Below are 57,671 nucleotides of genomic sequence, written 5' to 3'. Positions count from 1 at the left end.
CTTTAACTTCAGCACCTGCCTCAGCAGTTGTAGTTTCGGTATAATCTAAATTAAATGCCAATGGAAATGTCCATGCAGAAATATCATAAAACAAACTATCTTGAAACGTTGTACGTTTCTCAAACATTGCATTAATTAATCTGGTATTCTTTTGATTTTTTGGCACGATGTAGCTGTAGCCTTTTTTGTAACGTTTTCCATTTTTAGTAAAATCGGATTTTACATCATGAATACTTATGTGATGTCGTTTTAAGATTTCAGCTAAATGATAAGTCTTCGCAGCGTCTTTTTCATCGCCAAAAACAATGGCCTTGTTACCTTCTTTACTTGCTTCACTTCTTGCATTTTTAAAAAAGTTATGTTGATATTCTAGAATCTCTTTACGCAGACCATTAGCTGCTTCTAGTGTAGATAAAGCTGCCGTAAATTGATTTCTTATGGTAAAAGGAAAAGTTAGCAAACCGTTATCACTTTCTTGTATGTGTCCACGAGAACTGGCTTGTTCAAATAAAATTCCGATACCTCCATTAATATCTGGGAATGTTGAGCCTTTACCATAATAGAAGTCGTCAAAACTCTCTTCAGAATAATACAATGAACCAATTTCGTCTAATGCTTTAGCGTGATATGTGGCTATGCCTTTAGTTAATTCTTGATTTAGTTTAGGAGTTAATGGATGTGTACGTGAAGGAATACCAGGTTGAAAAAAGAAACTCGAATTTGTACCCATTTCATGATGATCTGTTAAGATGTTTGGTAACCAATTATGAAAGGTGTTAATGCGAGCTCTAGATTCTGGTAATTGCACAGGTAACCAATCTCTATTCATGTCAAACCAGTAGTGATTGGTTCTCCCTCCTGGCCATACTTCCCTGTACTCGCGATCATTTGGATCTGGATTAAGATTCATGCCTCTATTGGTATTGGCCCAATAGGCGAAGCGTTGTAAACCATCCGGATTAAATGAAGGATCAAATAGAATGACTGTATTGTCCAAGAGATTTTCTATTTCAGAACCTTGTCCGGCGGCTAAATAATAAGCAACTAATAAACCTGCATTTGCGCCACTTGGTTCATTACCATGGATAGAAAACCCTTGGTAAACCACTATAGGGCGATCTTCTATGTTAGCATCATTAGATGCGGTAGCATTAATATGCACTGATTGTATAGCATCAATTTTTTTATGATTTTCTGGAGAGGTAATCGTTAGTAGGAGTAATGGTCTATCTTCAAATGTCTTTCCTCTATCTTCTATTGAAATACGATCAGATGAATTGGCTAAGGCATACATATATTGTACAAGCTTGTCGTGCGTAATATGCCATTTCCCAACATTATGACCAATAATGCTCTCTGGAGTTGGTATGCTTGAATCGTACTGTATGTCTTGTGGGAGATAGTAAGATAAGTCTGTTTGAGATTGTGATAATAGAGTAGAGGTTACTAATAAAAATAAGAGAGCAATATGTCGCATAAATTTTGATAGTTGGTTAGAGGTTAAAAATAAAAAAACCACTACGAAGGGTAGTGGTTTTTTATTTTAATTTAACAATAGTTATTTAGATATCATCAAAACTAATATCTGTAAAACTATCTGTATTATTTGTGTCTTCTGGAGTTTTAGCTTCTTGCTTTACGAAATCGTCCTCACGTTTAAAGTCTTTCTGATGACGCTCGCTTATTACTTCTTCACCCTTTTCTGTTATTATATAGTCTGTCATTTCTGCTAAAATCTCTCTAAATTCAGAAAAGTCTTCTTTATATAAATAGATTTTATGCTTTTTGTAATGAAAAGAACCATCGTCATTGGTGAACTTTTTACTCTCCGTTATGGTTAGATAATAATCACCTGCTTTGGTAGCTCTAACATCAAAGAAGTAGGTTCTACGACCAGCGCGTAATACTTTTGAGTATATTTCCTCTTTGTCCATCATTCCATAATCGCTCATAGCTATTTTTTATTTTTAATTAAACCCAAAAATCTAAAAAAAAAGTAAAGTAAACAACAATTTATAACATTTCTTTTTCAGAGAGTTGTTTCGTGTAAAGTTCTTTGTAGTAACCGTCAGTATTGATTAGCATTTCATGGGTTCCTGACTGAATAACTTTACCGTCTTCTAAGACAATAATTTGGTCTGCATTTTTAGCCGAAGACACACGATGACTTACTATTATTGTAGTTTTATCTTTAGTCAGCTTGACTAAGTTTTTAAGTATTTTTTCTTCTGTTTCTGTATCTACAGCAGATAAGCAGTCGTCAAATAATAGAATGTCTGGTTTCTTTATTATAGCTCTCGCAATGGAAACACGCTGTTTTTGTCCACCAGAAAGCGTTATACCTCTTTCTCCCAAAATGGTGTCATAACCCTTGTTAAATCCAATGATATTTTTATGTACTCTGGCATTTTTAGCTGCCTCAATAACTTCATCATCAGTGGCATTCTCTTTACCGAACATTATGTTATTTCTTATAGTGTCGGAGAACAAGAATGCATCTTGTGGCACGTAACCAATACTTTGTCGTAAGCTGTAAATATTAAGTTGTGATATAACCTTATCGTCTATAAGAACATTGCCTTGATCTACATCATACAACCGACCAATTAAATCGAGTATAGTGGATTTTCCAGATCCAGTTTTACCCAGTATTGCTAGCGTTTCACCAGATTTAAGACTAAAACTCACATCTTTCAAAGCCTCAATATTAGTATCTGGATATACAAAAGAAACATTCTTAAATTCTATATCTCCCTTTATTGGAGTTAATTCATTAGCCTTATTTTGAATGTCTGGTTCGGTTTTTAAGAACTCATTGATACGTTCTTGAGAAGCTTCAGCTTGCTGAACCAATGACGTTACCCAGCCAACTGTTGCAACTGGCCATGTTAGCATGTTTACATAAATGATAAACTCTGCAATAGTACCGATGTTTTCTATTTCACCATTCATGTATTGCGTACCACCAACATAGATTACAATAAGATTACTAATGCCAATAAGTAAAATCATTAAGGGGAAAAATAATGCCTGTACTTTGGTTAAATTAATTTGCTTCTGCCTGTTTTCATTAGAAAGACCTTCAAACTCAATATTAGTTCTTGGCTCTATACCGTAAGATTTTATAACAGAAATACCACTAAACGTTTCTTGAGAATATGTAGATAAAGTCGATAAGGATTCTTGCACTATCGTACTTCGCTTATTAATTAATCGACTTAATTTATAAATCGCTACGGATAGAATAGGTAAAGGTACCAATGTATACAAAGTCAGTTTTGGAGCAGCATTTACCATGTATATAATTGCAACCGTAAATAAAGTAATTGTATTAATGGTATACATTATAGCAGGTCCAGCGTACATACGTACTTTACCAACATCTTCACTAATACGATTCATAAGGTCACCAGTTCTGTTAGATTTGTAAAAGTTTAGAGAAAGTACCTGATAATGTTTATAGATTTCATTTTTTAAATCATATTCTATAAATCGTGATACATTAATAATAGTTTGGCGCATTAAAAATGTAAAAAGCCCTGCAACTACGGCTGCACCAATAAGATAAAGAATGTTTATCATTAATTCGCTTCTAAAAACCGCATCAGAGATTTTCCCATCTAGACGGTCTGAAACTACATTAATAGAGGCACCTATTAATCTTGGTGTAAAAAGTGCAAATATCTTGGCTACTATAGTTATGATAACACCAATGATTAAGCGATATCTATACTTAAAAAAATATTTGTTTAAATGTCTTAATGCTTTCATAATGCTGTTGGTCAGTCAAAAATATTGCGATAATCCTATTTTATAGTTAATATTTTGCTAATCCTCTAATTATAATATATTTTTGCACGCTGTTTTTAGCTAATCTTCAAACAGCCTAAATCAAAACTTTACATGACTTCAGATGTTATAAGCTCTGGTGAGCTTTCAAAAATAGATCCCGTTTTTGGGCAATACTCTTTTGATGATCACGAGCAAATAGTATTTTGTAATGACAAAGATACTGGTTTAAAAGCTATAATTGGAATACATAATACGGTTTTAGGACCAGCATTAGGCGGAACAAGAATGTGGCAATATAATAATGAATGGGAAGCCTTAAACGACGTATTGCGTTTATCACGTGGTATGACGTTTAAATCAGCAATCACAGGTTTAAATCTAGGTGGTGGAAAAGCTGTTATTATAGGTGACGCTAAAACTCAAAAAACACCAGAGCTAATGCGACGTTTTGGTGAGTTTGTACATTCTTTAAGTGGTCGTTACATTACAGCAGAAGATGTAGGTATGGCTACTGAAGACATGGATACTGTTAGAGAAGTTACACCTTACGTTACTGGGATTTCTGAAAGTAAAGGTGGAGCAGGTAATCCGTCCCCTATAACTGCCTATGGTGTATTTATGGGAATGAAAGCTGCAGCAAAATTTCAGTATGGTTCTGATGTTTTAGAAGATAAAAATGTATATGTACAAGGTATTGGTAATGTAGGAGAAGCTTTGGTAGAGCATTTAGTAAATGAAGGTGCAAATGTAACAATCGCCGATATTAGTCAGGATAGACTAGAAGAAGTCCGTACTAAATATGGTGCCACAATCTATGGAGGAAATGACATATATAGTGAGGATATGGATATTTATGCACCCTGTGCACTTGGTGCAACGGTAAATGATGAGACTATTTACAAATTAAGAGCAAAAATTGTAGCAGGTGCGGCTAATAATCAATTGGCTGAAGAAAAGAAACACGGTAAAATTTTACAAGAACGTGGTATTGTATACGCTCCGGACTTTTTAATTAATGCTGGTGGTATAATCAATGTTTACGCAGAGTTAGAAGACTATGATAGGCAAGAGATAATGCGTAAAACAGAAAATATTTACAATACAACTTTAGAGATTTTGGATAATGCAAAAGTGAATAATTTAACTACTCACAATGCAGCAATGAACATTGCTAGAGAACGTATTGAAACTCGAAAGAGAGAAAATTCTAAATAATTTTTTTACGATTCAAATAATAGTATTTTTGCAAGGTGAATTTTCAATAATTCACCTTTTTTTAATAATCTAAATTAAGTTAGTTCTTAAACATGCTAAACCGAAGACACATCAGAATAAAAGTAATGCAAACCTTGTATGCTTTTAAAGGAACAGAAAGTGATGATCTTACAAAAGATGAGAAATTTTTACTTCACAGTTTAGATAGCATGTATGATTTGTACCTATCCATTTTAGCACTTTTAATAGAGTTGCAAAAGAAGAGTTTAAACCACAATTCCAAATTACAAAAAAGACATTTAGCTACTGATATAGATAAGAACCCGAGCACTAAGTTTCAAGAGAATCAGATTTTAGAATTGCTTAGTAGCAATAAAATGTTACAAGAAGTTGTAACCAAACGTAAATTGAATTTTTGGGACTTGGATTTTGAATACGTAGATATCCTTTTTAAAGAGATTATAAAAAGTGATTTGTACAATAAATATATCAATGCTTCGGAAACGTCATTTCATACAGACAAGCAGTTTATAATAAATATCTATTCTGATATTATTGCACCAAACGACAAATTGTACGATTATATTGAAGATAAAAAATTAACTTGGGTAGATGACTTGCCAGTCGTCAATACAGCAATGCTTAAGATATTAAGAAAACTCAAATTAACATCACCTGAGACGGCTGTATTACCATCATTATACAAGGATGATGACGATATAAAGTTTGCTAAGGACCTTTTCAAAAAAACCTTGTTGAACAGTTCGGCATTCTCACAAGAAATTGCAGAAAAAACTATGAATTGGGATTCAGAACGTTTAGCGAGTTTAGACGGAGTCTTATTAAAAATGGCACTTTGTGAATTTCAAAAATTCCCTTCAATTCCTCAAAAAGTAACTATTAACGAATATTTAGAAATCGCTAAAGAATATTCAACACCAAAAAGTAGCATGTTTATCAATGGTATTTTGGATAGAATAGTGAAAGAATATCAGAAAGAAAATAAGCATCCAAAAGCAGGAAGAGGGCTATTATAATTAATGATTTGTTAAGGTTTTACGTGTTTCAACCGATTATCTGTTAACAATAGCCTGAAAATTTCATTTGATTGAAAATATTACTACCTTTGTCAGCTGAAACAATTTAGTAACAAATAATAAAAAATATAGTAATGAAAAAAGTAATTTTAGGACTTAGCGCATTATGTATGGTAGCCTTTACTTCATGTAAGGATGACGCTACAAGTAAAATCAAATCTGAAAATGTTGCTGTAGCAGCAGAGAGAGATGCAAATGCTGGTGATTTTCCAGTTATAGCATTTGATAAAACAGAACACGATTTCGGAACTATTGAGAACGGAACACCAGTAGAAACTGTATTTAATTATACAAATACAGGTGAATCAATGTTAGTCGTTAGTAATATTAAAAGTACTTGTGGTTGTACAGTACCGTCTAACTGGACTAAAGAAGTAGCACCAGGACAAACAGGTGAGTTTACAGTAAAATTTAATGGAAAAGGAAACGGTAACAAAGTTTCTAAATCTATTACTATGACAACAAATACCGAAAAGGGTAGTGAAGTTGTAAAGATCACTGCATTTGTGGAAAAAGACCCAAACGCACCAGCTAAGCCAGCTCAAAAAGCCGGTAGTGCTTCTATTACACCAGTATCTTCTAATAGTAACTCTGTTGTTAAGACGTCAACTCAACCAGGTCACGAAGGTCATAACCACAACTAATTAGTATTGAATGGAAGGATTAGGATCATTTTTACCCTTTATTGCCATTTTCGCTGTAATGTATTTCTTTATGATTGCACCACAAATGAAACGTGCTAAGCAAGAGAAAAAGTTTGCAGGCGAGTTAAAACGTGGCGATAGAGTTATCACAAAAAGTGGTATGCATGGTAAAGTTGTAGAACTAAATGATAAAGATAATAGCTGTGTTATAGAAACTATGGCTGGCAAAATTAAATTTGATCGTTCTGCAATTTCTATGGAAATGAGTAAAAAATTAAACGCACCAGCAACTGCAAAGTAAGTTGGTTAGTAAAATAATATAGAAAAGCCGTTCTAAATAGAGCGGCTTTTATTATTTAACAGTTTTTGTATTTATCATTAAGGCCAACACCTTTAATAATCATAGGTGTAATTTTTTCGAGTCGACTAAATTTTGTTGCGTCTCGTTTAGCATCGGCAATATAAGCGCAATATTCTCTTTGTTTACCGTGTGTTAATCCTTCAAAACCTCTATTTAGCTTTGAATTTATCTTTAAAGCACTTTTCAATTCTTCTGGGATGTTAGCCTGTTTAGTATTTCGTTTCGGTTTTATTTCCTTTCCTAGTCTTTGGTTTTCAATGGCTTCTTTGATATAAGTCAATACCTCAGTTTCGTTGATGTCCGCTAAGCTAGAAAAACGCATTTGTCTAAGTGCCTTCGTTTTATTCTCTTGAGCGTTGACTAGCAAATTTTGTTCATCTTTTAAAAATACACCATTAAAAAACCAAATGCCAAAATGGTGTTTAAAAGCACCAAGACCTATTACGTTTTTTCCGTTAAGTGCATATACAGGAGCATTCCATTTAATAGTTTCTTCTAATTCTGTTTTATTAATTATGTTTCGAAGTACCGTGAGTTCTTCGGCATAATGCGCATTGACTTCTATATATTCTTTTACTGAATTAACTTTTTTTATTTTTTCAATATTAGCTAATGGAATCTATTTAAAAATGTTTTTAAATGTATTTCACTTTTTTATAGCCGTCAACTCAGCAATCTTACAAATCACTTCTATGGCTTTCTGCATACTCTCTACTGGTACATATTCGTAACGACCATGGAAGTTATGACCACCTGCAAATATATTAGGACAGGGTAAACCCATGTAAGATAGTTGAGAACCATCGGTTCCGCCTCTAATTGGTTTAATTAGTGGTGATATGCCTAGCGATTTCATAGCTTCTTCGGCAATATCTACAATATGCATTACTGGCTCAACCCTTTCTTTCATGTTATAGTATTGGTCTTTGAGTTCAATCTCAAAAACTTCAGATTCAAACTTTGAGTTAAGATCGGATACTATCTTTTCCATTAAGGCTTTTCTAGCTTCAAACTTGTCTTTGTCATGGTCTCTTATAATATATTTTAAAACAGTTTCCTCAACTTTTCCATCCAAGGTATGTAAGTGGAAAAAACCTTCGTAACCTTCAGTATGCTCTGGTGTTTCCATTTTTGGCAAGGCATTGATGAATTCAGTAGCATAGTACATGGAATTTATCATTTTACCCTTGGCATAACCAGGATGCACAATTTTTCCTTTGACTTTAATCGTAGCTCCAGCAGCATTAAAGTTTTCATATTCTAGTTCACCAATCTGACTTCCATCCATAGTATAAGCCCAATCTGCGCCAAATTTTTCAACATCAAATTTATGGGCACCACGTCCAATTTCTTCATCTGGAGTAAAACCAATTTTAATGTCTCCATGTTTAATCTCAGGGTGATTTATTAGGTATTCCATAGCCGAAACTATTTCTGTGATACCTGCTTTATCATCAGCGCCTAACAGTGTAGTGCCATCTGTAGTAATTAATGTCTGTCCTTTGTAAAGTAATAAATCTTCAAAATAATTTGGGGACAAAATTATATTCTGTGTTTCATTAAGAACAATATCTTTGCCATTGTAGTTTTCTATGATTTGTGGATTCACATTGGCACCAGTAAAATCTGGGGACGTATCAAAATGTGAAATAAACCCTATTGTTGGCACATCGTGGTTTACATTACTTGGTAACGTCGCCATGATATAGGCATTATCATCAATACTGACATCGCTTAATCCGATAACTTTTAATTCTTCGGCTAATTTATTGGCTAAATTCCATTGTTTTGCAGTACTTGGTGTGCTTTCCGAATTAGGATCAGACTCAGTATCTATAGTAATATAGCTAATAAAACGATTGATAATATGTTGTTTTGAAATCATAATTGTTGAGGTATATAGCTCAAAAATAATCAAGACTCGTTTAAAGGACAAGTCTCAAACACTTTCTTTTTATTTGATATGAATTGGTTTATTTTTGCACAGCAAAACCGCGACTATGTATAAATCTATAATAAGACCAATATTATTTTCTTTTGATCCTGAAAAAGTCCATCATTTTACATTCTCTTTAATTCGATTTATGTCTAAAATACCTGGTATTAAAGGCCTTTTCAAACAAATGTATTTGGTTGAAGATACTAAGCTTCATCGTGAATTATTTGGTTTAACATTTAATAATCCGGTCGGTCTTGCAGCAGGTTTTGATAAAGACGCCAAGTTATATAATGAGCTTTCAAATTTTGGATTCGGATTTATAGAAATAGGAACGTTAACACCAAAACCTCAGGAAGGAAATCCAAAAAAGCGATTATTTAGACTAAAGGAAGATGCCGCAATTATAAATAGAATGGGTTTTAACAATGGTGGAGTAGTTGAAGCTGTTGAACGACTCAAAAAGAATAAAGGTGTTTTGATTGGAGGAAATATTGGCAAGAATAAGGTGACTCCAAATGAAAATGCGGTTAATGATTATGAAATCTGTTTTAATGCATTATTTGAGTATGTTGATTATTTTGTGGTTAATGTGAGTTCTCCAAACACACCAAATTTAAGAGCATTACAAGATAAAGAACCCTTAACTGAATTATTGAAGGCGTTACAAGTCCTAAACTTTAAGAAATCTAAAACAAAACCTATTCTTTTAAAAATTGCACCTGACCTAACGGATGAGCAATTGCTAGATATCATTGATATAGTTTCTGAAACAAAAATCGATGGTGTGATTGCTACCAACACTACAATTTTAAGAGAAGGTTTAAAGAGTAGTAATAAGAATGAAATGGGTGGACTAAGTGGCAAGCCATTAACGCATCGTTCTACAGAGGTGATTAGATTTTTAGCAGAGAAGAGTCATAAGGCGTTTCCAATAATTGGCGTAGGAGGTATTAATACTGCAGAGGACGCTTTGGAAAAATTAGAAGCTGGCGCAGACCTAGTACAGCTTTATACTGGCTTTATTTACGAAGGCCCTAAACTTATAAAAGAAATAAATAAAGCACTATTAAAAAAGGCACAGTAATTTAATTTACGGAGCCCATTTCATGTTATTGTTTAAAATCTTAATTCTTCACAAAGGATAATACCTGATTAGAATTTCCTCTTGTTAACTTAATAAAGTATAAACCGTCATTAAAACTTTCTATATTCACATTTAAATCGTTCTCATTTTGCACGGTGGATCGTTTTAAAACTTGACCTAGCGTATTGTAGACCTCATAAGAATCTGGTAAGGATTGTGCTTTTACCGTTATTATACTAGACGAAGGATTTGGATATAAGGCTATAGCTTCTGTACTAAATGAATCTACACTTAAGATACCGCTGTAAAAGTTGTTTGTGGTACCAAATTGAAAATCGCCATCTGTGGCAAATAACGTATTGTCATCAGCTCTTAATTCGTAATAACCATCTCCTGAGAAACAACATATACCATCGCCATAACTATCGTTTATTACAAACGTGTAACATAAATTAGGGTCTATTGTAAATGTGGCATTTTTAATTGTAAAATCGTCAATACCTTCAATATAAGGACCTTCAGAATCAATAACATCACCATTTGCATCTAGAAATTGCCATGATGTTTCTGCAGGCCAATCATCTAGCTGTAGCGTTAATTCTATAGTAGATGTGCTTATTTCTTGTGCGCCAACATCAATATACTCAGCTTTAACTTTATTAATGTTAGTAGTTCCGTTTGATACGGTAAGTGCTACATCATACTCACCAGCACTGTTGTATGTATGTGTAACGTTTTGTGTAGTATAATCAATGATATCATCTCCGTCCACATCCCAAGACCAACCAGTTGCACCAACACTATTATCTGTGAAATTTACAGTTAAACTAGCTTCACAACTCTCGGTTTCATCAGCTACAAAATCTGCACTAAAACTAGGGCATGCCATACTACTTCTTGATACTTGATAGACTGCATTAATTCTGGCATACTGCTGTGGAGAAAATAATGTTCTACATACCTTACGTGAGTAAGACATTAAATTCAAAGGATCTGGTTGATATAATTCATTATTGGCATCTTGCAAAAATCCAAAATACTGACATGATAGATTTACATTAAAAGTTCCTAATTTCGGGTCTGCAGGTGTATCACAAATACCATCACCAGTTGTGTCACAATTAGAACCATCAACTAATTCTTCAGTAGAACCAGTGACATTGCTATTACCATGTGTGTGTGATAATGCGAAAAAGTGACCCATTTCGTGTGATAGTGTACTTCCATTTGTCGCACAGCTATTCGCCATTAAAATGGTTTCAGGTCCACCAGGAAAATAAGCATATCCGCAAAGCCCTCCACCTGAACCATTCACTATAGAATTCGCAAAATAAATATTGATTACACCAGCAACATTATGTATTCCGGTCATAGACGCTTCATCACTAGTTTCATAATCATACCATGCATCACTATTAATATAGTTGATACCATCACAAAGGAAAAACTCAATCCCAGCATTAACGTAAATACCATTCATTATTGCCATGGCTTGATCAAGTTCAGTAGCAGTTAATCCTCCTGCACCAGAAGTCGTTCTAATAATATGTGCTTTAACAGGTACAGAACTCATAACTGTAGAATTTCTGCCAGCAATCATATCGTTTAAGAATTGTTGTTCGTAAACCTTGACTTGTTCTTTAATAGAATCATAGTATCGTTGTGCTTCTGGAGTCATTTCGAAACCACATTCTTCTATTTGTGCAAATACTGTTGTAAACGCTAATGCAAAGGCAAAAACTTGGTATTGCTTTATTACTTTTATTAAGTTCATCTTCTGAGGATTAAAAATCATAGCTCCCTAAAATATAAATTTTAGATAAAACTATCTACTTTTAATCGTTGAAATACATATTAAAGTAAAACATTTCGTACGATACTACATTGTAAATGCGGTTATGATATCAAATGAATGGACAAAATTATTCTGTTTTTAGTGTATTTTAGCACAAAGTTTTAAACTTGAATTTAGAGATTCTTATATCATTTGCGTTAGCAACATCCGCTTTGGCTATTTCGCCTGGTCCAGACAATATTTATGTTTTAGTACAAAGTATAACCAATGGAAAATCATTTGGTTTAGCAACTGTTTGTGGTTTAATTACGGGTTGTATTATACATACAACGTTTCTAGCCTTTGGGGTTTCAGCAATCATAAAAGCGAACGAGCATCTGTTTACAGGTATCAAAATATTAGGAGCAATTTATTTGATTTACTTAGCTTTTAAAGTTTATAAATCGGACTCAATCATAAATTTAAATGATAATAGCCCTCAAAAAAAAAGCTTGAAAGGTCTATTCATTCAAGGCTTTTTTATGAATGTGCTTAATCCTAAAGTCACTATGTTTTTTCTTGCCTTTTTCCCAGGATTTCTCTTTAGTGATACTATGAGTACTGTTATTCAGTTTTATATTCTTGGTGGTATTTTTATGCTGGTGTCGTTTATAATATTTGCGGCTATTGCATTATTGGCTGGTCAAATTAAGTCCTATACACTTAGTCATAAGAACTCTGGTGTAATATTTAAATGGCTTCAAATAGTTGTGTTTGTTGGTATTGCGATTTTCATTTTATTGTGAGGTTAAAAACCGTATTTAACTCTTATCTTTGAGGCAATGAATGCAACTGTAAAACTCATAGAATGTCCAAGAGATGCCATGCAAGGTATTAAGGCATTTATTCCAACTGAGAAAAAAGTACAGTACATTCAATCGTTACTTAGAGTTGGTTTTGATACCATAGATTTTGGCAGTTTTGTCTCACCAAAAGCCATTCCTCAAATGGTAGATACAGCTGAAGTTTTAGCTCAGCTCGATTTAAGCAATACTATTAGTAAACTGCTCGCTATTATTGCAAACACGCGTGGTGCAAATGATGCATCCAAACATGAGCAAATAGACTACTTAGGTTTTCCATTTTCGATTTCTGAAAACTTTCAAATGCGAAACACGCATAAAACTATTGCACAATCCGTGGTGACACTTTCAGAGATTTTAGAAATTGCTGATAAAGTAAATAAGAAAGTTGTTGTTTATATTTCAATGGGCTTTGGTAATCCGTATGGTGATCCATGGAATGTAGATATTGTTGGTGAGTGGACCGAACGCTTATCAAAAATGGGAGTTGGTATTTTATCGCTTAGTGATACTATTGGAAGTTCCGATCCAGAAAACATCGATGATTTATTTTCTAATTTAATACCAAAGTATCCAAACATAGAATTCGGTGCACATTTACATACCACACCATCAACCTGGTTTGAAAAAATAGATACAGCCTACAAAGCAGGATGCCGACGTTTTGATGGAGCTATTCAAGGATTTGGCGGTTGCCCAATGGCTAAAGATGAATTGACCGGTAATATGCCAACAGAAAAGATGTTGTCTTATTTTACCCAAAAGAAAGCACATGACCTTAATGCGATGAGCTTTGAAAGTGCCTATAACGAAGCTACTAAAGTATTTACTACATATCACTAAACGAAAAAAGCACTACTAAAATAGAAGTAACGCTTTTTCCAACCAATCAATCACTTAAATTTAAAATCTGAACTCTAATCCTAAGTTAGCACCAAAAGGATGCCCTGGACGTAAACCAGCTGGTACTCTTGATACAGCATAGACTTCGTCTAGCATATTTATAATATTTCCAGTAAAGCTTAAATTTTTTGAAACGTGATACTTAGCAGAAAAATCAATAATAAAGTTTGAGGCTACCAATTCATCATTCGGAATATCTCCAGAACCAGCTAAAGTTCTAAACTCTCCATTATAGCGTCCGCTTAAGTTCAACTCATATTTACTGTGCTCTAACGATAACATTACATTGAATTGATGCATAGGAATATAAGGTAACTGATCACCTTCATTTACGTCTCCCCAAATACCTTCATTACTTCCAAAGCTGTTTAAGAATACAGTATTCGTAAAGGTGTATCCAAAAGTTACTGGTAATTTAAAATCAGAATTATTAGATAATAACTCATAATTTAAAAGTAATTCTAGTCCACTAACAGCAACTTCACCTGCATTAAATTGATCCAAAGATCCTGTTCCACCAGTAGCCGCTAGGTCACTTCCTAATAAATTACTGTAATCGTTGTAAAAAACAACAAGTTCACCTCGTAGTTGTCCAATAGTAAAACGAGAACCTAATTCATAGTTTATACTTTCCTCTGGCTTTTCACCTTCCTCACTACCAGGAGGTGAAAATCCTTTATGTACTCCACCAAAGACAGCTATGTTATCTGAAAAGGCATAATTAAAACCAATTCCCGGAATAAAAATATCAACTTCATTTTCTCTAAACGCTAAATCACTTCCTGTTCTATTTGGGTCATCACTCCCAAAGTTTTCACGTTGAAGTAGTATATTTTCATAGCGCAAACCTGGTGTAAGCGTTAAGTTGTTATATTTTAACTTATACATGGTATATGCTGCAAATGCCTTTGCACTGCTAATGCGGTTGCCTTGTGCTCCCCTTGGACCTAAAGAAGTTCTTGACATCTCTTGATCAATTATACTATAACCATCTTCCCATTGAAAACGGTCTTCTTCGTCGTAATGGTATCGCAGACCAACTTCAATATCATGAAACGTATTGTCACCATACCAATGATAATCTAATTTGGTTTGAATGCCTTTGGAATAGTATACGCGATTATTCGCTTTTAGTAACAGTGCATCTGAAGCCGAATCAACATCTCCGCGCACAATTGCCATGTGGTTTTCAAATTGTATTGGATTATTAACCACATTAGCAATACCTTGTTTATCTCCATTGAAAACAACATCATCAAGTTTAAACCAATTTCGAGAAAACTTGTTGTAATAACCATTTGTGGTGATTCTAAAGTTTTTGCTAAAATCTATAGTATGCGTTAACATCAACTGAATCTGCTCAGCTGTCATTCTATCATCTTGTGACGATGCATATCTGCTGTATGGTGAAGATTCGAAATCATTTTCAGTTAGTCCTAAATAGGTTTCGTTAGAGCGCTCATCGTAATAATGAAACTTCGCTTCCAAAGCTTGTTTTAACTTCGCATCAGGATTTGTGTTAACTCTAAACTTGGCAGTAAATTCATTAATGTCAAAACCAGTATTACTATTGTCTGGTAAGTTTTTAAAACCATTAGATCCAAAATTGAGGTATTCAACCATGTAGCCAATATTCTTCTTACTATCTCCAATTCGTGCTAATACTTGTTGCGTGTCAAAAGCACCGTAGCTGGCTCTAATTTCACCATTTAATTTATCAGGAATCTGAGCAGAGATCATATTAATGGCACCACCAGTGGTAAAAGGGCCGAATTGTACCTGACTACTTCCTTTTAATATTTCTACGGCTTGCATTCTACCTACAGAAGGAAAGTAGTACGCAGCTGGTGCACTATATGGGGCCGGTGCGATAAGCACACCATCTTCCATTAATGATATTTTTGCACTACGTTGTGGTGACGTTCCTCTCAAACTTATGTTTGGTCGTAAACCAAATCCATCTTCTTCATAAAATGTTACACCAGGTACAGATTGTAGAGCACGATTAATATCTGTGTAACTGAATTTTTTAAGCTCTTCTGGAGATAAATAATACGCAGAACCCGTTCTGTTTTTCGCTACATATTTATTACCAAAAATGTAGTTGGTGTTGATGATGACTTCATCAAGGTTTTGAATTGAATCTTTTAGTTTTTTGTTCTTTTTTTCTTGTGCTTGTAGCATTATTGAAATGCTCAATGCTAGTAATGATAGGGCAATTCTAGTATTCATTTATTTAGATCTATTAAAAATAAATTTGATTTCAGCGTGCAAATTTAGATTCAAATTATTTTTTTTCAAAGTTTATTTAGAATAAATAAAAATAAAATTTATAGAAAATTGATTCTTAATAAGTTGTGATTTATAAAATTATTAATGGTGCTTTTTAATTAATGTTCCTTAATTATTTTCAATCTTAAAAAAGACGTATCTTTGCATGCAATTACATCTTAATTGTAACATGACAGCACACGAAAACAAAATCTTGGGTGAAGGCCTTACCTACGATGACGTCCTATTAGTTCCAGCATTTTCTGAAGTTCTTCCGCGCGAAGTTAATATTCAAACAAAATTTACCCGAAATATTACTATCAACATTCCTGTAGTTTCTGCAGCAATGGATACAGTAACCGAAAGTAAAATGGCCATTGCTATGGCGCAAGAAGGTGGTATTGGTGTATTACACAAAAATATGACCATAGAGCAACAAGCTTGGAAAGTGCGCCAAGTGAAACGTGCTGAAAGCGGAATGATCATAGATCCTGTAACGCTTCCTATGACTGCTGTCGTTGCTGATGCAAAAAATGCAATGCGAGAGCACAGCATAGGTGGCATACCTATTGTGGATAACCACGGTATTCTTAAAGGTATTGTTACCAATAGGGATTTAAGATTTGAACATGATAATGATAGAGCTATTTTTGACGTAATGACCAAAGATAATTTGGTAACTGCTCCAAAAGGGACATCATTAAAAGATGCAGAGGCCATACTACAAGAAAATAAAATAGAAAAATTATTAATTGTTGAAGGCGATAAACTCGCTGGGTTAATTACGTTTAGAGATATAACTAAAGTTACTCAAAAACCAATTGCGAATAAAGATACTTACGGAAGATTGCGCGTAGCAGCTGCTATCGGAGTGACTGTAGATGCTGTTGAGAGAGCAGAAGCACTAGTGAAAGCTGGTGTTGATGCTGTTGTTATTGATACAGCTCATGGACATACTAAAGGTGTGGTTTCTATTTTAAAAGAGATTAAACAAAAATTCCCAAGTTTAGAAGTAATAGTAGGTAATATTGCTACAGGAGAAGCTGCCAAATATTTGGTAGAAGCTGGTGCTGATGCTGTTAAAGTTGGCATTGGACCTGGTTCTATCTGCACGACACGCGTAGTAGCTGGTGTCGGATTTCCACAGTTTTCTGCTGTATTAGAAGTGGCTGCGGCTATAAAAGGAACGGGAGTACCAGTAATTGCAGATGGTGGTATTCGTTATACAGGTGATATCCCAAAAGCCATTGCAGCTGGTGCAGATACGGTTATGTTAGGGTCACTTTTAGCAGGTACTAAGGAAAGTCCAGGCGAAACTATTATCTACGAAGGACGAAAATTTAAGTCTTACCGTGGCATGGGCTCCGTAGAAGCTATGAAGCAAGGCAGTAAAGACAGGTATTTTCAAGATGTTGAGGATGATATTAAAAAATTAGTACCAGAAGGAATAGTAGGTCGTGTCCCGTACAAAGGCGAGTTGGTAGAGAGTATACATCAATTTGTAGGTGGATTAAGAGCTGGTATGGGCTATTGTGGTGCAAAAGATGTAGAGACTTTAAAGGAAACAGGTCGTTTTGTTAAAATTACATCTAGTGGTATTAATGAAAGTCATCCGCACGATGTAACGATTACTAAGGAAGCTCCTAATTATTCTAGGTGAATTCTTTAAACGTAAGCAGGAGACCAATATTATAAGCAAAAAACAACATCTAATTGATGTTGTTTTTTTATGGAATTGATTCTGAGTTCATTAACTATGATGATATGTGTCTCTTTTAATGACTTTTAACATTAGTTAAAGAAATTAGCTGAAAATTTTTACAAAGTTAAACACTACAACTTTTGTAGAGTCTACTGTTTTTTAAATCTACACATAGGAAAAAATCCTTACAAAATGTTAATATGTGTGATTCAAAATCTGCATTCTACTTATCTTTGTAATGCTAATGAAAAACAAAAATATAGTTATTGTTGGTTCAGGCATTGCTGGATTAGCCACTTCAATTCGTCTAAGAACTCAAGGACATCATGTAAGCGTTTATGAGGCTAACGCTCATCCTGGTGGGAAATTGACCGCGTTTTCTAAACAAGGCTACCGCTTTGATATGGGACCGTCACTATTTACCATGCCACAATATGTTGAAGAACTTTTTGACTTAGCCAACAAACCTGTTTCAAATTATTTTGAATACAAGAAAAAGGATGTGGTTTGTAATTATTTTTATGAGGATGGCACTCAGTTTTCGGCATTGGCGGATATCAATAGATTTGCAGAACAAGCCTCAAAAACTTTCAGTGTCAAAGAGTCCGTACTTCTTGAGTATTTAGAAAAAAGTAAAAGAAAGTACGATTTAACATCGTCTTTATTTTTAGAAAAATCGCTTCATAAAACCTCGACGTATTTATCTAAAGATACATTAAAAGCCTTGTTTAATGTAGGTTCATTAGATATCAATACGACGCTAGATAAATATAATTCAAATGTATTTAAAGATCATCGTTTAGTTCAGTTTTATAACAGATTTGCAACGTATAACGGTTCGTCACCATTCCAAACACCTGGTATTATGTCTATGATACCGCATTTAGAACAGTATTATGGAACATACTTTCCAAAAGGCGGTATGCACTCTATAACAGAAAGTTTGTTTCAATTGGCTAAGGATATTGGAGTGGACTTTTATTTTAATAAAAAAGTAGATGAAATTGTAACAGACCATAAAAAAGTAACAGGCGTTAGGATAGGTAAAGACATTGTTAATGCAGATATTGTTGTGTCTAACTCTGATGTTGTGCCAACCTACAGACGTCTATTATCAAAGCATAAAGCTCCAGAAAATATATTGCAACAGCCAAGAAGTAGTTCTGCTCTGATATTTTATTGGGGAATTAAAAAAGAATTTCCAGAATTAGATTTACATAACATATTCTTTTCAAAGGATTACGAGACAGAGTTTGATTATATTTTCAACAAGAAAGACGTTCACTCAGACCCAACTGTATATATCAATATTACTTCTAAAGATGAGCCTGATGATGCGCCTGAAGGCTGCGAGAATTGGTTTGTAATGATTAATGTTCCTAGTAATACTGGTCAAGATTGGGATAAAATTATTGAGGATGCTCGTAAACACATAAAAACAAAGTTAAGCAGACTTCTTAACACTAAAATTGATTCGTTAATTGAATATGAAAGTATATTAGATCCACGATCAATAGAATCTAAAACGCAAAGTTATCAAGGAGCACTTTATGGTGCGTCAAGTAATAATAAATTTGCTGCCTTTTTAAGGCATCCTAATTTTAAAAACTCAATAAAGAGTCTATATTTCTGTGGAGGTAGTGTACATCCTGGTGGTGGTATACCATTATGCTTATTATCAGGTAAAATTGTTTCAGAATTAATTGAAAAATCCAGCTAAATGGTAGATAAAAAATTCATTAGGTACTTCTCAATATTCTTGATTTGGTTATTTTCTGTTTCAGGTATCATTGGTATTTTATCGCCAGAGTATACAGATTGGTTTCTGACTAAGACACCATTTAATTTGATGTTAACCTTTTTAATTCTACTGGCTAATATAGCAGAGTTTAAATGGACATTGACAGTTGCTGTTGCTATACCATTCTTTTTAGGTTTTATTACGGAAGCTTTAGGTGTGAATTATGGATTAATATTTGGTAACTATTCTTATGGAGAAAACCTTGGCTATAAAATCTTTGGTGTACCGGTAATAATATGTGTCAATTGGGCTTTGTTAACAATGGCTACAGCAGACGTGGCGAAAATAGTCACTAAAAACATTATTCTATCATCTTTATTAGGAGCTGCTTTAATGACTGGTCTAGATTTTATCATAGAGGTTTCCGCACCACGTTTTGATTTTTGGGAATTTGAGCATGGAGTAATTCCACTTCAAAATTATATAGGTTGGTTAGCGACAGCATTTGTAGCACATTTAGGATATCAATCCTTTAAAATAAAAACAAATAAAATTATCTCTTTACATGTATTAATTTCAATTATTGTATTTTTTGCAGTGTTTTTATTCTTTTAAATGATTCATAAAGATTATATAATTGTTGGTGCTGGTGCCTCAGGTTTGATGCTGGCTTATAGAATGTCTCAAGACACTTTCTTCAGTAATAAATCGATTTTGATTATTGATAAAGAGCAAGACAAAGGTAATGACAGAACCTGGTGCTTTTGGGAGGAAGGATCAGGTGAGTGGGATCATTTATTGTATAAATACTGGTCAAAAATTTACTTTGGGAGTGATGCCTATTCTAGAACTATAGATATTTCTGACTATAGTTACAAAATGATACGTAGCGAATCATTTTATAAGCAGTTGTGGGGAGTTATTTCATCTAAATCTAATATAGAATTTAGAAAGGAAAGTGTAGTTTCAGTAAATGAACAACAAGATGGCGCTGAAGTCATAACCTCTACTAACACCTTTAGAGCGAATAAAGTGTTTAATAGCATACCTAATGCTAAACTATATAATCTGCAGAAAAAATACCCTGTTCTACAGCAACATTTTATTGGATGGTTTATTAAAACAAAACAAGAGGTATTTGATGATTCGGTGGCAACCTTTATGGATTTTACTGTAAAACAAAAAGAGAATACGCGTTTTATGTATGTCTTGCCAATTGATAAAACAACTGCGCTCTTTGAATACACGCTTTTTTCTAAAGATCTACTGCAGACATCAGACTATGAAGAGGCCATAAAGCTTTATTTAGTAGAAAAAGGAATTACGGATTACGAGATTATTGAAAAAGAAAAAGGATCTATACCGATGACTTCTTATGAGTTTTCAAAGCATAACTCTGAACATGTGCTGAATATTGGAACAGCTGGTGGATGGACCAAAGCGAGTACTGGATATACCTTTAGAAATACCACCAAGAAAACAAAAATATTGGTTGATTTCTTGAAAAATAATAATGATTTATCAAAATTTGATAAGGCAACAAAATTTAGGCTTTATGATATGTTGTTTTTAGATGTATTGGCAAATCATAATGAAAAAGGCGCCAAACTGTTTAGCTCTTTATTTAAAAAAGCCAAAACAAAAACCATATTTAGATTTCTGGATGAAGAGTCTAGTTTCTTAGAAGATCTAAAAATTATAACTTCGGTGCCACCAAAGGATTTCACTCTGGCATTATTAAAGCGACTTTTTTAGCTATGTTGAATATACCTGACCTCTATGCGGTTTTAAAGCATCTCGTATAGGCTTCATTTCAGATTCATCAACAACTAAATAAGCTAAACTATGCATGTCGCTTAGCGTTTCTACATCTATAATGTTTATATCTAATTGATTTGCAAGTACGTATTCCTTAAGGTGAATAACGTGATGCTCTGCTGTTTTTAAACTTGCAGGTCCTCTAAAATCCCAAATAAGTTTAAGTCTACGCATTAGCTGCAGATTTTCCGTTTTCTACAAAAATCTTAAAGTTGGTCATAAATTTTTTGGTTTGCTTTTTAAAAGCTCTTGGCATTAAAAACAACATTGCGCTCATGGCAAAAGTAGTAGGCTGAAACTCATTTTCAGACACCCATTTGGTATGGCCATTATCAGTGCTTTTAAAATAGTTTTGCTGTATATTTTGCATGCCTTTGGTATTAAATGTGGCATGGAATTCATTTGGGAAATTTCTTTTTGTAATGGTTTCTATCAATTCCATTTTTCGATTCCCAAAGTCATAATTCAATTTCATTTTTGCACCAAATTCTCCAGGAGTGCCAGAAATATGTTCTGTACTTACCAATCCTTCTTGCCAGTGTTTCATGTTTTCAATAGAATCCATTTTTTTGGCAACTTCAGTAATAGGTTTTTCTATAACAATTTCAATGGTATATCTCATTCTGGTACAAATTGTGATTAAAGATAGAAAAAGGATATATAATATCTCAAACAAATCGACGTTTTACCGATTTAGTTGCTATTGTAAAAAATGTTGACTATTTAAACGTTTGATTATTGTAGGCTATGTTCTTAGCCAAAATATTGCGTGCACAACAGCTTGTGAAATTAGGTATTTATGTTATTTTTGCTGAACCTCAAAATTCAGATTTTTAAATAAGATTTGCGATAAAAAGAAGGATAAATTATGAGTATTAAATTTAAAAGCCTCTTATTAATCTTGTTTGCAATTAATTTCTCGTTTGCACAAGATAAAGATGATGTATTATTAAAAGTAGATGGAGAGCCAATAACAACTTCAGAATTTTTAAGAGTTTATAACAAAAATTTAGATCTGGTAAAAGACGAAAGTCAGAAGGATATTGACGGTTATCTTAAACTTTTTACAGAGTATCAATTAAAATTAAAAGAAGCCAGACACTTAAAATTAAATGAAGGTGCAAAGTATCAGCGTGAATTTTTGAGCTACAAAAAACAGTTGACGAAAAACTACTTAGCAGAAAGTAAGGTTACCGAAGAGTTAGTGCAAGAAGCCTATAACAGAAGCAATATAGATATTAACGCAGCACATATTCTTGTTAGATTAGAAGAATCTGCAAAAGACACTATACAGGCCTATAACAAGGTATTAGCGCTGAGAGAGCGTGTTTTAAAAGAAGGATTTGATGCTGTTAAGCAAGAAGTACATAATGGCAAAACTATTTTTTTAGAAGATTTAGGCTATTTCTCAGCTTTTAAAATGGTTTATGATTTTGAAACAGCTGCCTATAATACAGCAGTCGGTGAGATATCAATGCCATTTAGAACACAATTTGGTTATCATGTTGTTAAGGTCAATGAGAAAAGACCATCACGAGGTACTATTACTGCAGCTCATATAATGGTAGGCTTAAAACAGAAAGATACACTATTAGATCCAGAACAACGCATTAATGATATTTATAAAAAGTTAAATCAAAAAGAAAGTTTTGAGTCTTTAGCCAAACAATTTTCTGATGATAAAAGTTCTGCCAAAAGTGGTGGTCGTTTGTCACCATTTAAAAGTGGTCAATTAAGTTCGGTAATTTTTGAAGATCAGGCTTTCGCTTTAAAAGAAGATGGAGATGTTAGTAAACCATTTAAGACAGAATACGGTTGGCATATTGTTAAACGTATTGGCTTAAAACCTGTTGAATCGTTCAAAACTTTAAAACCTACTTTACAAGCCAGGGTAAAACGAGACTCAAGATCAAAATTGATTAACGAGTCTATGGTGAATGAGTTAAAGAAAAAATATGAGATTACTTATAACGATGAAGCAAAATCATATTTTGAAGGCATACTCACCAGTGATTATTTTGCCAGAGCATGGAGATTACCTGCTGATTTTCAGAAAAACAAGACCATTTTCAGCATAAACGACAGAGCTGTCACATATAATGTATTTGGGCGTCACCTTATGGCTGCTCAGAGAAATTATACATCACAAAATATGCCAGCGAAGCAAGTCATAGAGAGTGAGTTTAAAGCGTTTTTTGAAAAGTCATTATTACAATACCGAGAAGATAATCTCGAATTAGAGAATAAAGATTTCGCAAATATTTTAAAGGAATACAGAGATGGTCTTTTGTTATTTGATCTAATGGAAAAAGAAGTGTGGAATAAGGCAGCAAAAGATACAGTTGGTTTAGAAGCATATTATAAAAAACATAAATCGAAATATCAATGGAAAGATAGAGTGGATGTGGTAATTGCGACTTCTGCTAACGAGGCAATGATGTCTTCGATATTGAAAATGCTGAAAAAGGGAAAGACACAAGAAGAAATTGCGAATAAACTAAATACTGGAAAAACACAGAATGTAATTTTTACAAAAGGAATTTATAATGCAGATGATGGAAAGTTGCCAGTGAATTTTGAATTAAAAGAAGGTCTTTCAAAAATATATAATCATAATGAAGCTTTTCATATCATTGATGTAAAAAAAATTCTACCTGCAAGAATTAAAACATTAGAAGAAGCCAAAGGCAATGTTATTAATGATTATCAGCAGCAATTAGAGGCAGACTGGATGAATGATTTATATGAACGTTTTTCAGTAGAAGTCAACCAAAAAGCATTAGAAGCTGTAAAAGCTAAGATTAAAAACCAATAATAAATCTTGAGGCAATTTGCATTAATATTAATAGGATGTACTCTCATTGTTAGTTGCGATTTTCTTAAAGCAAAAGATAATCGGAAACCTATAGCAAGAGTAGACGAATCCTATTTATATCTAGAAGATATTGAGGATATTGTACCAGAAGGAACCTCAGTGGAAGATAGTACTCTTATGGTCAATGCCTATATTAATCGTTGGGCAAGACAATTGTTGTTAATGGAAGGTGCATTGGTTAATTTATCTCAAGAAAAACAAGATGAATTTTCTAAACTGGTTGAACAGTATAAGAATGATCTCTATACAAAAGCGTATTTAGAAGGCCTAGTCAAAAAGAACATAGATACTTTAGTTGCCGCAGACGAAGCCGAAGTATTTTATCAGGCTAACAAAGAGTCATTTAAATTAAATGACGATTTATTACAATTCAGATATGTTAGTTTACCACTAAACCCTATAGATTTAGATACTATTAAAACAAGGTTCAAGCGCTTTGAAAATAAAGATAAAAGATATTTAGATTCAATATCAGTACATTTTAAAACCTATTCGCTTAATGATTCCATTTGGGTTAAGTTTAGCCAGGTAGTAGATAAAGTACCAGTTGTAAATTTTGAAAATAAAGACCAACTGTTAAAAAAAACTAATTTCTTACAGCTCAAAGATTCATTAAACCTATATTTGATGCATGTCAAGGACATACGATTACAAAATGATTATGCACCGTTAGATTATGTAAGTCCTTCAATAAAAAACATTGTTATTAACAAGAGAAAATTAGAGCTGATAAAGCAACTCGAAAACGATATTACAAATGATGCTATTAAGAATAATCAATTCCAAATTTATAACTAGAGTTTCTCTAGCACTGTGTATTACACTATGCAGTTTTATCAATGCACAGGAAATTATCCCAGATGATAAGCCAACGCTAGCAAAAAAGAAAGATAGTATAACCTCTAAAACACGAATTAAAGCAGATGGTGTAGCGGCTGTTGTAGGTGAGTTTATAGTATTAGAATCCGATTTAGATCGTGAGATTGCACAATTAGAAGCCTCGGGTGCTGACTTAGAAGGATTTACACGCTGCGAATTATTTGGTAGTCTTTTAGAAAGCAAGTTATACGCACACCAAGCCATACAAGATAGTATTTTGGTTAATGAATTATATATTCAGGGTTTAGTAGAGCAAAAAATAGAGGGTATTTTAGCTCAGACTAAAGGAGATATGGATGGCTTATTAAGATTTTATAAAAAAGATTCTGAAGCAGCTTTAAGAGAAGAGATGTACGAAATAAATAAGAACGGCTATCTCGCTCAAGAAATGAGAGCTAAAGTAGTGCAAGATGTTGAGGTAACTCCAGAAGAAGTAAGAGCATTTTTTAATGATATTCCAGAGGATGAAAGACCAGTATTTGGTACAGAATTAAAAGTGGCACAGATCGTTGTAATACCAGAAGTTACAGAAGACGCAAAACAAGCTGTCATTGAGCGATTAAAAGCCTTTAAAAAAGATGTAGAAGAAAATGGTTCAAGTTTTACAACTAAGGTTTTGGTATATTCTGATGATAAAGCCTCAAAGTCTAAAGGTGGAAAATATACTCTAAATAGAAAGCGACCAAGAATGGTTAAAGAGTTTAGAGATGTAGCATTTTCATTACAGGAAGGTGAAATTTCAGAACCGTTTGAATCTGATTTTGGTTTTCATATTATTTTATTAGAAAAGATTAGAGGACAAGAATACGATGTAAGACATATTTTATTGCGTCCTGAGCTTACACAAGAGGCGATTCAAAAAGCAAAAGACGAAATTGATATGGTAAGAGAAAAAATTGTCGACGGTACTATCACTTTTGCTGAAGCAGCCAGAGAGTTTAGTGATGAAAAGGAAACTAAATATGAAGGAGGACAATTAACAAATCCACAGACTCAAGATTTTAATTTTGAATTGACAAAAATGGAACCAGAGATGTATACTCAAATTCAGAATCTAAAAGATGGAGAGGTGAGTCCTGTGATACAAGATGAAGATAGAATAAACCTAATTAAGTTTAAAATAATGACGGTCACTGATAGAATCGATGATCATGAAGCTGATTTTGCTAGAGATTATCTTAAGATTAAAGATTTAGCCTTACAAGATAAACAGTTAAAAGCTATTGCAGATTGGCAAAAGACTGTAATTACAGAAACCTATATTAAAGTTAATGGCGAATATAAAGCTTGTGATTTTAAAGGAAACTGGTTAAAAAATCAATAATATGTCAGATGTAACTATAATAGAAAATTTTGTAAAAAAATATGCTGCGCTCAAACAAGAAATAGCGAAAGTTATTATTGGTCAAGATGATGTCGTAGATCAAATTCTAATTTCTATTTTCTCTGGCGGACATTCATTATTAATAGGTGTTCCAGGTTTGGCTAAAACATTAATGGTCAATACCATTGCTCAGGCATTAGGCTTAGATTTTAAAAGAATACAGTTTACGCCAGATTTAATGCCAAGTGATATTTTAGGAAGTGAAATTTTAGATGAAGATCGTCACTTTAAATTTATAAAAGGACCAATCTTCGCTAATATTATTTTAGCAGATGAGATTAACAGAACACCTCCTAAAACACAAGCAGCTCTGCTAGAAGCTATGCAAGAGAGAGCTGTAACTGTTGCAGGTCATCAGTACAAGCTAAGCTTGCCGTATTTTGTATTGGCAACTCAAAACCCAATAGAGCAAGAAGGTACATACCCTTTACCTGAAGCGCAGTTAGACCGTTTTATGTTTGCTATTAATTTACAATATCCTTCGTTTAAAGAGGAGGTTGAAGTCGTAAAAGCAACAACAACAGATATCCAAACTACGGTAAATTCTTTATTTACGGGACAGGAAATTATAGATTTTCAAAATGTTATAAGACGTATACCAGTAGCAGATAATGTGATAGAGTATGCTGTTTCGTTAGTGGCTAAAACACGACCAAATGCAGATACTGCTGCAGATATAGTGAAAGAGTTTGTAGATTGGGGAGCAGGACCAAGAGCTTCACAAAACTTAATATTAGCAGCAAAAACTCACGCAGCAACAAACGGTAAGTTTTCGCCAGATATTGAAGATATTCAATCTATAGCAACAGGAATTCTTAGACATAGAATTATTAAGAACTATAAAGCAGAAGCTGAAGGTATTACGGACGAAAAGATTATTGAGAGTTTATTTTAGTAAGGTCTTAATATCCATTTTCAAGCGCTCTACTTCTTCAGAAATTAAAACATTATAGAATCCTCTAATCAGTTGGTCTTTATCTAGTAGTGCTACGTAGCTACTATGGTAAAAATCTGTTCCATCTTCGTTAGGTCTAAAGTTAGTCATATATTGGTTAGCCTGTTTTTCCGTTATAATTTCAGAAGCTCTTAAAAACTGCCATTTTGTATTTGGTATACCTGTAGATTCAGCATAAGCTTTAAGAACATCAACTGTATCGTTTTGGCATCAATGGTATGAGATACAAATAATACGTCTTCATTATGTAAAAATTCATTTGCTACTTTAATTAGTTCTCTTCGCATTGGTGGGCAAATACTGGGACAACTTGTGAAGAAGAAATTTGCAATGACTATTTTTCCGTTTAATTCTGCTGCAGTAAATACTTTATTATTTTGATTCACAAATCTGGAGTAGGTAATAGAATAAAACTCTTTGTCTCCTAAAAAATTTATTTTATAGCTTAAAACTGGAAGCTCCTTTGTGTTAGATTGACAGTTGAAGAACAATAATAATAGTGATATGATAACAAGTCTTATCATTTAGACTGATTGTATACTTTTAATTTTTCATCCACCTCCTTGTCGTAAAGAAAAATAAACATACTCGCCATCATATCTTGATTGGTCTTAGAAGTATTGTTGGTCTCTAAAATTAATTCATACTTGTGATCAGGATATAACATTACACCGACTTCACTAGAAAATGCAGCCACTTTTTCTAATCTGATTTTATTCTTATAGTTTATCGCTTTAGCTGTAAATAAACTTTCTCCGGTAGTGGTGTTTTTTAAGGTCAAAGCTTCCGCAAAAGGGTGAAGATGGGTTGCAATATGATGCATTGTAGTGCTGTCTTTTAATTGCAATTGATGTGTAATATCATATGTGTATTTATCTTTACCAGGAAATATAACCCAATGTCCAGAAAGACTTTCACCTTTATCATTTGTATAGCTGTGGTTGCTAGTTTCTACAGGTAAGCACATATTAGGATCATTATTTGTAGGGCCTTGAAAAGGATTTTCTGTATTATAAGGCAGCATAATAAAAACTGTTTTACTTTCCAGAGGCTTTATTGTACTATTATGTGCCTTATAACCAATAGAAACCTGATGCTTTACAGAAAAAGATTCAGGCTTTATATTATGATTTAATGTTTGAGTTGATAAGAATAAGTTTTCATTTCCAAATACAGGAAAACCATAGCCTTCAGGAAATTCATAGCTTTCTATACCATTACTCATTGAAGTTAATCTCGGGTATTGTTGACCAATCCGATTATTTAAATCCCAATGAGAATAATGTTCTCCATCGTAAAAATCTACATTGGTATGGCAAACGTAATCATTAGATAAAACATCAACTTCGTTGGTGCTAAGTGCTTTAGTTTCAAAAGAAGTAATCCAAAATAAGTCAGTACTATTTTGATTAATCTGAAAAGAACGTGTTGCTTTAGGACCTTCCATAGACTTATAAATCTGATCGATGACTAGTGTCGGTGTAACTAATGAGATAAAGCTATCATTTTGAGACAAATTCCAGGTATTGTCCACAATTCCTAAGGTGTGGTTCACTTGCGTTTTTACTATGGCTTTATGCCTACTTCATAGGTTTAAATAATAGATGCCACCAAAGCACATAGCAACCAACATTAATAAAACTGAATATTTTAGTACTTTAGACTTCACACATTAAAAGTACTAATTTTTTTATGCAAGATTATAGCGCAAAACGTGTTTTTGGTTTAGACCTGCTTCGCGCGCTCGCCATTCTCTTAGTTGTATTTTCAAGTTTATATTTTTTGGTGTCTAATACTCAGGGATTGGTCGCGCAATTAATTAGTATTTCGGGTATTATTGGAATAGAAATATTCTTTGTTCTGAGTGGGTATTTATTAGGTCGGAAATTTTATTATTTATTTCTCAATAAAGATTTTAGTTTCAAATCTATTTCCAAATTTTGGATTCACAGATGGTTTAGAGTGCTACCTAATTATTATTTGGCCCTATTTATTAATATAGGATTAGCATTGTATTTAGGCTTAAAACTACCATCAGATACTTGGCAATATTTTTTGTTTATACAAAATTTCTCGTGGTCATTAGATTCAGCTTTCTTCTTTGAATCTTGGAGTATTTCTATAGGGGAATTCGCGGTATTATTGGGACCTTTACTTCTGTATTTGTTGATGCTATTAAAGTTGAATATAGAAAAATCCAAGTTATTCCTAGGTATTACACTAGCAATTATTTTCATAGGCATTTGTACTAAATGGATTTACTCTTCACAAGATGAGGTTAAAACAATGATATCCTGGAGCTCTAATTTAAAAACAGTTGTTGTTTACAGAATTGATGCTGTTTATTATGGAGTGTTAGCTGCGTATATATCTATCATGAGACCCTTATTCTGGAAGAAAGTTAAATTCTATACGTTTCTCATAGGACTTTTGTTGTTCTATTTCTTATTTGTGTATGTGCCTGCTAAGTATTGGTTTATTGAAACACATACTCACTTTTGGAATGTATTGTATCTCCCTTTATGCTCCATAATCATTACGTTAATGTTACCATTATTAAGTCAATTGAGAACTGTATATTATATTATAGACAAGCCAGTTAGATTTATAAGTTCTATAGCTTACGCTATCTATGTTATACATTACTCAATTATGATAGGATTGTTATCGCAACTAATACCTACCTATAATTTGCCAATATTTGATCGTATTGTTTACGGAGTAGTTTATTTATCTGGTCTTATTTTAACAGGTTATATTATTAGTCGTTGGTTTGAAAAACCGATAGCCTTACTGAGGAATTATGGCAAGGGCTAGATTTTATTTTATTTGAATTAGTAATCAGGTTTAAAAATGGAAAGTTGAATTTTAGAATTCATAATTATTCTAAATAATATAATTTGTTAAATTATTGATTTTATAGCTTTTTTACTGTTAATAATTGAAATATTTAATAAAAAACAAATTAAATTATGATTTAAATTCAATAAAATTCCTATTTCATTACATATTTTTAAAAACGCGATGAAATTCGTACTTTTGTGCTGCTTAAAAATTAATTATCAACCTTTAAATATACTATATGGCATTTGACATTGATATGATTAAAAAGGTTTATGCTAACATGACGGAGCGTGTAGATGCTGCCAGAGGAATTGTTGGTAAACCATTAACACTTTCAGAAAAGATTTTATATTCTCATTTATGTGAAGGAAAACCTACTAAAGCCTTTACCAGAGGTAAGGACTATGTAGATTTTGCTCCAGACCGCGTTGCTTGTCAGGATGCCACAGCTCAGATGGCATTGTTACAGTTTATGCAAGCAGGAAAGCCTAAAGTAGCTGTGCCAACTACTGTACATTGCGATCACCTTATACAAGCCAAAGATGGAGCTGCGACAGATTTAAAGCACGCGAATAATACCAGTAGTGAAGTGTTCAATTTTCTAGAATCTGTTTCTAATAAATACGGAATTGGTTTTTGGAAACCAGGTGCAGGAATTATTCATCAGGTAGTCCTGGAGAACTATGCGTTTCCGGGCGGAATGATGATTGGTACAGATTCTCATACAGTGAATGCTGGTGGATTAGGAATGGTTGCAATAGGTGTAGGTGGAGCCGATGCTGTGGATGTAATGGCAGGAATGGCATGGGAATTAAAGTTTCCAAAACTAATCGGTGTAAGGTTAACAGGTAAATTATCTGGTTGGACAGCACCAAAGGATGTTATCTTAAAAGTAGCAGAAATACTTACCGTTAAAGGTGGGACAGGAGCCATTGTAGAATATTTTGGTCCAGGAGCTTTATCTATGTCTTGCACAGGTAAAGGAACTATTTGTAATATGGGAGCAGAAATAGGTGCAACCACTTCAACATTTGGTTATGACGATTCTATGGAACGCTACTTAAGAGCAACGGATAGAGAAGATGTAGCTGATCAAGCAAATAAAATAAAAGATTACTTAACTGCAGATGCAGAAGTATATGAAAATCCTGAGCAGTATTTCGATCAGGTGATTGATATCAACCTTTCAGAATTAGGTCCTTTATTAAATGGTCCATTTACTCCAGATTTATCAACTTCTGTTGGTAAGGAGATGACGCACAAGGCTAAGGATAATGAGTGGCCTATGCAAGTAGAATGGGGACTTATAGGTTCTTGTACAAATTCATCTTACGAAGATTTATCCAGAGCGTCTTCAATCGCTCAACAAGCATTAGACAAAGGTTTAAAAACTAAAGCTGAATTTGGAATTAATCCAGGATCAGAGCAAGTAAGATATACAGCAGAACGCGATGGTATTTTAGATGTTTTTGAAAAATTGGATGCTAAAATATTTACCAACGCTTGTGGTCCATGTATTGGACAATGGGCACGTTATAGTGATCCAAAAAATGCACCGAAAAATAGTATTGTGCATTCGTTTAATAGAAATTTTGCTAAGCGTGCAGATGGTAACCCTAATACACACGCTTTTGTGGCTTCACCAGAAATTACAGCAGCAATTGCCATTGCTGGTAGACTAGACTTTAATCCAATGACGGATAAGTTAATTAACGAAAACGGAGAAGAAGTCATGTTAGATGAACCAACAGGATGGGAACTACCTCCTAAAGGTTTCGATGTCAAAGAAAATGGGTATTTAGCACCAATGGCAGATGGTAGTGGTGTAGAAATTACAGTAAATGACGATTCTGAGCGTTTACAATTACTAGAGCCGTTTACACCAATAGGTGATACAATTACAGGAGCAAAATTATTGATAAAAGCGTTCGGTAAATGTACTACGGATCATATTTCAATGGCTGGTCCTTGGTTACGTTTTAGAGGGCATTTAGATAATATTGCCAATAATACCTTAATTGGAGCGGTAAATGCTTTTGGTAAGAAAACTAACTTCGTTAAGAATCAATTAACAGGTGAGTTTGGTGGAGTACCAGACACTGCAAGAGCATATAAAGCCGCAGGAATTAAATCTATAGTTGTTGGAGACCATAATTATGGTGAAGGTTCTTCTAGAGAGCATGCAGCTATGCAGCCAAGACATTTAGGAGTTGCAGCAGTGATTGTTAAATCATTTGCACGTATACACGAAACAAACCTTAAAAAACAAGGTATGCTAGGGTTAACATTTGCCAATGAATCAGATTATGATTTAATCCAAGAAGATGATACGTTCAACTTTCTGGATTTAAATGAATTCGCACCAGATAAGCCGTTACATGTAGAAGTAGTTCATACAGATGGTTCAAAGGATACCATTGCTGTAAATCATACGTATAATGACACACAAATTAAATGGTATAACGAAGGTTCAGCTCTTAATTTAATTAAAAAGCAAAACGCTTAACACAATTCATATAATTATAAAATACTCTTAATCAGAAATGGTTAAGAGTTTTTATTATATTGACTTCTTAGGAGTTTTGTAAATTGCCTATTTAATATTGAAAATGAAAAAGAAACTCTCCTTAAGCAATATACTTTTTGTATTAGTTATTCTCTTGCTTATTATACCAGAAACAAGAAAACCAATATTAGTAACCTTACACAAGGGATTAAGCTATGTAAATCAGTCTTCATTGATTGGCGTAGAAGATCGGACTACGCTTTCAAACTTAAATTGGAGATTAAAATCTGATTCAAATGAAGTCATCAATTTGAAGGATTTACAAGGGAAAGTAGTGGTTGTCAATTTTTGGGCTACGTGGTGCCCACCTTGCATTGCAGAAATGCCAAGTCTACAGATACTTTATGATAATTATAGTGATAAAGTTGAATTTTTATTTGTAAGTGATGAAACTCTAGAAACAATCAAAAAATTTAAATCAAAGAAAGGGTTTTACTTTACAGTCTTTAATCCACTTTCTGAACCACCCAAGGAATTAAGCACAACATCAATTCCAAGAACTTTTGTTATTAATAAAAAGGGAGAAATAGTAATTGATGAATCTGGTGCTGTTAATTGGAATAGTGAAAAGGTAAGGGAACAACTCAATCAGTTATTATCTGAGTAGGCTTATTTAAAATACTTGAATGGTACTATGAGCATTCCGAAATTTTCTCCTTTGTCTTTACCTAAATGTTTATGATGTATTTTGTGAGCACGCCTAACTCCTCGTGCATATTTATTATCAATATTTCGTAGCCATTTAAAACGTTGATGTATAAATATATCATGAACAACAAAATAGGCAATACCATAGGCTAATATGCCAAAGCCAATAGGTAAGGCATACCAAATTCCTTCTTCGCTAGATAAATAAAAACAAGACATACTTACGACAGCGTAAAAAATAAAAAAAGCATCATTTCGCTCGAACCAACTATCATGATCTTTGTGGTGGTGGTCTTTATGTAAACTCCATAAAAACCCATGCATTATATACTTATGTGTAAACCACGCATTGAATTCCATAATAAAAAACGTTCCAAAAAAGATTAATATCCAGTAAACAGTCTGCATTTTGGTAATATTTTTATTAGAGCAAATTTAATTGATATTTCACATAACTTCTAGTAAGCAGTTCAACTTTTTTGTAGTTAGGAACCCTAATTCTTGCAGATTTAATCTCTAAAGCTGGTGTTTTCTTTAGCTTTTGCAATAATTTATTATAGTATCTATAAGCCATAAATACCCCAAAACGTGCTTCTAAAGGTAATTTTTTAATTCCAACAAGACCCTTAGCGAAATCATTTTCAATGTCGGTAATTATAGCCTGTTTAGATGCCTCATCTAAATGATTTAAATCTGTATTAGGAAAATACGTTCTACTTAAATCTTCAAAATCTGCTTTAAGGTCTCTTAAGAAATTTACCTTTTGAAAGGCTGAGCCTAAACTCATGGCAGAATCTTTTAAATCTTCATACTTTATATTATCTCCATTAACAAAAACTTTTAAGCACATTAGCCCAACCACGTCAGCTGATCCATAAATATAGTCCTTATATTCCTGTTCGGTGAGATAGTCTTTTTTATGAAGATCTAACCGCATACTATTCATAAAAGCATCAACTAAGTGCTTGTCTATATTATATTTATGGTAAGATTCCTGAAAGGAATTTAATATGGGATTAAGACTAATTTTGTCTGTAAGTGCATTTTCTAAGTCTTCTTCAAAATTTTTAAATAATTTTTCTTTGTCGTAATCATGAAATGCATCTACGATTTCATCAGCGAATCTTACAAAACCATAAATGTTATAAATATCTTGTCTTATACTTTCCGATAACATTTTAGTAGCCATAGAGAATGAGGTACTGTAAGCATTCGTAACCATCTTACTGCATTCTTTAGAAACGTTGTCAAAAATTGATTTCATAGGTGATTTTTATGCTAGAATTTTAAAATTCTATTTTTAATGGTTAGTTTAATTTCTTTTTAATTAAATCAGCAACTAATTTTCCAGATATTAATGATGGCGGCACTCCTGGACCTGGTACAGTTAGCTGACCTGTAAAATATAGGTTTTCTACTCTTTTACTTTTTAGATTAGGTCTCAAAAATGCGGTTTGTCTTAAAGTATTTGCCATGCCATAAGCATTTCCTTTGTATGAATTATATTCACTTATAAAGTCATTAACACAAAAGGACTCTTTAAACAGTACATTATCAGTTACTTTCTGATTAGTAATATTTTCAAATCTATTTATAATAATATCGAAATATTGCTCTCTTAGTTGTGGTGTATCCTCTAATCCTGGAGCTATTGGGATAAGAAAAAAACCAGTTTCGCAATCTTCAGGAGCCATACTGTAGTCTGTTACTGACGGAAAGTTAACATAAAATAATGGATTTTCAGGCCATTTTGGCTCATCATATATTTCTTCGGCATGATTTTCAAAGTCCGTATCAAAAAATAAATTATGATGTTCTACACCAGTAAGTTTCTTATCAAAGCCTACGTAAAACAATAAGGATGAAGGCGCAAATGTGCGTTTAGCCCAATAGTTTTCACTGTACTGACGGTATTTCTGATCTAATAAAGTTTCAGAATGATGATAATCAGCTCCGCTAAGAACTATATCAGATACTATGTTTTCACCATCGACAACTAAACCTGTTGTACGTCCATTCTCCACATTAATTTTTTCGACATTGCGGTTGGTATTAATTTTAACACCTAAACTTTCAGCAAGACTCTTCATAGCTTTGATGATTTCATACATACCACCTCTAGGATGCCATGTACCTAAGCCAAAATCTGCAAAGTTCATAAAACTATAAAATGAAGGTGTTTGATTAGGTTTTGCTCCTAGAAAAAGGACTGGAAATTCTAAAGTTGAAATCAATTTAGGATTCTTAAAGTTCTTACGTACTTCAGAACTAATAGTTTTAAAAAAACGATCTACTCTGGTTACCGTTTCTTTTGTAACTAATTCAAAAGGTGATAAACCTGGTTTTAAAACCACTTTGTTAATTGCAATGTTATAATGATCTTGAGCTTGAGAAATAAACTTTCTTAGTGGTTTAGAACTGCCTTCTTCTATTCTTTCAAATTCATCACATATTTGATCCATATGATCGCCTATGGTAATCACTTCATCTGAAAAAAATATCTTGTAAGCTGGGCTCAGTTTATCTAATTGGTAATAATCACTCGTTTTCTTTCCGAAATCATTAAAAAATTTTTCAAAGATGTCTGGCATCCAATACCAACTTGGTCCAATATCAAAAGTAAAACCATCCTTTATTAGCTGTCTTGCTCTTCCACCAACTGTGGCATTTTTCTCATAAACCAAGACATCATAACCTGCTTTTGCCAGGTAGCATGATGCAGATAATGCAGAAAAACCCGAGCCTATAATTGAAATCGTTTTACTCATTTATGTTATAATTCGTCTATTAAAGCTTGGATAGATTTAAATGCTCTCATTTGTTTTGGTAATTTTGCTAGATCTAAGGCATTTAACATCTGACCTAATATCCAAAATTGAGTGTTTTCTGAAACTAATATTTGCTCATCAAAATCTTCAATATATTTTTCAATATTTTCCTTTTCAGGTTTTACTGTGAAATAAGACACATAGATAATTTCGTCATAGTAATTCTGGAGATCTATTAAGCTCGCCAGAGGCACACTTTGTCCTAAGAATATAGACTGATATCCTTTACTCACAATTTCATGATTAATAAACATTAATCCTAATTCATGTATTTCATTATCTGGTAAGTAAAGAACGAAGGTTTTCTTAGATGTATTGACTTGTTTAGACTGAATTTTCTCTGTATTAATGAGTATTTTCTGTCTAATTAAAGTTGTTAAAAAATGCTCGTGTGCAGGAGTTATAGTATCAGTCTGCCAAAGTAGTCCTATTTCAGTCAGAAGAGGAATATAAATATCATAAAATATATCTTTGAATGGCATTTCTTTTAAGAGTGACTCGTAAGTGTTATAAAATAATGCCTGATCAAAATTAAGCATCGATAACTTAAAAGAATTTATAGCATGACTCTCTATATTGTTTTGCGATGCAATTTCTCTTACTAAAAGAGGAATTTTATGCTCTTCTATTGTTGCAATTTTAGAAATCTTATAGCCATTATTATTGAGATAGCTTACATTTAATAGCTTTTGAAAGCTAGCTAAATCGTAGTACCTGATATTTGTTTCTGTTCTCTTAGGCTCTAATAAATCATAGCGCTTTTCCCAAATACGTATAGTATGTGCTTTAATTCCAGTAAGATTTTCTAAATCTTTAATACTAAATCTATTCTTAATGTTGTTCATTTTTTTATAAAAATGTTTAAACAAAAATAAGATTTATACTAACACAAGACCTAGAATTAACAAAAATTAAGTAAAAAACTTAATAAAAAATAAGTAATTGTACTAACTCAGCACAAAAGAGTAGAATAAGTTAAAAATTGTGCGCACGAGAAGACTCGAACTTCCACGACCTAAAACGGTCACTGGCCCCTCAAGCCAGCGCGTCTACCAATTCCGCCACGTGCGCAAATAGATAAGTAAAGGTAAAAAAAAAGTTAAGCTTTAGCGCTTAACTTTTTGTGACCGGGCTGGGGCTCGAACCCAGGACCCTCTCCTTAAAAGGGAGATGCTCTACCAACTGAGCTACCCGGTCTTAATTTTTTTTCTCTAACGAGGGTGCAAATATAAAATGTTTAATTAATAAAACAATACTTTTTTTATTTAAATTTTCGTTTTTTTGTTGCCTGTTTATGTATTAATTTAATAATCAATTTGTAAGCCTTATGATAATAGTTTTAATAGGATATATGGGATCAGGAAAATCTACTATCGGTAAGGAATTAGCTACAATTCTTAATTATCATTTTATTGATCTAGATGACTATATTTCAGTAAAAGAAAATAGTTCAATCACTCATATTTTTAAATCAAAAGGGGAGATTTATTTTCGAAAAAAAGAATCATATTACCTCAATGAATTATTAACACGTAAAACTGATATAGTATTAGCAGTAGGTGGTGGTACTCCTTGTTATGGACAAAACTTAGATTTATTAAAAGGTACACCTTCAACACTATTGTTTTATTTAAAACTATCTATATCTTTACTAACCAAAAGACTAATTTCAGAGAAGAACCAACGTCCTTTAATTAGCCATTTAAAGTCAGAAGAAGAACTACTAGAATATATAGGTAAACATTTGTTTGAAAGAGTGCAGTATTACAACCAAGCAGATTATACCATTGATACTGATAATAAGACAAAGCAAGATATCATAGAAAAAATGCTACTGTATTTAATCTAAATAGGCTTCGTGAGGTTGCTTAGATAGATTAACATGTACATGTTCAAAAAGAGACGTAGACAAAGATATGCCCTTAAAATCTGCTTTTACAGGGTATTTTTTGTGATTTCTATTTACTAATACTGCAGTTTTAAATTGTTTAAGTGGCACATCTAAAAAGTGCTTTATACCATATATTAATGTACTCCCAGAATTTAAAACGTCGTCGACCAACACTATAGATTTATTTGAATAGTCTTCTTTAGAGATAGATGTTTTAATAGGGTTAGTAGGTACAGCTTTATCAATAGAAACTTTGCACAAAGTTGATTCTATTTCAGAAATTTTATAGAGTTTAGCTTTTATTTTTCTAGCCAATAAATAGCCATTACTTTCTATACCTGCAATTACCAATTCAGTTTCGTCAGCATTGCTCTCATAAATTTGGTAAGCTATGCGCTTAATTTTATGCTCAATTTCTTTATGACTTAATATGGTGTTTTTTGTTAATGCCATCAGGTCTTTTTTTCAAAGATAAAAAACAGTTCTTTACCTTGTCTTTCTTTTATTGAATTAATTGATTGCTCTAATATCTTGATATCGAAATTCTTATTGAAAAGTGATTTGTACTCATTTAGGCTACCACCAAATGGCGGTCCTGAAGATGTAAGTTCAAAATCAAAAAATAAGCCTACGAGTTTACCATTTTGCTTTAAGAGCTTGTTCATCTGTTTAGAGTAAGAAGTTCTTAACTCAGGGTTGAGAGCACAGAAAAACGTCTGTTCAATTATTAAATCGAAAGAATCATTGAGTTCAAAAAAATCTGAATGAAATAATTGGTTTTCAGGAAAATCTACTACACGTTGTTTTAAGTGATTTAAAGGTTGCGTCGCTATATCTACTACATAGGTATTTTTAAAACCTAAATTCCATAAATATTCTGCTTCATAACTATTACCAGCACCAGGAATAAGAATTTTTAAAGACTTATCTTCTAATTGGTCAAAGTAAGTTTTAAGAGGAGTAGAAATATAGCCAATATTCCAGCCTGTTTCATTATTTACATAACGCTCCTCCCAATAGGCTCTGCCTAAATTATTCTTCTTCATAAAATTCGTCTATATCGCGCCTATCTTTTTTTGTTGGTCTTCCAGTACCTTTCTTTCTGTAATAATCTTTACTGTATTTTAATAATTCCCTGGCCTCAAAAGCTTCTTTGGGTGTAACATCAGTTCTATAAATATCAACTAGCTTAGCACCAACTCTGCTTTTGGGTACATCATTAACAATCAACTTGTAGTTAATTTGGTCTTTTCTTAATTCAATTTTATCCGTTGGGTATACCTCTCTCGAAGGCTTGGCCACAACATCATTAATTTTAATTTTACCTTTTTTACAAGCCTGGGTTGCTATATTGCGAGTTTTGTAATATCTCACACACCATAAAAATTTATCAACACGCATACATTTTAACTAAAAAACAACGTTAATCTTATTGTACAAAAATATTATATTATTGTATCTTGCGCCAGTTAATTGAGCAATAATGAATCTTATTTTAATTTTGTGGTATTTAAAATAAGCAATACAAAAATTTATGAAAATTAAAGCCTTACAATTTTGTCTTTTTCTTACAACTCTAACTACAGTTTTTGTTGCCTGTGAGGAAGATGATGGTCCAACTCAAGATTTTGTGGAAAGAGACAGAGCTGTACAACAGATATCTGATGACTCAACATTAGTAGATTATTTAACGACGCATTATTATAATTCTAGTTTCTTTGAAACAGGTACTAATCATAGATATAGTGATATTGTGATTACAGAATTACCTCAGGATGACGAAGGGAATTATTTAGACATGCCAGATCCAGATAATAACACACTTTTAATCGATGCTGTTGAAACGTTAACAACTGAGTGGGTAGATACAGATTACAAATATTATGTTTTAAGATTGAATGAAGGCGGAGGTAAAGCACCAAAATTCACAGATGCTATACGCTATAGATTTGAAGGTAATATTGTTGAAACAGATGAACCTTTTCAAGAAATAGCTTCACCTGAAGAATTAAATTTGCAAAGTGATGTTTTTAGTGGTGGTGCAATTAGAGCATGGCAATTAGTAATGCCTACGTTTAAGGCTGCTTTAGACTTTTCTACAGACGAGGAAGGTATCACTAATTATAATGATTTTGGATTAGGGGTAATGTTTGTACCATCCGGACTTTCTTATTTCTCATTTCCAACTTTAAATATTCCAGCATATTCAAACCTAATATTTAAGTTCGAGATTTTACAGGTAGAAGTCAGAGATCACGACAGTGATGGTGTGCCTTCATATCTTGAAGATATCGATGATGATCAAAACGTATCTAACGATGATTCGGATGATGATGGCTTCCCTGATTATTTAGATTTTGATGATGATGGAGATGGAGTCTTTACTATTAATGAATTAGTACCTACAACCTATGTGGTAGATACTAATATGGGAGAAACAGAACCAACATTAGCAGAAAACGAGTATGAGAGAAGTAGAAGTGAGTCCGTTGGAATAATAACTATAGAAACTGTCACACTCGTTGATACTGATAATAATGGAACAGCAGATTATTTAGATGAAGATGTTTCTTTTAATTATAATGAAGAGAGTGATGATTCTTAATTATCAACAAACGAAAAAATAAAAAAGCCGCTAATTTAGCGGCTTTTTCTTTATGTTTTTTACTTCTATAGAGCAATTGATAAACTTAAAATCAACTGATCTGGCCTAGTATCTATTCTACTTACAGCAACAGCTCCGAGATTATTATTTATAAAACGGGCTTCGTTGTTATTAAAACCTCTTTCGTATCGTAGATCAATTCCTACTTTGTTGAAATTAATGCCTATACCAAAATTAAGACCTACAGAAAAATCATCTTCTACGTTATCAATATCAATGCCATCAAATTCTGTATCGAGAATGTATTGCAGCGATGGTCCACCAAAAACACTTACAGGGCCTAAGACTTTAAGACCAACTAATAGCGGAGCATCAATTTTTTTTATTGAGAAATCATTACTGTTGTAGTCACTCTTAGTGGCTGTATAAACCAGTTCTGGTCTAAAATATAGTTGATCTCCTATCTTTCCAAAAATACCTAAGTGATATCCAATGTTCCAATCTGGATTCCTTGCATTATCGCCAATAGACTCAAAGTAGTCTCCGTTTGCACTGTAATTAAGTCCACCTTTAAAACCAAATGAACTTCCTTTTTGTGCGTTTAAACTAAAACTAATAAATGCGAAAACTACAGCTAAGAATGCTGACTTTTTTAAATTTTTCATAATGTTCGTTTTTAAGATTAGGTATGTAATATCAAAAACGTTGCCAAAATGAAGTTATTTTCTTTTCACTACTTTTTTTACAGCATTAATGATTGCGTCACTATTTAAACCATACTTATCCATAAGTTGCGCGGGTGTACCAGATTCTCCGAATGTGTCGTTTGTTGCAACAAACTCTTGCGGAGTAGGATTATGGTTTGCTAAAACTCTTGCAACGCTTTCTCCTAAACCACCAAGATAGTTATGCTCTTCTGCAGTTACAATACACCCAGTTTTTGAAACTGAGTCTAATATGGCTTTATCATCTAATGGTTTTATAGTGTGAATATTAATGACTTCAGCACCTATGCCATTTTCATTTAAAGCTTTAGCAGCCTCTAATGCTTCCCAAACTAAATGACCTGTCGCTACAATCGTTACATCATTTCCTTCGGTTAGTTGTACGGCCTTTCCAATTTTAAACTTACCATTTTCTAGAGTAAAATTAGGTACTTTTGGTCTGCCAAATCTTAGGTAAACAGGTCCATCGTGTTCTGCTATAGCCAGAGTAGCTGCTTTTGTCTGATTAAAATCACAAGTATTAATAACCGTCATACCTGGTAACATTTTCATTAATCCAATATCTTCAAGGATTTGATGTGTTGCACCATCTTCTCCTAAGGTAACACCTGCGTGAGAAGCACAAATTTTTACATTTTTTCCACTGTATGCAACACTTTGTCTGATTTGATCATAGACTCTTCCTGTTGAAAAGTTAGCAAAAGTACCAGTGAATGGAATTTTTCCTCCAATAGTCATTCCTGCAGCGATACCAATCATATTTGCTTCAGCAATGCCTACTTGGAAAAAACGTTCAGGGTGATTTGCTTTAAATTCATCCATTTTTAATGATCCTGTTAAGTCTGCACAAAGTGCTACAACATTACCATTAGTTTTACCAAGTTCTGTTAAACCAGCACCGAAACCTGATCTTGTATCTTTATTTCCTGTATTTGTATATGTCTTCATGTTTTGTTTTAATTGATGATTAATAATCCCCTAAAGTTTCAGCATTCTGAGCCAAACCTGTTGCTAATTGCTCATCATTAGGGGCTTTACCATGCCATGCGTGTGTATGCATCATAAAATCCACACCATTACCCATAACGGTTTGTAATAAAACACAAACAGGCTTTCCATTTCCTGAAAGTGATTTTGCTTTAGCCATTCCAGATAATATGGACTCCACGTCATTTCCATTTTCTATTTTAACGACTAACCAACCAAAAGCTTCAAATTTTGCTTTTAGATTTCCCATTGGTAATACGTTATCCGTAGAACCATCAATCTGTTGTCCATTAACATCAATGGTAGAAATGAGATTATCTATTTTATTTCCTGCAGCATACATAATGGCTTCCCAATTCTGTCCTTCCTGCAGCTCTCCATCACCATGTAAACTGTAAACCAATTTGACATCTTCATTTAATTTCTTAGCTTCGGCTGCACCAATAGCTACTGACATTCCTTGTCCTAATGAACCAGAAGCTATACGAATACCAGGTAACCCTTCGTGTGTTGTTGGGTGACCTTGTAATCTGGAGTCAATTAACCGAAACGTATTTAATTCTTCAACTGGAAAATAACCAGATCTTGCTAAAACACTGTAATAAACAGGTGATATATGACCATTAGAAAGAAAGAATAAATCTTCACCAATGCCATTCATATCAAAACTGTCTTTAGTTTCCATGATGTCTTGGTAAAGGGTAACAAAAAATTCAGCACATCCTAATGAGCCTCCTGGATGACCAGAGTTCACCTTGTGTACCATTCGTAAAATATCTCTACGAACTTGTGTAGTTAAATCTTCTAATTGTTGAATGTTTGGCATCTTATATTGCTTAGATTAATGGCACAAAAATAGTTTTTTATAAGGGTCTCGCAAAAGTAGAATGATGTCACTTATTAACGATTTTGAGGATTTGCTAACAATTTTAAATTTAATTAAGACTTCAATGTATTTGAGTTATTTATATTTGCCTTCAGACTTATTTTTTAATGAATTTTAAACGTTTAGCAACAGATAAAGACACCAAAGCGCGAGCAGGAGAAATTACTACAGACCATGGTACAATAGAAACTCCTATTTTTATGCCTGTAGGTACTGTAGCATCTGTTAAAGGAGTACATCAACGCGAACTTAAAAATGATATAAATCCTGATATTATACTAGGTAACACCTATCACTTGTTCTTAAGACCACAAACACCAATTTTAGAGAAAGCAGGTGGGCTTCATAAATTTATGAATTGGGACAGGAACATACTTACTGATTCTGGTGGTTATCAGGTCTATTCATTATCGGCAAATCGAAAAATAAAGGAAGAAGGTGTAAAGTTTAAGTCTCATATAGATGGAAGTTATCATGTATTTACTCCAGAAAATGTAATGGAGATACAGCGAAGTATTGGTGCCGATATTATCATGGCTTTTGATGAGTGTACTCCATATCCATGCGATTATAATTACGCCAAACGCTCTATGCATATGACGCACAGATGGTTAGAACGTTGCTTAACGCATTTAAAGAGGACACCCTTTAAGTATGATTACGAGCAAACGTTTTTTCCAATAGTTCAAGGGAGTACGTATAAAGATTTAAGGAAGCAATCTGCAGAATATATAGCAAATGCAGGTGCAGAAGGAAATGCAATTGGTGGTTTGTCAGTAGGTGAACCAGCTGAAGAAATGTATGAAATGACAGATGTGGTTTGTAGTATTTTGCCAGAGGAAAAACCAAGATATTTAATGGGAGTTGGTACGCCAATCAATATATTAGAAAATATTGCGTTAGGTGTAGATATGTTTGATTGTGTAATGCCTACTCGTAATGCGAGAAACGGAATGCTTTTTACGGCGCATGGAACCATAAACATTAAAAATTTAAAATGGGCAGATGATTTTTCGCCAATAGATGAAATGGCAATTACCTTTGTAGATACAGAATATAGCAAAGCATACTTAAGGCATTTGTTTACTGTGAATGAATTATTAGGAAAGCAAATTGCTACAATTCATAATTTAGGATTCTATTTATGGCTCGTACGTGAAGCTCGAAAACATATAATTGCAGGCGATTTTGGAGTTTGGAAAGAAAAAATGGTAAAACAAATGGATAAGAGATTATAAGACTTGAAAATTTTAGATTGGTACATATTAAAGCGCTATTTGTTTACATTTTTAATGATGTTATTGCTGTTTATACCTATTGGTATAACTGTAGATTTAGCTGAAAAAATTGGTAAAATATTAGAGAATAATGCACCTTTTGGTGAGGTAACATCTTATTATATTGACTTTACAGTATATTTTGCGAATCTATTATTCCCTTTATTCTTATTCCTATCAGTTATTTGGTTTACGTCTAAGTTGGCAAATAATACTGAGATAGTTGCGTTCTTAAGTTCTGGAGTTTCATTTTCTAGATTTTTAAGACCTTATATGATAGGTGCAACCATAGTAGCAGGATTTGCGCTTTTTTTAGGGATGTATTTAGCGCCTTATGCTAGTCAGGGTTTCAACGAATTTAAATTCAAATATTTAAAAAAGAATAAAAGAGTTCAGCAAACAAGAGATATCTACAGACAGATTAATGATAATGATTACATCTATGTAAGTAGTTTTATACCACGCAGTAAATCAGGCATGAACTTTACCTATGAGCATTTTGAAGGTAATGAGTTAAAGTACAAGATATTTGCAGATAACATTAGATATATTCAAAAAGATTCAAGCTACAGGTTAACAACATACGTAAAGCGAAGTTTTGAAAATGGTGTAGAAACTATAGAGAAAAAGCGAAGGCAAAATATGAGGTTTCCCTTTGAACTTGAAGACCTAACACCAGTTGAATATGCTGCCGAAACAAAACCTTATGGTGAATTGTTAGATTTTATAGCTGCCGAAAAACGAAGAGGATCCTCTAATATTGGACGTTATGAGGTTGTTAAACTAAAAAAATGGAGTTTACCGGTCTCAATTTTTATACTTACCATAATTGCAGTGGCAGTATCTTCTGTAAAACGTAGAGGTGGAATGGGTGTTAATTTAGCTGTAGGTATTGCTATAGCTATGATATATGTTTTCTTCGATAAGATTTTTGGGGTCATGGCAGAACAATCTAATTTTCCAGCAATTATAGCTGTATGGCTTCCTAATGTAATATTTGGTATTTTAGCGGTATACCTCCTTCAAAATGCCAAACGCTAAACTTAAGCATTATATCCATTTACACCTTCTGGTATTTATAGCAGGTTTTACAGCAATTCTTGGAGAGCTAATTACTATTGGTTCACTGGCATTAGTATGGTATCGAATGGCTATTGCAGGTATCTTGATGTTTTTATATATCAAAATTGTAAGATTGAATATTAAAATTACCTCCAAAGCGTTTTGGCAGTTTTCTGCAGCGGGAGTTATAATTGCTCTGCATTGGATAACATTCTTTGAGGCTATAAATCAAGCTAATGTATCGATAGCTTTGGCCATGTTCTCTTCTGGTGCATTTTTTGCAAGTTTTATAGAACCTATTTTTTTTAAGCGTCGGATATTGGCCTATGAAATTATTTTTGGACTTTTTGTAATACTAGGTGTTATATTGATTACCAGTAGTGAAATGGGTTATATCAATGGCATTATTTTAGGTCTGTTATCAGCTTTATTTTCTACATTATTTGCGGTAATTAATGGTAGGTTTATCGAAAGATATAATGCAACAATAATTTCATTTTATGAATTTATAAGTGGAGTAGTATTCTTAACTGTATTTATACTTCTTACCGGTACAACCTTTAATTCAGAATTTTTTACCTTATCAAATTCAGATTGGGTTTATATTTTTATACTGGCATCTGTATGTACAGCTTACGCATTTATAGGTGCAGTGGAAGTGATGCGCTATATAAGTCCTTTTACAGTGATATTAAGTTATAACTTAGAACCAATTTATGGTATAGCAATAGCACTTATTCTCTTTCCGGAAACAGAAAAAATGTCTTCACAATTTTACATTGGAGCAATTCTAGTATTAGTCACAGTATTATTAGATGCTATTTTTAAGAATTATAAAAGGCGTAAACAGAAAGTCAACAGTATTCCCAATTAAAGTTTTTTATATTTACTATAAGAATAATTATTTTTGCCTAAATGTCAAAGTGAACCTACTTTTAGCATATTTGTTAAAAAAATAAAATAAGAATACGTAGGTTTGTATCCTAACTAAACAAAAAAACAACTTCAAATTGTATGGAATATTTAGAGTTTGAATTACCAATAAAAGAACTAGAAGAGCAATTAGATAAATGCCAGATTATAGGTGAAGAGAGCGATGTAGATGTAACAGAAACCTGTAAGCAGATAAAAAAGAAATTAGCAGAGACGAAAAAGGAAATTTATAAAAATCTTACGGCTTGGCAACGTGTACAGTTATCACGTCATCCAGACAGACCATATACCTTAGATCATATCAAAGCACTTTGCGGCGAATCTTTTTTAGAATTACATGGCGATAGAAATGTTAAGGATGATAAAGCTATGATTGGTGGTTTAGGAAAAATTGGTGATCAATCTTATATGTTTATAGGCCAACAAAAAGGATTTAATACAAAGACCAGACAATACCGTAATTTCGGAATGTCTAATCCAGAAGGTTATCGTAAAGCATTACGACTTATGAAATCTGCTGAGAAATTTGGCATACCAGTAGTTACTTTAATAGATACGCCTGGCGCATATCCAGGTTTAGAGGCTGAAGAGAGAGGTCAAGGAGAAGCGATAGCGCGAAATATTTTGGAAATGACCAGACTTAAAGTTCCAATAATTACCGTAATTATTGGTGAAGGTGCATCAGGTGGTGCTTTAGGTATAGGTGTTGGTGACAAAGTATTAATGTTAGAGAATACATGGTACTCCGTGATTTCTCCAGAATCATGCTCTTCAATTTTATGGAGAAGCTGGGAATATAAAGAACAGGCTGCTGAAGCCTTAAAATTAACTGCTAAAGATATGAAGCGTATGAAGTTAGTTGATCAGATACTCAAAGAACCATTAGGTGGAGCGCATACAGATAGAGAGAAAACTTTTACAACGGTAAGAGACGCTATTGTAAAATCATATGGTGAACTTAAAAACTTATCACCAAAAGAATTAGTAAAACAACGCATGAGTAAATACTTCGATATGGGAGTATTTAAAGACTAACTGCACTAAACATAGGCAACAAAAAAAAACTGAAGTTTTAGCTTCGGTTTTTTTTGGCGCTATTAACATTAATTCAGAGTTATTAACAGTTAAATTGTTAACTTTATGTTGAGAACGACAAATACCTAAAAGGCAATTCGTCGATACTATTTAGCTACTTTTGTTATTTATGAAACAACCCAACCCAATACAAGGTTACAAAGTCGATAAAAGCACCATCATTAGCTTAGAGAAAGGTAAAATACCACCTCAAGCTATTGACTTAGAGGAAGTTGTGCTTGGAGCAATGATGATTGACAAAAAAGGTGTTGATGAGGTAATTGATATTTTAAGTCCTGAAGCTTTTTATAAAGATGCTCATAAAATTATATTTGAAGCAATTTTCAAATTATTTGAAAATAGTGAACCTATTGACTTATTAACTGTTTCTAGCCAATTAAAGAAAGATGAAAAATTAGATTTGGTTGGTGGTGATTTTTATCTTATTTCTTTGACCCAACGTGTGTCCTCTTCGGCACATATAGAGTTTCATGCCAGAATAATTTTACAGAAATATATTCAGCGGAGTTTAATTAAAATTTCAAATGAAATTATTGAAGACTCATATGACGAAACTAAAGATGTTTTCGATCTTTTAGATAATGCTGAAGCAAAGCTATATGAAGTTACACAAGGTAACGTCAAAAAATCTACTGAGACTGCACAGAGTTTAGTAATTCAGGCAAAAAAGAAGATTGAAGAAATATCTAATAAAGAAGGATTAAGCGGTATACCAACTGGTTTTGATAAACTAGATAAGTTGACATCAGGCTGGCAACCCAGTGATTTAATTATTGTGGCCGCTCGTCCTGGTATGGGTAAAACTGCACTTACCTTAACTATGGCGAGAAACATTGCTGTAGATTTTAATCAACCTGTGGCATTTTTCTCTTTAGAGATGTCTTCAGTACAGTTAATAACCCGTTTAATTTCTAGTGAAACTGGTTTGTCTTCTGAAAAGTTGAGAACAGGTAAACTAGAAAAACATGAGTGGGAGCAACTTAATGTAAAAGTAAAAACTTTAGAGCAAGCACCTTTGTTTATAGATGATACACCATCACTGTCAATTTTTGATTTACGAGCTAAGGCAAGACGATTAGCATCACAATACGGTATCAAAGTTATAATGATTGATTACTTGCAATTAATGACAGCAGGGGGAAGTCAAAAAGGTGGAAATAGAGAACAAGAAATTTCAATGATTTCTCGTAACCTTAAAGCACTGGCTAAAGAATTGAACGTACCAGTAATTGCATTATCGCAGTTGTCCCGTGCCGTAGAAACTCGTGGTGGTAGTAAACGTCCTTTACTTTCAGATTTACGTGAATCTGGTGCTATAGAGCAAGATGCAGATATTGTATCATTTATTTACAGACCAGAATATTATAAGATTGATGAGTGGGATGACGAAGAACGCTCGCCAACGGAAGGGCAAGGTGAATTTATTGTCGCTAAGCACAGAAATGGTGGCTTAGATAATATTAGATTAAAGTTCATTGGTCATCTCGGTAAATTTGATAATCTTGACGATTTTGATACTCCTTTTGGAGAGTTTCACTCTAAGATGAATGCCGCTGCAAACGATGACACATTTAAACCAGATAATTTTCCTTCAGCTTCCGACGCATTTGATGGTCCAGAGGATGATGGTGTTCCTTTTTAACAACAATTTAAATGGTTAAAGATTCTTTTTAACTTATCTTTACCAATCGTCATTTAATTGAATGTTGCCTCATGTTAAACGAAAGAAGAACAACAAATATCTTGTTGTTAATTATAGCCATACCACTAGTATTTTATTTGCTTAAAATCCTTTCATTTATTTTCATTCCTTTAATTTTTTCGATGTTCATTGCATTGTTATTTTTACCATTAATGCGATGGTTAGGAAGACGTAAGGTACCTAAGGTAATTAGTATTCTCATAGTTTTACTTTTGGTTGCAGGTGGATTAATGATTGGTATAGAATTAATACAACTATCAAGTAAAGAAATATTAGCTACTAAATCTGATTTTTTTCCAAAAGCAGAAGAAAAACTGGCTGATTTAAAATTATATTTGTCAGATAGTTTTGGTTTTGAGTTTGAAGAGAATCAAAACTTCTTTACTCAGTTTTTTCAAAAAGAAAATTTAGGTGATACTATTGGTTTTCTGAGAACCTTTTTAACAACGCTTTTAATGACTACCTTCTTTGTGGTATTGTGGTTGGCGGAATCTATAAATGTTCATAAACTGCTAAATAACACGCTGCTCAGACAAAAACATACTTCGATAAAGGCCTTTATGAAAATTGAAAAAGACCTTATAAAATTCATTAAGGTAAAGTTTTTGGTTAGTGCATTAACTGGATTATTTACTGGATTAATGTGTGTGTTTTTTGACGTGAGTTTTCCAATTTTCTGGGGACTTTTTGCATTTGCCATTAATTTTGTACAAATGGTTGGTTCTTTTATTTCTGTAATACTCTTGTCGATTTTCGCATTTGTAGAATTAGACCCAACTAGTACATTATTCTTCTTTGTGCTATCAATTACTTTAGTGCAGGTAGTTTTTGGCGCTATACTAGAACCAATTTTCATGGGTAAATCCTTCTCAATTAATATAATAGCAGTTTTAGTAATGCTTATGTTTTGGGGCTTTTTATGGGGAATTCCAGGTTTAATAATGGCAATTCCAATTACAGTGTTTATTAAAATCATATTAGAACAATTTCCAAGTACTAAAATTATTGCAAGTTTACTTTCGGGTAAAGAGACTGAAATAGAAAAATTCAGTCGTTGATTAATGACCAATACTAATTTTAAGTATCTTTCTACTTAAAATTTAATGTATGGTTCATGGTACTCATAATGCTGTAGATGATTCTAGAAATAACAGCATTTTAATTTCAATAAACGACAAGCTTTTTGCAAGAAAGGATGCTAAAATATCTGTTTTTGACAGTGGTTATTTAGTAGGCGTTGGTGTATGGGAAGCACTTCGGCTTCATCACGGAAAATTAGTATTTGTTGACGATCATTTCAATAGACTGTGGCAATCTGCAGCTACTGTAGGTATGCATTTACCAGTTACAAAAGAAGAACTTAAAGAAAAAGTTTGGAATGTTTTACATGCAAATGAAATGTCGGACGGTGTACATGTAAGAATTATGGTAACACGAGGCATAAAGAAAACACCTTCTCAAGACCCGCGATTAACAATATCTGGACCTAATGTGGTGATTATTCCCGAATTTAAACAGGCATCAAAATCGTCATAAGAAAAGGGCATTACACTTTTTACAAGTACTATTAGAAGAGGCTCACCAGATTATTTAGATCCAAGATTAAATTGTCATAGTAAACTTCACGAAGTTCAAGCACTAATTCAAGCGATTGAAGCGGGAGCTGACGAAGCACTAATGTTAGATGTTAATGGATTTGTATCTACCTGTAATGCCACAAATTTTTTTATTATTACAAATAATGAAGTCTGGACTTCGACAAGTAAATATTGTATGAATGGAATTACAAGAGCAAAAGTTTTGGAAGTATGCAAGAGAAATGAAATACCACATTATGAAAAAGACTTTTCACTATTTGATGTATATGGTGCTGATGAAGCTTTTGTGACAGGAACATTTGGCGGATTAACACCTGTAACTAAGATAGATGGTAGACAAATTGGTGATGGCAGATTTGGAAACATGACTAAAAAACTGAGTAGCTTTTACGAAAAATTAATTGAGAATGAGCTGAATAATGGATAGTATAAAGCGTATTTGTTTGTGGTCTGGACCAAGAAATATATCAACGGCCCTTATGTATTCATTTGCACAACGCAATGACTCGAAGGTCTTTGACGAGCCATTATATGGCTATTATCTAAAAACACATCCAGAAGCGCATAAATATCATCCTGGCTCGGAAGATATAATGAATACAATGGAAACAGAGGGTCAAAAAGTGGTTAATATGATGCTTTCTAATGATGAAAAACCCGTCTTGTTCTTTAAACATATGACACATCATCTATTAGGATTAGATCGTGATTTTATGAAACAAACCATTAATGTAATTCTTACAAGAGATCCGGAAGATATGTTGCCTTCTTTTGACAAAGTCATCAAAAACCCAACACTTAATGACGTCGGCTATGCCATGCATGTTGAATTACTTGAATATTTTGAGCAGAATGAAATTCCATTTGTTGTCCTTGATTCTAAGAAAGTACTTATCGCCCCAAAAAATACCTTAAGTAAACTATGTGAATTTGTAGAAATTCCTTTTGATGACAATATGCTATCTTGGCAACCAAACCAAAGAATTGAAGACGGTATATGGGCTAAATATTGGTATAAAAATGTACATAAATCTAGTGGCTTTTTAAAGTATAAAGCAAAAGACAAGGCCTTACCAAAACATCTCAATTCATTATTAAAAGAGTGCCTTCCGTATTACAACCAACTTATTGAATATTCAATATAGCTCTTAAAAGAATTATAATTTAAGAGCTAATAGACTAAAAATTAATTATATTTCGTTCTAAATCTATGAACTTGAAGAATTATATCGTCTTAATTTTTACGCTATTTATTAGTTTAAACATGTATGCTTCATATATTCTGATTCCTATGGATTCAGAAACACAGGAGAATCATTTGAAAGCATATGGTGTAACGTATTGGACACTAGAACGCGAATTAAAGGTTAAGTGGTTATTAAACTATAGAGGTGGCTCATTTCTTTTACCAGATGCTGAAATCATTCAGAAAGAATGTCAAATAAGAGGAGTTTCATTTGAAGTTATCTCAGATGCAAAAGCCGCTGAGATATTAGAAGGGATTAGTAGTCCTGCTGTAAATCAGGAAGCTGTGATTCTGGAAAAAGCACCGAAAATAGCTGTTTACACGCCATACGGAAACCAACCTTGGGATGATGCTGTTACAATGGTATTAACCTATGCAGAAATACCTTATGAAACTATCTATGATGAGGAAGTACTAAATGATGAGTTGTTATTGTATGATTGGTTACACTTACATCATGAAGATTTTACAGGGCAATATGGGAAATTTTATAGAACCTACAGATCAGCTGCTTGGTACATTGAAGAGAAGAAAGCTGCTGAGGAATTAGCAACTAAACTAGGATATAATAAAGTATCAGAATCAAAATTAGCAGTAGCAAATAAAATACGAGATTATGTTGTTGGAGGAGGGTTTATGTTTGCGATGTGTTCTGCCACGGATAGTTTTGATATAGCTTTATCTGCAGACGGAGTGGATATTTGTGAGCCTATGTTTGATGGTGATGGTAGTGATCCTGGTTACCAGAATAAAATAGATTACTCAAAAACATTTGCTTTTAAAGACTATATTTTAGAACGTAGTCCTAACGTTTATGAGTTTTCTTCAATAGATATGACTCAGAAAAGGCAAATTCCTAAAACAACAGATTATTTTTCGTTAATGCAATATTCTGCAAAATGGGATCCAATACCTACCATGCTAACACAGAACCATACAGCTTTAGTAAAAGGCTTTATGGGACAAACAACTTCTTTTACAAGAGATCAAATTAAATCTAATGTCTTGGTGATGGGCGAGAATAGAACAAATGGTGAGGCAAAGTACATACATGGCATAAAGGGAAAAGGGTTTTTTACGTTTTATGGTGGTCACGATCCAGAAGATTATACGCATAGAGTAGGTGATCCTAAAACGGAGCTAGACTTACATCCAACATCTCCAGGATATAGGCTTATATTAAACAATGTTCTTTTTCCTGCTGCTAAAAAGAAAAAACAAAAAACTTAATCTTTTAAGTTGAAATTTTATCAAAAAGAAATACAGCTTTCACAAAAGCAAAGAGGGTTTCATCTTGTCACCTCTGAAATAGTATTGAGTATAAAAGAAATATCAGATATTGATATTGGAGTATTACATGTATTTATAAAGCATACTTCAGCTAGTTTAGCAATCAATGAAAACGCAGACTTTACAGTTAGAGAGGACTTTGAAGCTCATATAAATGAAATGGTCCCGGAGGATATGCCTTATTATAAGCATAATTATGAAGGGTCTGATGATATGCCAGCACATATAAAAGCAGCTTTATTTGGAAGTTCTATTCAAATACCAGTGTCTAATGGTAAATTAAATTTAGGTACTTGGCAAGGCATATATCTAGGGGAACACCGAGATTTTGGAGGAATGAGAAAAATTGTAATAACCCTAATAGGAAACTAATCAATAAAAAAGTCCGATTCGAAAGAATCGGACTTTTTGTTAAGCGAAATGTTGTTATTAATTTGGCTAAAAGCCCTATTTTACTTTGTTAACTATAGCTTCAAAAGCTTCTGGATGATTCATCGCTAAATCTGCAAGAACCTTACGATTCAATTCAATGTTATTAGCTTTTAATTTACCCATAAATTTTGAATAACTCATTCCATGTTGTCTTGCACCTGCATTAATACGCATAATCCATAACGCACGGAATGTTCTTTTTTTGTTTCTGCGGTCTCTGTACGAATATTGCATCGCTTTGTCCACCGCATTCTTTGCTACTGTCCAAACGTTTTTACGACGTCCGAAGTAACCTTTTGCTTGCTTGAGAACCTTTTTTCTTCTGGCTCTCTTTGCAACTGAATTTACTGATCTTGGCATTTCTTTAATTGTTTTTTGTAGTAGGCGACCTAAAAAGGTACTTGCTAAATAATTTTGCCTAACTCCAGGGTTTATAAATTGTTTTAACCGATTAAAACTATATTACTTTAAACGTAACATTGTTTTAATATTATCCTCATCTGCTTTGTGCACCAAAGCATCATGAGTTAACTTCAGCTTACGCTTTTTAGATTTTTTAGTCAATATATGACTCTTAAAAGCGTGCTTTCTTTTGATTTTACCAGTGCCAGTTAGTTTGAAACGTTTCTTAGCACTCGATTTTGTTTTCATTTTAGGCATTTTCTCCTATTTTTAATTACGTTTCGCTTATTATCGTTTACTGTAAATACAGTATTTATTTCTTTTTTGGAGCAATGAACATTATCATTCGTTTTCCTTCAAGTTTTGGCATCTGTTCTACTTTTCCGTACTCTTCCAAATCTTGAGCAAGTCTTAATAATAATATCTGACCTTGTTCTTTAAAAACAATTGATCTTCCTTTAAAAAACACAAATGCTTTTAATTTAGCTCCATCTTTGAGGAACTTAATCGCATGTTTCTTTTTAAATTCATAATCATGGTCGTCTGTTTGAGGCCCAAATCTTATTTCTTTTACTACAACCTTAGTTGCCTTAGCTTTTAAGGCTTTTTCACGTTTCTTTTGTTCGTAAAGAAACTTTTTATAGTCCATAATTTTACAAACAGGTGGCTTCGCGTTTGGCGAAATCTCTACAAGATCTAATCCTTGATCATCTGCCATTGATAATGCTTTCTTAATAGGATAGACTCCTACTTCTACGTTATCTCCTACTACTCTTACTTCTTCTGACCTTATTTTAGAGTTAATTCTGTGCTTGTCCTCTTGGGCTTCACGTCTATTATAATTCCTTCTGTTTCTACGTATTGCTATGGCTTATATATTTAAATTAAACTTTATTTATTTAAAAGTTTTTAAACTTTTATTTACTTTTTCTGTTATTATATTGGAGAACTCTTCTACACTTATTGTGCCAAGATCTTCACCTCCGTGCTGTCTTACAGTAATTGTATTGTCCTTCTCTTCTTGCTCACCTACTATAATCATGTAAGGATACTTTTGCATTTCCGCTTCTCGTATTTTCTTTCCTACAGTTTCATTTCTGTTATCGGCAAGGGCGCGAATTTCGTCATTTTCTAGCAAATTTAAAACTTTTTCGGCGTATTTTTCATATTTCTCACTCACAGATAAAATAACTACCTGTTCTGGCATTAACCAAAGTGGAAAATTTCCGCCTGTATGTTCTAGTAGAATAGCTACAAAACGTTCCATACTTCCAAAAGGTGCGCGATGAATCATAACAGGTCTATGAAGATCATTGTCACTGCCTTTATAAGTTAAATCAAAACGTTCAGGAAGATTGTAATCTACTTGAATTGTTCCTAACTGCCATTGTCTTCCTAAAGCATCCTTTACCATGAAGTCTAACTTCGGACCATAAAATGCTGCCTCACCTGTTTCAACGACATAATTCAAGCCTTTGTCTTTTGCTGCATTTAAAATTGCTTGTTCTGCTTTTTCCCAATTTTCATCACTACCAATATACTTCTCTGGCTTTTCAGGATCTCTAAGAGAGACCTGAGCCGTAAAGTTTTCAAATCCTAATGATCCAAAAACATACAAGACTAAGTCAATAACCTCTTTAAACTCTGCATCTAATTGATCTGGAGTACAGAATATATGAGCGTCATCTTGAGTAAATCCTCTAACACGTGTTAAACCGTGAAGTTCACCACTTTGTTCATATCTATAAACAGTTCCGAATTCTGCAAATCGTTTGGGTAATTCTTTATAAGAAAAAGGTCTGCTATTATAAATTTCACAATGATGTGGGCAGTTCATCGGTTTTAATAAAAACTCCTCTCCTTCAGCTGGAGTGTTAATAGGCTGAAAACTATCTTCTCCATATTTTGCGAAATGTCCTGAAGTTATGTATAATTCTTTATTGCCTATGTGAGGTGTAACAACCATTTCGTAACCTGCTTTCTTTTGAGCAGATTTTAAGAAGTTCTCTAATCGTTCTCTGAGAGCAGCACCTTTAGGGAGCCAAAGAGGTAAACCTTGTCCTACTTTTTGAGAAAAAGTAAATAACTCTAATTCTTTACCTAATTTCCTATGATCTCTTTTTTTAGCTTCTTCTAACAAATGCAGATACTCTGTTAGTTCTTTTTGTTTAGGGAATGAAATACCATAAACTCTTGTTAATTGCTTTTCGTTTTCATCTCCTTTATAATAAGCGCCTGCAACACTAAGTATTTTGACAGCTTTAATAATACCCGTATTAGGTATATGTCCACCGCGACATAAGTCGGTAAAAGTTGAGTGATCACAGAAACTAATTGTACCATCTTCAAGGTTTTCTATTAAATCAACTTTGTATTCATTTTTACCTTCGTAATAAGATAATGCTTCTGATTTTGAAACATCCCTCATTTTAAACTCGTGTTTTCCTCGAGCTATTTCTATCATTTTGTTTTCGATAGTTTTGAAATCTTTTTCAGAAATAATGTTGTCACCTAAATCTACATCATAGTAAAAGCCGTTTTCTATAGCAGGTCCAACCCATAGTTTTATACCAGGATATAACTCTTCAAGCGCTTGTGCTAAAACATGTGCAGATGAATGCCAAAAGGCTTTTTTTCCTTCATCATCTCTCCAGGTAAATAAAGTTAGGTTTCCATCTTTAGATAATGGAGTAGTAATTTCAATAACGTCGTTATTAAACTTAGCTGAAATAACATTACGTGCGAAACCTTCACTAATATCTTTAGCTACTTCATATGGAGTAATATCTTGAGTAAAAGACCTTACCGAACCGTCAGGAAGAGTAATTTTAATCATTTTCTGTTTATAATTTTAGCCCACAAATATAAATCTATATATAGAATAGACAAAGTGAAGTTTTATATATAAGAAGAATAGTATGTTCATATTAAATTTTTTACTTCCAACTTCTTGTTAATAAGTGTGTTAAAATAGAAATAACAAATAAGTAAAAAAAAGACTTGTGGGGAATAAAAGTAGTTATATATTTGCGCCCCGTTACAGGCAGCTAAATGCTTAGAGCGATAGTTCATTTTCATATAATCTGTAATAGAAAAAATAATTAAATATTTTTTGATTTAGATGTTGTGGGAATAAAAAAAGGGTTTTATATTTGCACCCGCTTAAGCGATAATTTGTTTAAGAGAAGATAAAAAAAGTTCATTAACATATTGAATTGACAGCGTAAGAATTAATTGGAAACGATTAATTCAAAACAAGAGAATAAATCATTTAGAGTACTTGATAATTCCTATTAGTTGTTAAAGAGATAGCCGTAAGGCTTAAAATTTAACGATGAAGAGTTTGATCCTGGCTCA

At 33.1% G+C, this 57,671-nt stretch carries 55 protein-coding genes, 2 tRNA genes and 1 pseudogene (1 of these 58 running past the window's edge); 30 read left to right on the top strand and 28 right to left on the bottom strand.

The window, feature by feature from the left end; genetic code table 11:
* From ACTG3Y_RS04600 to ACTG3Y_RS04590, 3 genes are all read right to left on the bottom strand, one after another.
* Positions 1 to 1,477 carry the 5' portion of a M14 metallopeptidase family protein gene (locus ACTG3Y_RS04600; protein WP_439151743.1) on the bottom strand. It extends 1,034 nt beyond the left edge of the window, so 1,477 of the gene's 2,511 nt are visible here — the first part of the coding sequence; its start codon is at positions 1,475 to 1,477; the stop codon falls past the left edge of the window.
* Between the two features lie 85 nt (positions 1,478 to 1,562).
* Complete coding sequence (locus ACTG3Y_RS04595) at positions 1,563 to 1,952, bottom strand: PUR family DNA/RNA-binding protein (RefSeq protein WP_439151742.1); 390 nt, start codon at positions 1,950 to 1,952, stop codon at positions 1,563 to 1,565.
* A gap of 61 nt (positions 1,953 to 2,013) precedes the next feature.
* Positions 2,014 to 3,771 carry an ABC transporter ATP-binding protein gene (locus ACTG3Y_RS04590; protein ID WP_439151741.1) on the bottom strand — a complete coding sequence of 586 codons (1,758 nt, stop codon included), beginning with the start codon at positions 3,769 to 3,771 and terminating at the stop codon, positions 2,014 to 2,016.
* Between the two features lie 132 nt (positions 3,772 to 3,903).
* Here ACTG3Y_RS04590 and ACTG3Y_RS04585 point away from each other — a divergent pair, with 132 nt between their 5' ends.
* The 4 genes from ACTG3Y_RS04585 (at position 3,904) to yajC (ending at position 7,049) form a co-directional block, all read left to right on the top strand.
* Complete coding sequence (locus ACTG3Y_RS04585; protein ID WP_439151740.1) at positions 3,904 to 5,007, top strand: Glu/Leu/Phe/Val family dehydrogenase; 1,104 nt, start codon at positions 3,904 to 3,906, stop codon at positions 5,005 to 5,007.
* 92 nt (positions 5,008 to 5,099) lie between these two features.
* Positions 5,100 to 6,044 (top strand): transcription antitermination factor NusB, encoded by a 945-nt coding sequence (gene nusB, locus ACTG3Y_RS04580; protein ID WP_439151739.1) that lies wholly within the window; start codon positions 5,100 to 5,102, stop codon positions 6,042 to 6,044.
* A gap of 134 nt (positions 6,045 to 6,178) precedes the next feature.
* Positions 6,179 to 6,748 carry a DUF1573 domain-containing protein gene (locus ACTG3Y_RS04575; RefSeq protein WP_439151738.1) on the top strand — a complete coding sequence of 190 codons (570 nt, stop codon included), beginning with the start codon at positions 6,179 to 6,181 and terminating at the stop codon, positions 6,746 to 6,748.
* A gap of 10 nt (positions 6,749 to 6,758) precedes the next feature.
* Positions 6,759 to 7,049: a preprotein translocase subunit YajC gene (gene yajC / locus ACTG3Y_RS04570; RefSeq protein ID WP_439151737.1), complete on the top strand. Its 291-nt coding sequence runs from the start codon at positions 6,759 to 6,761 to the stop codon at positions 7,047 to 7,049.
* Between the two features lie 55 nt (positions 7,050 to 7,104).
* Here the strand turns inward: yajC and ACTG3Y_RS04565 are convergent, their stop codons facing one another.
* Positions 7,105 to 7,596: a YdeI/OmpD-associated family protein gene (locus tag ACTG3Y_RS04565; RefSeq protein ID WP_439151763.1), complete on the bottom strand. Its 492-nt coding sequence runs from the start codon at positions 7,594 to 7,596 to the stop codon at positions 7,105 to 7,107.
* 159 nt (positions 7,597 to 7,755) lie between these two features.
* A complete protein-coding gene (gene pepT / locus ACTG3Y_RS04560; protein WP_439151736.1) occupies positions 7,756 to 8,994 on the bottom strand; it encodes a peptidase T in 1,239 nt (412 codons plus the stop codon).
* Between the two features lie 115 nt (positions 8,995 to 9,109).
* Between pepT and ACTG3Y_RS04555 the strand changes: the two genes are divergently transcribed.
* Complete coding sequence (locus ACTG3Y_RS04555; RefSeq protein ID WP_439151735.1) at positions 9,110 to 10,132, top strand: quinone-dependent dihydroorotate dehydrogenase; 1,023 nt, start codon at positions 9,110 to 9,112, stop codon at positions 10,130 to 10,132.
* A gap of 40 nt (positions 10,133 to 10,172) precedes the next feature.
* On the opposite strand, the gene ACTG3Y_RS04550 is transcribed toward ACTG3Y_RS04555, so the two are convergent.
* The gene (locus ACTG3Y_RS04550; protein WP_439151734.1) at positions 10,173 to 11,906 is read right to left on the bottom strand and encodes a T9SS type A sorting domain-containing protein; all 1,734 of its coding nucleotides are present in this window, start codon (positions 11,904 to 11,906) and stop codon (positions 10,173 to 10,175) included.
* A 188-nt stretch (positions 11,907 to 12,094) separates the two neighbouring features.
* On the opposite strand from ACTG3Y_RS04550, the gene ACTG3Y_RS04545 reads away from it, so the two are divergent.
* Both ACTG3Y_RS04545 and ACTG3Y_RS04540 read left to right on the top strand, forming a co-directional pair.
* A complete protein-coding gene (locus ACTG3Y_RS04545) occupies positions 12,095 to 12,712 on the top strand; it encodes a LysE family translocator (protein WP_439151733.1) in 618 nt (205 codons plus the stop codon).
* Positions 12,713 to 12,748: 36 nt separating this feature from the next.
* Complete coding sequence (locus ACTG3Y_RS04540) at positions 12,749 to 13,612, top strand: hydroxymethylglutaryl-CoA lyase (protein WP_439151732.1); 864 nt, start codon at positions 12,749 to 12,751, stop codon at positions 13,610 to 13,612.
* Between the two features lie 60 nt (positions 13,613 to 13,672).
* Here the strand turns inward: ACTG3Y_RS04540 and ACTG3Y_RS04535 are convergent, their stop codons facing one another.
* Entirely contained in the window at positions 13,673 to 15,904 is a 2,232-nt protein-coding gene (locus tag ACTG3Y_RS04535; RefSeq protein WP_439151731.1) for a TonB-dependent receptor family protein, read from the bottom strand.
* Between the two features lie 229 nt (positions 15,905 to 16,133).
* On the opposite strand from ACTG3Y_RS04535, the gene guaB reads away from it, so the two are divergent.
* The 4 genes from guaB to ACTG3Y_RS04515 all read left to right on the top strand — a co-directional run bounded on the left by guaB (position 16,134) and on the right by ACTG3Y_RS04515 (position 21,141).
* A complete protein-coding gene (gene guaB / locus ACTG3Y_RS04530; protein WP_439151762.1) occupies positions 16,134 to 17,603 on the top strand; it encodes an IMP dehydrogenase in 1,470 nt (489 codons plus the stop codon).
* A gap of 286 nt (positions 17,604 to 17,889) precedes the next feature.
* A complete protein-coding gene (gene crtD / locus ACTG3Y_RS04525; RefSeq protein WP_439151730.1) occupies positions 17,890 to 19,365 on the top strand; it encodes a 1-hydroxycarotenoid 3,4-desaturase CrtD in 1,476 nt (491 codons plus the stop codon).
* On the top strand, positions 19,366 to 20,001 hold the full coding sequence (locus tag ACTG3Y_RS04520) for a carotenoid biosynthesis protein (RefSeq protein ID WP_439151729.1): 636 nt from the start codon (positions 19,366 to 19,368) through the stop codon (positions 19,999 to 20,001). It abuts the gene before it with no gap.
* The gene (locus ACTG3Y_RS04515; protein WP_439151728.1) at positions 20,002 to 21,141 is read left to right on the top strand and encodes a lycopene cyclase family protein; all 1,140 of its coding nucleotides are present in this window, start codon (positions 20,002 to 20,004) and stop codon (positions 21,139 to 21,141) included.
* Here the strand turns inward: ACTG3Y_RS04515 and ACTG3Y_RS04510 are convergent, their stop codons facing one another.
* Together ACTG3Y_RS04510 and ACTG3Y_RS04505 are read right to left on the bottom strand one after the other, a co-directional pair.
* A complete protein-coding gene (locus tag ACTG3Y_RS04510; protein WP_439151727.1) occupies positions 21,142 to 21,378 on the bottom strand; it encodes a hypothetical protein in 237 nt (78 codons plus the stop codon).
* Positions 21,371 to 21,826 (bottom strand): SRPBCC family protein, encoded by a 456-nt coding sequence (locus ACTG3Y_RS04505; protein WP_439151726.1) that lies wholly within the window; start codon positions 21,824 to 21,826, stop codon positions 21,371 to 21,373. The genes ACTG3Y_RS04510 and ACTG3Y_RS04505 overlap by 8 nt, the downstream gene beginning before the upstream one ends.
* Before the next feature lie 246 nt (positions 21,827 to 22,072).
* Between ACTG3Y_RS04505 and ACTG3Y_RS04500 the strand changes: the two genes are divergently transcribed.
* From ACTG3Y_RS04500 to ACTG3Y_RS04485, 4 genes are read left to right on the top strand one after another with little or no spacing between them, the layout of a single operon-like run.
* Complete coding sequence (locus ACTG3Y_RS04500; protein ID WP_439151725.1) at positions 22,073 to 24,019, top strand: peptidylprolyl isomerase; 1,947 nt, start codon at positions 22,073 to 22,075, stop codon at positions 24,017 to 24,019.
* A 6-nt stretch (positions 24,020 to 24,025) separates the two neighbouring features.
* Positions 24,026 to 24,877, top strand: a complete 852-nt coding sequence (locus ACTG3Y_RS04495) for a peptidyl-prolyl cis-trans isomerase (RefSeq protein ID WP_439151724.1) — start codon at positions 24,026 to 24,028, stop codon at positions 24,875 to 24,877.
* Positions 24,837 to 26,282: a peptidylprolyl isomerase gene (locus ACTG3Y_RS04490; protein WP_439151723.1), complete on the top strand. Its 1,446-nt coding sequence runs from the start codon at positions 24,837 to 24,839 to the stop codon at positions 26,280 to 26,282. Before ACTG3Y_RS04495 ends, ACTG3Y_RS04490 begins: the two co-directional genes overlap by 41 nt.
* 1 nt (position 26,283) lies before the next feature.
* A complete protein-coding gene (locus ACTG3Y_RS04485; RefSeq protein WP_439151722.1) occupies positions 26,284 to 27,237 on the top strand; it encodes an AAA family ATPase in 954 nt (317 codons plus the stop codon).
* Here ACTG3Y_RS04485 and ACTG3Y_RS04480 read toward each other — a convergent pair.
* Genes ACTG3Y_RS04480 through ACTG3Y_RS04470 form a run of 3 tightly spaced genes read right to left on the bottom strand, consistent with a single transcriptional unit; the run spans position 27,229 to position 28,852 of the window.
* Complete coding sequence (locus ACTG3Y_RS04480; RefSeq protein WP_439151721.1) at positions 27,229 to 27,387, bottom strand: hypothetical protein; 159 nt, start codon at positions 27,385 to 27,387, stop codon at positions 27,229 to 27,231. The genes ACTG3Y_RS04485 and ACTG3Y_RS04480 overlap by 9 nt on opposite strands.
* 41 nt (positions 27,388 to 27,428) lie before the next feature.
* The gene (locus ACTG3Y_RS04475; protein WP_439151720.1) at positions 27,429 to 27,821 is read right to left on the bottom strand and encodes an SCO family protein; all 393 of its coding nucleotides are present in this window, start codon (positions 27,819 to 27,821) and stop codon (positions 27,429 to 27,431) included.
* Positions 27,818 to 28,852: a hypothetical protein gene (locus ACTG3Y_RS04470; RefSeq protein WP_439151719.1), complete on the bottom strand. Its 1,035-nt coding sequence runs from the start codon at positions 28,850 to 28,852 to the stop codon at positions 27,818 to 27,820. The genes ACTG3Y_RS04475 and ACTG3Y_RS04470 overlap by 4 nt, the downstream gene beginning before the upstream one ends.
* A gap of 137 nt (positions 28,853 to 28,989) precedes the next feature.
* On the opposite strand from ACTG3Y_RS04470, the gene ACTG3Y_RS04465 reads away from it, so the two are divergent.
* The 3 genes from ACTG3Y_RS04465 (at position 28,990) to ACTG3Y_RS04455 (ending at position 33,314) form a co-directional block, all read left to right on the top strand.
* Positions 28,990 to 30,114, top strand: a complete 1,125-nt coding sequence (locus tag ACTG3Y_RS04465) for an acyltransferase family protein (RefSeq protein WP_439151718.1) — start codon at positions 28,990 to 28,992, stop codon at positions 30,112 to 30,114.
* A 265-nt stretch (positions 30,115 to 30,379) separates the two neighbouring features.
* Positions 30,380 to 32,647 (top strand): aconitate hydratase, encoded by a 2,268-nt coding sequence (locus ACTG3Y_RS04460; RefSeq protein ID WP_439151717.1) that lies wholly within the window; start codon positions 30,380 to 30,382, stop codon positions 32,645 to 32,647.
* 103 nt (positions 32,648 to 32,750) lie between these two features.
* Positions 32,751 to 33,314 carry a TlpA family protein disulfide reductase gene (locus ACTG3Y_RS04455; protein ID WP_439151716.1) on the top strand — a complete coding sequence of 188 codons (564 nt, stop codon included), beginning with the start codon at positions 32,751 to 32,753 and terminating at the stop codon, positions 33,312 to 33,314.
* Between the two features lie 2 nt (positions 33,315 to 33,316).
* On the opposite strand, the gene ACTG3Y_RS04450 is transcribed toward ACTG3Y_RS04455, so the two are convergent.
* From ACTG3Y_RS04450 to ACTG3Y_RS04425, 6 genes are all read right to left on the bottom strand, one after another.
* Entirely contained in the window at positions 33,317 to 33,763 is a 447-nt protein-coding gene (locus ACTG3Y_RS04450; RefSeq protein ID WP_439151715.1) for a beta-carotene hydroxylase, read from the bottom strand.
* A gap of 16 nt (positions 33,764 to 33,779) precedes the next feature.
* Positions 33,780 to 34,619: a phytoene/squalene synthase family protein gene (locus ACTG3Y_RS04445; RefSeq protein ID WP_439151714.1), complete on the bottom strand. Its 840-nt coding sequence runs from the start codon at positions 34,617 to 34,619 to the stop codon at positions 33,780 to 33,782.
* A gap of 43 nt (positions 34,620 to 34,662) precedes the next feature.
* Positions 34,663 to 36,123, bottom strand: coding sequence for a phytoene desaturase family protein (locus tag ACTG3Y_RS04440; RefSeq protein ID WP_439151713.1), 1,461 nt, complete (start codon positions 36,121 to 36,123; stop codon positions 34,663 to 34,665).
* A 5-nt stretch (positions 36,124 to 36,128) separates the two neighbouring features.
* The gene (locus tag ACTG3Y_RS04435; protein ID WP_439151712.1) at positions 36,129 to 37,028 is read right to left on the bottom strand and encodes a MerR family transcriptional regulator; all 900 of its coding nucleotides are present in this window, start codon (positions 37,026 to 37,028) and stop codon (positions 36,129 to 36,131) included.
* Positions 37,029 to 37,168: 140 nt separating this feature from the next.
* Positions 37,169 to 37,254 (bottom strand) — tRNA-Leu (locus tag ACTG3Y_RS04430).
* 53 nt (positions 37,255 to 37,307) lie between these two features.
* Positions 37,308 to 37,380: transfer RNA gene (locus tag ACTG3Y_RS04425), tRNA-Lys, on the bottom strand.
* Between the two features lie 154 nt (positions 37,381 to 37,534).
* On the opposite strand from ACTG3Y_RS04425, the gene ACTG3Y_RS04420 reads away from it, so the two are divergent.
* Positions 37,535 to 38,032: a shikimate kinase gene (locus ACTG3Y_RS04420; protein ID WP_439151711.1), complete on the top strand. Its 498-nt coding sequence runs from the start codon at positions 37,535 to 37,537 to the stop codon at positions 38,030 to 38,032.
* Here the strand turns inward: ACTG3Y_RS04420 and ACTG3Y_RS04415 are convergent.
* From ACTG3Y_RS04415 to ACTG3Y_RS04405, 3 genes are read right to left on the bottom strand one after another with little or no spacing between them, the layout of a single operon-like run.
* Positions 38,024 to 38,527, bottom strand: coding sequence for a phosphoribosyltransferase family protein (locus ACTG3Y_RS04415; protein ID WP_439151710.1), 504 nt, complete (start codon positions 38,525 to 38,527; stop codon positions 38,024 to 38,026). The two genes, ACTG3Y_RS04420 and ACTG3Y_RS04415, sit on opposite strands and share 9 nt — an antisense overlap.
* Positions 38,527 to 39,120 carry a methyltransferase domain-containing protein gene (locus ACTG3Y_RS04410; protein WP_439151709.1) on the bottom strand — a complete coding sequence of 198 codons (594 nt, stop codon included), beginning with the start codon at positions 39,118 to 39,120 and terminating at the stop codon, positions 38,527 to 38,529. The genes ACTG3Y_RS04415 and ACTG3Y_RS04410 overlap by 1 nt, the downstream gene beginning before the upstream one ends.
* Positions 39,107 to 39,475 (bottom strand): RNA-binding S4 domain-containing protein, encoded by a 369-nt coding sequence (locus ACTG3Y_RS04405; RefSeq protein ID WP_439151708.1) that lies wholly within the window; start codon positions 39,473 to 39,475, stop codon positions 39,107 to 39,109. The genes ACTG3Y_RS04410 and ACTG3Y_RS04405 overlap by 14 nt, the downstream gene beginning before the upstream one ends.
* Before the next feature lie 133 nt (positions 39,476 to 39,608).
* On the opposite strand from ACTG3Y_RS04405, the gene ACTG3Y_RS04400 reads away from it, so the two are divergent.
* Positions 39,609 to 40,679, top strand: coding sequence for a hypothetical protein (locus tag ACTG3Y_RS04400; protein WP_439151707.1), 1,071 nt, complete (start codon positions 39,609 to 39,611; stop codon positions 40,677 to 40,679).
* Positions 40,680 to 40,744: 65 nt separating this feature from the next.
* On the opposite strand, the gene ACTG3Y_RS04395 is transcribed toward ACTG3Y_RS04400, so the two are convergent.
* The 3 genes from ACTG3Y_RS04395 to ACTG3Y_RS04385 are packed head-to-tail and all read right to left on the bottom strand — an operon-like array spanning position 40,745 to position 43,217.
* Positions 40,745 to 41,344 (bottom strand): outer membrane beta-barrel protein, encoded by a 600-nt coding sequence (locus ACTG3Y_RS04395; RefSeq protein ID WP_439151706.1) that lies wholly within the window; start codon positions 41,342 to 41,344, stop codon positions 40,745 to 40,747.
* A 54-nt stretch (positions 41,345 to 41,398) separates the two neighbouring features.
* Entirely contained in the window at positions 41,399 to 42,352 is a 954-nt protein-coding gene (locus ACTG3Y_RS04390; RefSeq protein WP_439151705.1) for a transketolase family protein, read from the bottom strand.
* Between the two features lie 19 nt (positions 42,353 to 42,371).
* A complete protein-coding gene (locus ACTG3Y_RS04385) occupies positions 42,372 to 43,217 on the bottom strand; it encodes a transketolase (protein ID WP_439151704.1) in 846 nt (281 codons plus the stop codon).
* Positions 43,218 to 43,384: 167 nt separating this feature from the next.
* Between ACTG3Y_RS04385 and tgt the strand changes: the two genes are divergently transcribed.
* From tgt to ACTG3Y_RS04335, 10 genes and pseudogenes are all read left to right on the top strand, one after another.
* Positions 43,385 to 44,515, top strand: a complete 1,131-nt coding sequence (gene tgt / locus ACTG3Y_RS04380; protein ID WP_439151703.1) for a tRNA guanosine(34) transglycosylase Tgt — start codon at positions 43,385 to 43,387, stop codon at positions 44,513 to 44,515.
* A gap of 57 nt (positions 44,516 to 44,572) precedes the next feature.
* Entirely contained in the window at positions 44,573 to 45,595 is a 1,023-nt protein-coding gene (locus ACTG3Y_RS04375) for an LptF/LptG family permease (protein WP_439151761.1), read from the top strand.
* Entirely contained in the window at positions 45,582 to 46,490 is a 909-nt protein-coding gene (locus ACTG3Y_RS04370) for a DMT family transporter (protein WP_439151702.1), read from the top strand. The genes ACTG3Y_RS04375 and ACTG3Y_RS04370 overlap by 14 nt, the downstream gene beginning before the upstream one ends.
* A 140-nt stretch (positions 46,491 to 46,630) precedes the next feature.
* Complete coding sequence (locus ACTG3Y_RS04365; RefSeq protein WP_439151701.1) at positions 46,631 to 47,584, top strand: acetyl-CoA carboxylase carboxyltransferase subunit alpha; 954 nt, start codon at positions 46,631 to 46,633, stop codon at positions 47,582 to 47,584.
* Positions 47,585 to 47,753: 169 nt separating this feature from the next.
* A complete protein-coding gene (dnaB, locus tag ACTG3Y_RS04360) occupies positions 47,754 to 49,286 on the top strand; it encodes a replicative DNA helicase (RefSeq protein ID WP_439151700.1) in 1,533 nt (510 codons plus the stop codon).
* A 71-nt stretch (positions 49,287 to 49,357) separates the two neighbouring features.
* Positions 49,358 to 50,404, top strand: a complete 1,047-nt coding sequence (locus ACTG3Y_RS04355) for an AI-2E family transporter (RefSeq protein ID WP_439151699.1) — start codon at positions 49,358 to 49,360, stop codon at positions 50,402 to 50,404.
* A gap of 49 nt (positions 50,405 to 50,453) precedes the next feature.
* Positions 50,454 to 51,371, top strand: a pseudogene (locus ACTG3Y_RS04350) (aminotransferase class IV).
* Positions 51,364 to 52,089, top strand: coding sequence for a sulfotransferase family protein (locus ACTG3Y_RS04345; protein WP_439151698.1), 726 nt, complete (start codon positions 51,364 to 51,366; stop codon positions 52,087 to 52,089). Before ACTG3Y_RS04350 ends, ACTG3Y_RS04345 begins: the two are co-directional and overlap by 8 nt.
* A 146-nt stretch (positions 52,090 to 52,235) precedes the next feature.
* Positions 52,236 to 53,420, top strand: a complete 1,185-nt coding sequence (locus ACTG3Y_RS04340) for an asparagine synthetase B (protein ID WP_439151760.1) — start codon at positions 52,236 to 52,238, stop codon at positions 53,418 to 53,420.
* A 9-nt stretch (positions 53,421 to 53,429) separates the two neighbouring features.
* Positions 53,430 to 53,852 (top strand): secondary thiamine-phosphate synthase enzyme YjbQ, encoded by a 423-nt coding sequence (locus ACTG3Y_RS04335; protein ID WP_439151697.1) that lies wholly within the window; start codon positions 53,430 to 53,432, stop codon positions 53,850 to 53,852.
* A 75-nt stretch (positions 53,853 to 53,927) separates the two neighbouring features.
* On the opposite strand, the gene rplT is transcribed toward ACTG3Y_RS04335, so the two are convergent.
* The 4 genes from rplT to thrS form a co-directional block, all read right to left on the bottom strand.
* Positions 53,928 to 54,272 carry a 50S ribosomal protein L20 gene (rplT, locus tag ACTG3Y_RS04330; protein ID WP_208155216.1) on the bottom strand — a complete coding sequence of 115 codons (345 nt, stop codon included), beginning with the start codon at positions 54,270 to 54,272 and terminating at the stop codon, positions 53,928 to 53,930.
* Positions 54,273 to 54,374: 102 nt separating this feature from the next.
* Positions 54,375 to 54,572: a 50S ribosomal protein L35 gene (rpmI, locus tag ACTG3Y_RS04325; protein ID WP_040279932.1), complete on the bottom strand. Its 198-nt coding sequence runs from the start codon at positions 54,570 to 54,572 to the stop codon at positions 54,375 to 54,377.
* 55 nt (positions 54,573 to 54,627) lie between these two features.
* Positions 54,628 to 55,176, bottom strand: a complete 549-nt coding sequence (gene infC, locus ACTG3Y_RS04320; protein ID WP_439151759.1) for a translation initiation factor IF-3 — start codon at positions 55,174 to 55,176, stop codon at positions 54,628 to 54,630.
* A 33-nt stretch (positions 55,177 to 55,209) separates the two neighbouring features.
* A complete protein-coding gene (gene thrS / locus ACTG3Y_RS04315) occupies positions 55,210 to 57,150 on the bottom strand; it encodes a threonine--tRNA ligase (protein WP_439151696.1) in 1,941 nt (646 codons plus the stop codon).
* Positions 57,151 to 57,671: the final 521 nt, after the last annotated feature.

The organism is Winogradskyella sp., assembly GCF_965656915.1.
Classification (GTDB): domain Bacteria; phylum Bacteroidota; class Bacteroidia; order Flavobacteriales; family Flavobacteriaceae; genus Winogradskyella.
Note: the sequence above shows the minus strand (reverse complement) of the source record. Positions and strands in the feature narration are given on the sequence as shown.

Bases quoted from the DNA above. Each gene is read 5' to 3' on its own strand.
- ACTG3Y_RS04440 (WP_439151713.1), bottom strand. From the start codon at position 36,123: ATGAGTAAAACGATTTCAATTATAGGCTCGGGTTTTTCTGCATTATCT.
- ACTG3Y_RS04550 (WP_439151734.1), bottom strand. From the start codon at position 11,906: ATGAACTTAATAAAAGTAATAAAGCAATACCAAGTTTTTGCCTTTGCA.
- ACTG3Y_RS04465 (WP_439151718.1), top strand. From the start codon at position 28,990: ATGCAAGATTATAGCGCAAAACGTGTTTTTGGTTTAGACCTGCTTCGC.
- ACTG3Y_RS04445 (WP_439151714.1), bottom strand. From the start codon at position 34,619: ATGAAATCAATTTTTGACAACGTTTCTAAAGAATGCAGTAAGATGGTT.
- thrS (WP_439151696.1), bottom strand. From the start codon at position 57,150: ATGATTAAAATTACTCTTCCTGACGGTTCGGTAAGGTCTTTTACTCAA.
- ACTG3Y_RS04475 (WP_439151720.1), bottom strand. From the start codon at position 27,821: ATGATAAGACTTGTTATCATATCACTATTATTATTGTTCTTCAACTGT.
- ACTG3Y_RS04485 (WP_439151722.1), top strand. From the start codon at position 26,284: ATGTCAGATGTAACTATAATAGAAAATTTTGTAAAAAAATATGCTGCG.
- ACTG3Y_RS04555 (WP_439151735.1), top strand. From the start codon at position 9,110: ATGTATAAATCTATAATAAGACCAATATTATTTTCTTTTGATCCTGAA.
- ACTG3Y_RS04400 (WP_439151707.1), top strand. From the start codon at position 39,609: ATGAAAATTAAAGCCTTACAATTTTGTCTTTTTCTTACAACTCTAACT.
- dnaB (WP_439151700.1), top strand. From the start codon at position 47,754: ATGAAACAACCCAACCCAATACAAGGTTACAAAGTCGATAAAAGCACC.
- ACTG3Y_RS04575 (WP_439151738.1), top strand. From the start codon at position 6,179: ATGAAAAAAGTAATTTTAGGACTTAGCGCATTATGTATGGTAGCCTTT.
- ACTG3Y_RS04540 (WP_439151732.1), top strand. From the start codon at position 12,749: ATGAATGCAACTGTAAAACTCATAGAATGTCCAAGAGATGCCATGCAA.
- ACTG3Y_RS04345 (WP_439151698.1), top strand. From the start codon at position 51,364: ATGGATAGTATAAAGCGTATTTGTTTGTGGTCTGGACCAAGAAATATA.
- ACTG3Y_RS04505 (WP_439151726.1), bottom strand. From the start codon at position 21,826: ATGAGATATACCATTGAAATTGTTATAGAAAAACCTATTACTGAAGTT.
- guaB (WP_439151762.1), top strand. From the start codon at position 16,134: ATGACAGCACACGAAAACAAAATCTTGGGTGAAGGCCTTACCTACGAT.
- ACTG3Y_RS04375 (WP_439151761.1), top strand. From the start codon at position 44,573: ATGTTATTGCTGTTTATACCTATTGGTATAACTGTAGATTTAGCTGAA.
- ACTG3Y_RS04590 (WP_439151741.1), bottom strand. From the start codon at position 3,771: ATGAAAGCATTAAGACATTTAAACAAATATTTTTTTAAGTATAGATAT.
- ACTG3Y_RS04450 (WP_439151715.1), bottom strand. From the start codon at position 33,763: ATGCAGACTGTTTACTGGATATTAATCTTTTTTGGAACGTTTTTTATT.
- ACTG3Y_RS04595 (WP_439151742.1), bottom strand. From the start codon at position 1,952: ATGAGCGATTATGGAATGATGGACAAAGAGGAAATATACTCAAAAGTA.
- rpmI (WP_040279932.1), bottom strand. From the start codon at position 54,572: ATGCCTAAAATGAAAACAAAATCGAGTGCTAAGAAACGTTTCAAACTA.
- ACTG3Y_RS04365 (WP_439151701.1), top strand. From the start codon at position 46,631: ATGGAATATTTAGAGTTTGAATTACCAATAAAAGAACTAGAAGAGCAA.
- ACTG3Y_RS04510 (WP_439151727.1), bottom strand. From the start codon at position 21,378: ATGCGTAGACTTAAACTTATTTGGGATTTTAGAGGACCTGCAAGTTTA.
- ACTG3Y_RS04420 (WP_439151711.1), top strand. From the start codon at position 37,535: ATGGGATCAGGAAAATCTACTATCGGTAAGGAATTAGCTACAATTCTT.
- yajC (WP_439151737.1), top strand. From the start codon at position 6,759: ATGGAAGGATTAGGATCATTTTTACCCTTTATTGCCATTTTCGCTGTA.
- ACTG3Y_RS04520 (WP_439151729.1), top strand. From the start codon at position 19,366: ATGGTAGATAAAAAATTCATTAGGTACTTCTCAATATTCTTGATTTGG.
- ACTG3Y_RS04500 (WP_439151725.1), top strand. From the start codon at position 22,073: ATGAGTATTAAATTTAAAAGCCTCTTATTAATCTTGTTTGCAATTAAT.
- pepT (WP_439151736.1), bottom strand. From the start codon at position 8,994: ATGATTTCAAAACAACATATTATCAATCGTTTTATTAGCTATATTACT.
- ACTG3Y_RS04385 (WP_439151704.1), bottom strand. From the start codon at position 43,217: ATGCCAAACATTCAACAATTAGAAGATTTAACTACACAAGTTCGTAGA.
- tgt (WP_439151703.1), top strand. From the start codon at position 43,385: ATGAATTTTAAACGTTTAGCAACAGATAAAGACACCAAAGCGCGAGCA.
- ACTG3Y_RS04480 (WP_439151721.1), bottom strand. From the start codon at position 27,387: ATGACTAACTTTAGACCTAACGAAGATGGAACAGATTTTTACCATAGT.
- ACTG3Y_RS04410 (WP_439151709.1), bottom strand. From the start codon at position 39,120: ATGAAGAAGAATAATTTAGGCAGAGCCTATTGGGAGGAGCGTTATGTA.
- ACTG3Y_RS04535 (WP_439151731.1), bottom strand. From the start codon at position 15,904: ATGAATACTAGAATTGCCCTATCATTACTAGCATTGAGCATTTCAATA.
- ACTG3Y_RS04435 (WP_439151712.1), bottom strand. From the start codon at position 37,028: ATGAACAACATTAAGAATAGATTTAGTATTAAAGATTTAGAAAATCTT.
- ACTG3Y_RS04415 (WP_439151710.1), bottom strand. From the start codon at position 38,527: ATGGCATTAACAAAAAACACCATATTAAGTCATAAAGAAATTGAGCAT.
- rplT (WP_208155216.1), bottom strand. From the start codon at position 54,272: ATGCCAAGATCAGTAAATTCAGTTGCAAAGAGAGCCAGAAGAAAAAAG.
- crtD (WP_439151730.1), top strand. From the start codon at position 17,890: ATGAAAAACAAAAATATAGTTATTGTTGGTTCAGGCATTGCTGGATTA.
- ACTG3Y_RS04585 (WP_439151740.1), top strand. From the start codon at position 3,904: ATGACTTCAGATGTTATAAGCTCTGGTGAGCTTTCAAAAATAGATCCC.
- ACTG3Y_RS04355 (WP_439151699.1), top strand. From the start codon at position 49,358: ATGTTAAACGAAAGAAGAACAACAAATATCTTGTTGTTAATTATAGCC.
- ACTG3Y_RS04370 (WP_439151702.1), top strand. From the start codon at position 45,582: ATGCCAAACGCTAAACTTAAGCATTATATCCATTTACACCTTCTGGTA.
- ACTG3Y_RS04515 (WP_439151728.1), top strand. From the start codon at position 20,002: ATGATTCATAAAGATTATATAATTGTTGGTGCTGGTGCCTCAGGTTTG.
- ACTG3Y_RS04460 (WP_439151717.1), top strand. From the start codon at position 30,380: ATGGCATTTGACATTGATATGATTAAAAAGGTTTATGCTAACATGACG.
- ACTG3Y_RS04340 (WP_439151760.1), top strand. From the start codon at position 52,236: ATGGATTCAGAAACACAGGAGAATCATTTGAAAGCATATGGTGTAACG.
- ACTG3Y_RS04455 (WP_439151716.1), top strand. From the start codon at position 32,751: ATGAAAAAGAAACTCTCCTTAAGCAATATACTTTTTGTATTAGTTATT.
- nusB (WP_439151739.1), top strand. From the start codon at position 5,100: ATGCTAAACCGAAGACACATCAGAATAAAAGTAATGCAAACCTTGTAT.
- ACTG3Y_RS04405 (WP_439151708.1), bottom strand. From the start codon at position 39,475: ATGCGTGTTGATAAATTTTTATGGTGTGTGAGATATTACAAAACTCGC.
- ACTG3Y_RS04390 (WP_439151705.1), bottom strand. From the start codon at position 42,352: ATGAAGACATATACAAATACAGGAAATAAAGATACAAGATCAGGTTTC.
- ACTG3Y_RS04490 (WP_439151723.1), top strand. From the start codon at position 24,837: ATGATGCTATTAAGAATAATCAATTCCAAATTTATAACTAGAGTTTCT.
- ACTG3Y_RS04395 (WP_439151706.1), bottom strand. From the start codon at position 41,344: ATGAAAAATTTAAAAAAGTCAGCATTCTTAGCTGTAGTTTTCGCATTT.